General features: G+C 69.9%; 53 protein-coding genes and 1 tRNA gene (1 of these 54 running past the window's edge). 16 read left to right on the top strand and 38 right to left on the bottom strand.

Features of this window, described 5'->3' with window-relative positions; all coding sequences use genetic code 11:
- Window positions 1-26 precede the first annotated feature (26 nt).
- Genes ACEXOR_RS11435 through ACEXOR_RS11425 form a run of 3 tightly spaced genes read right to left on the bottom strand, consistent with a single transcriptional unit; the run spans window position 27 to window position 3063 of the window.
- Window positions 27-1361, bottom strand: coding sequence for a class II 3-deoxy-7-phosphoheptulonate synthase (locus ACEXOR_RS11435; RefSeq protein WP_374849763.1), 1335 nt, complete (start codon window positions 1359-1361; stop codon window positions 27-29).
- A gap of 56 nt (window positions 1362-1417) precedes the next feature.
- On the bottom strand, window positions 1418-2116 hold the full coding sequence (locus tag ACEXOR_RS11430) for a lysophospholipid acyltransferase family protein (RefSeq protein WP_374849762.1): 699 nt from the start codon (window positions 2114-2116) through the stop codon (window positions 1418-1420).
- The gene (locus ACEXOR_RS11425; RefSeq protein WP_374849761.1) at window positions 2116-3063 is read right to left on the bottom strand and encodes an ROK family glucokinase; all 948 of its coding nucleotides are present in this window, start codon (window positions 3061-3063) and stop codon (window positions 2116-2118) included. Before ACEXOR_RS11425 ends, ACEXOR_RS11430 begins: the two co-directional genes overlap by 1 nt.
- Before the next feature lie 97 nt (window positions 3064-3160).
- Between ACEXOR_RS11425 and ACEXOR_RS11420 the strand changes: the two genes are divergently transcribed.
- Window positions 3161-4984: an AMP-dependent synthetase/ligase gene (locus ACEXOR_RS11420; protein WP_374849760.1), complete on the top strand. Its 1824-nt coding sequence runs from the start codon at window positions 3161-3163 to the stop codon at window positions 4982-4984.
- Between the two features lie 75 nt (window positions 4985-5059).
- Here the strand turns inward: ACEXOR_RS11420 and def are convergent, their stop codons facing one another.
- Window positions 5060-5551, bottom strand: a complete 492-nt coding sequence (def, locus tag ACEXOR_RS11415) for a peptide deformylase (protein WP_374849759.1) — start codon at window positions 5549-5551, stop codon at window positions 5060-5062.
- Window positions 5552-5597: 46 nt separating this feature from the next.
- Complete coding sequence (locus tag ACEXOR_RS11410; RefSeq protein WP_374849758.1) at window positions 5598-9011, bottom strand: pyruvate carboxylase; 3414 nt, start codon at window positions 9009-9011, stop codon at window positions 5598-5600.
- 75 nt (window positions 9012-9086) lie between these two features.
- Between ACEXOR_RS11410 and ACEXOR_RS11405 the strand changes: the two genes are divergently transcribed.
- Window positions 9087-9896, top strand: coding sequence for a ParA family protein (locus ACEXOR_RS11405; protein ID WP_374849757.1), 810 nt, complete (start codon window positions 9087-9089; stop codon window positions 9894-9896).
- 73 nt (window positions 9897-9969) lie between these two features.
- On the opposite strand, the gene ACEXOR_RS11400 is transcribed toward ACEXOR_RS11405, so the two are convergent.
- The 3 genes from ACEXOR_RS11400 to ACEXOR_RS11390 all read right to left on the bottom strand — a co-directional run bounded on the left by ACEXOR_RS11400 (window position 9970) and on the right by ACEXOR_RS11390 (window position 11859).
- Window positions 9970-10518, bottom strand: a complete 549-nt coding sequence (locus tag ACEXOR_RS11400) for a MerR family transcriptional regulator (protein ID WP_374849756.1) — start codon at window positions 10516-10518, stop codon at window positions 9970-9972.
- 154 nt (window positions 10519-10672) lie between these two features.
- Window positions 10673-11374, bottom strand: a complete 702-nt coding sequence (gene ftsR, locus ACEXOR_RS11395) for a transcriptional regulator FtsR (protein ID WP_374849755.1) — start codon at window positions 11372-11374, stop codon at window positions 10673-10675.
- Window positions 11374-11859, bottom strand: a complete 486-nt coding sequence (locus tag ACEXOR_RS11390) for an FHA domain-containing protein (RefSeq protein WP_374849754.1) — start codon at window positions 11857-11859, stop codon at window positions 11374-11376. Before ACEXOR_RS11390 ends, ftsR begins: the two co-directional genes overlap by 1 nt.
- Before the next feature lie 101 nt (window positions 11860-11960).
- Between ACEXOR_RS11390 and ACEXOR_RS11385 the strand changes: the two genes are divergently transcribed.
- Window positions 11961-12800, top strand: coding sequence for a DUF1295 domain-containing protein (locus tag ACEXOR_RS11385; protein WP_374849753.1), 840 nt, complete (start codon window positions 11961-11963; stop codon window positions 12798-12800).
- Here the strand turns inward: ACEXOR_RS11385 and ACEXOR_RS11380 are convergent.
- A complete protein-coding gene (locus tag ACEXOR_RS11380) occupies window positions 12793-13623 on the bottom strand; it encodes an aldo/keto reductase (protein ID WP_374849752.1) in 831 nt (276 codons plus the stop codon). The two genes, ACEXOR_RS11385 and ACEXOR_RS11380, sit on opposite strands and share 8 nt — an antisense overlap.
- A 9-nt stretch (window positions 13624-13632) precedes the next feature.
- Window positions 13633-14085: a pilus assembly protein CpaE gene (locus ACEXOR_RS11375; RefSeq protein ID WP_374849751.1), complete on the bottom strand. Its 453-nt coding sequence runs from the start codon at window positions 14083-14085 to the stop codon at window positions 13633-13635.
- Window positions 14086-14215: 130 nt separating this feature from the next.
- Here ACEXOR_RS11375 and ACEXOR_RS11370 point away from each other — a divergent pair, with 130 nt between their 5' ends.
- Entirely contained in the window at window positions 14216-15697 is a 1482-nt protein-coding gene (locus tag ACEXOR_RS11370) for a flavin monoamine oxidase family protein (protein WP_374849750.1), read from the top strand.
- On the opposite strand, the gene ACEXOR_RS11365 is transcribed toward ACEXOR_RS11370, so the two are convergent.
- Complete coding sequence (locus tag ACEXOR_RS11365; protein WP_374849749.1) at window positions 15594-16319, bottom strand: Pr6Pr family membrane protein; 726 nt, start codon at window positions 16317-16319, stop codon at window positions 15594-15596. The genes ACEXOR_RS11370 and ACEXOR_RS11365 overlap by 104 nt on opposite strands.
- 52 nt (window positions 16320-16371) lie before the next feature.
- Here ACEXOR_RS11365 and ACEXOR_RS11360 point away from each other — a divergent pair, with 52 nt between their 5' ends.
- A complete protein-coding gene (locus ACEXOR_RS11360) occupies window positions 16372-17367 on the top strand; it encodes an alpha/beta fold hydrolase (RefSeq protein WP_374849748.1) in 996 nt (331 codons plus the stop codon).
- On the opposite strand, the gene ACEXOR_RS11355 is transcribed toward ACEXOR_RS11360, so the two are convergent.
- Window positions 17351-17896, bottom strand: a complete 546-nt coding sequence (locus tag ACEXOR_RS11355; RefSeq protein WP_374849898.1) for a PadR family transcriptional regulator — start codon at window positions 17894-17896, stop codon at window positions 17351-17353. The two genes, ACEXOR_RS11360 and ACEXOR_RS11355, sit on opposite strands and share 17 nt — an antisense overlap.
- A gap of 113 nt (window positions 17897-18009) precedes the next feature.
- On the opposite strand from ACEXOR_RS11355, the gene ACEXOR_RS11350 reads away from it, so the two are divergent.
- Window positions 18010-18966 carry a Dyp-type peroxidase gene (locus ACEXOR_RS11350; protein ID WP_374849747.1) on the top strand — a complete coding sequence of 319 codons (957 nt, stop codon included), beginning with the start codon at window positions 18010-18012 and terminating at the stop codon, window positions 18964-18966.
- A 73-nt stretch (window positions 18967-19039) separates the two neighbouring features.
- On the opposite strand, the gene ACEXOR_RS11345 is transcribed toward ACEXOR_RS11350, so the two are convergent.
- The 10 genes from ACEXOR_RS11345 to rplU form a co-directional block, all read right to left on the bottom strand.
- A tRNA-Ala gene (locus tag ACEXOR_RS11345) sits at window positions 19040-19112 on the bottom strand.
- A gap of 91 nt (window positions 19113-19203) precedes the next feature.
- Window positions 19204-19575: a ribosome silencing factor gene (gene rsfS / locus ACEXOR_RS11340; RefSeq protein ID WP_374849746.1), complete on the bottom strand. Its 372-nt coding sequence runs from the start codon at window positions 19573-19575 to the stop codon at window positions 19204-19206.
- 24 nt (window positions 19576-19599) lie between these two features.
- Entirely contained in the window at window positions 19600-20529 is a 930-nt protein-coding gene (locus ACEXOR_RS11335; protein ID WP_374849745.1) for a hypothetical protein, read from the bottom strand.
- Window positions 20526-21149, bottom strand: coding sequence for a nicotinate-nucleotide adenylyltransferase (gene nadD, locus ACEXOR_RS11330; RefSeq protein ID WP_374849744.1), 624 nt, complete (start codon window positions 21147-21149; stop codon window positions 20526-20528). The genes ACEXOR_RS11335 and nadD overlap by 4 nt, the downstream gene beginning before the upstream one ends.
- Before the next feature lie 9 nt (window positions 21150-21158).
- Window positions 21159-21380, bottom strand: coding sequence for a hypothetical protein (locus ACEXOR_RS11325; RefSeq protein ID WP_374849743.1), 222 nt, complete (start codon window positions 21378-21380; stop codon window positions 21159-21161).
- A 47-nt stretch (window positions 21381-21427) separates the two neighbouring features.
- A complete protein-coding gene (locus ACEXOR_RS11320) occupies window positions 21428-22744 on the bottom strand; it encodes a glutamate-5-semialdehyde dehydrogenase (RefSeq protein WP_374849742.1) in 1317 nt (438 codons plus the stop codon).
- Between the two features lie 10 nt (window positions 22745-22754).
- Window positions 22755-23594 (bottom strand): glutamate 5-kinase, encoded by an 840-nt coding sequence (gene proB / locus ACEXOR_RS11315; RefSeq protein ID WP_374849741.1) that lies wholly within the window; start codon window positions 23592-23594, stop codon window positions 22755-22757.
- Window positions 23591-25111: a GTPase ObgE gene (gene obgE, locus ACEXOR_RS11310; RefSeq protein WP_374849740.1), complete on the bottom strand. Its 1521-nt coding sequence runs from the start codon at window positions 25109-25111 to the stop codon at window positions 23591-23593. The genes proB and obgE overlap by 4 nt, the downstream gene beginning before the upstream one ends.
- Before the next feature lie 88 nt (window positions 25112-25199).
- A complete protein-coding gene (gene rpmA / locus ACEXOR_RS11305; RefSeq protein WP_374849739.1) occupies window positions 25200-25460 on the bottom strand; it encodes a 50S ribosomal protein L27 in 261 nt (86 codons plus the stop codon).
- 12 nt (window positions 25461-25472) lie between these two features.
- The gene (gene rplU / locus ACEXOR_RS11300) at window positions 25473-25781 is read right to left on the bottom strand and encodes a 50S ribosomal protein L21 (protein ID WP_374849738.1); all 309 of its coding nucleotides are present in this window, start codon (window positions 25779-25781) and stop codon (window positions 25473-25475) included.
- A 170-nt stretch (window positions 25782-25951) separates the two neighbouring features.
- On the opposite strand from rplU, the gene ACEXOR_RS11295 reads away from it, so the two are divergent.
- Window positions 25952-26242 (top strand): DUF4031 domain-containing protein, encoded by a 291-nt coding sequence (locus tag ACEXOR_RS11295; protein WP_374849737.1) that lies wholly within the window; start codon window positions 25952-25954, stop codon window positions 26240-26242.
- A 73-nt stretch (window positions 26243-26315) separates the two neighbouring features.
- Here the strand turns inward: ACEXOR_RS11295 and ACEXOR_RS11290 are convergent, their stop codons facing one another.
- Window positions 26316-29255, bottom strand: a complete 2940-nt coding sequence (locus tag ACEXOR_RS11290; protein ID WP_374849736.1) for an Rne/Rng family ribonuclease — start codon at window positions 29253-29255, stop codon at window positions 26316-26318.
- Between the two features lie 304 nt (window positions 29256-29559).
- Here ACEXOR_RS11290 and ACEXOR_RS11285 point away from each other — a divergent pair, with 304 nt between their 5' ends.
- Window positions 29560-30174, top strand: a complete 615-nt coding sequence (locus ACEXOR_RS11285) for a vitamin K epoxide reductase family protein (protein WP_374849735.1) — start codon at window positions 29560-29562, stop codon at window positions 30172-30174.
- 60 nt (window positions 30175-30234) lie between these two features.
- On the opposite strand, the gene ndk is transcribed toward ACEXOR_RS11285, so the two are convergent.
- The 5 genes from ndk to ACEXOR_RS11260 form a co-directional block, all read right to left on the bottom strand.
- Window positions 30235-30657, bottom strand: coding sequence for a nucleoside-diphosphate kinase (gene ndk / locus ACEXOR_RS11280; protein ID WP_374849734.1), 423 nt, complete (start codon window positions 30655-30657; stop codon window positions 30235-30237).
- A gap of 24 nt (window positions 30658-30681) precedes the next feature.
- A complete protein-coding gene (locus ACEXOR_RS11275) occupies window positions 30682-31047 on the bottom strand; it encodes a DUF4233 domain-containing protein (RefSeq protein ID WP_374849733.1) in 366 nt (121 codons plus the stop codon).
- Window positions 31044-32393, bottom strand: coding sequence for a bifunctional folylpolyglutamate synthase/dihydrofolate synthase (locus ACEXOR_RS11270; RefSeq protein ID WP_374849897.1), 1350 nt, complete (start codon window positions 32391-32393; stop codon window positions 31044-31046). Before ACEXOR_RS11270 ends, ACEXOR_RS11275 begins: the two co-directional genes overlap by 4 nt.
- 127 nt (window positions 32394-32520) lie before the next feature.
- Window positions 32521-35850: an isoleucine--tRNA ligase gene (gene ileS / locus ACEXOR_RS11265; RefSeq protein WP_374849732.1), complete on the bottom strand. Its 3330-nt coding sequence runs from the start codon at window positions 35848-35850 to the stop codon at window positions 32521-32523.
- A gap of 233 nt (window positions 35851-36083) precedes the next feature.
- A complete protein-coding gene (locus ACEXOR_RS11260; RefSeq protein ID WP_374849731.1) occupies window positions 36084-36659 on the bottom strand; it encodes a TetR family transcriptional regulator in 576 nt (191 codons plus the stop codon).
- A 98-nt stretch (window positions 36660-36757) separates the two neighbouring features.
- Between ACEXOR_RS11260 and ACEXOR_RS11255 the strand changes: the two genes are divergently transcribed.
- From ACEXOR_RS11255 to ACEXOR_RS11235, 5 genes are all read left to right on the top strand, one after another.
- On the top strand, window positions 36758-38413 hold the full coding sequence (locus ACEXOR_RS11255; RefSeq protein WP_374849730.1) for an ABC transporter substrate-binding protein: 1656 nt from the start codon (window positions 36758-36760) through the stop codon (window positions 38411-38413).
- Window position 38414: 1 nt separating this feature from the next.
- Window positions 38415-39362 (top strand): ABC transporter permease, encoded by a 948-nt coding sequence (locus ACEXOR_RS11250; RefSeq protein ID WP_374849729.1) that lies wholly within the window; start codon window positions 38415-38417, stop codon window positions 39360-39362.
- A 92-nt stretch (window positions 39363-39454) separates the two neighbouring features.
- The gene (locus tag ACEXOR_RS11245) at window positions 39455-40291 is read left to right on the top strand and encodes an ABC transporter permease (RefSeq protein ID WP_374849728.1); all 837 of its coding nucleotides are present in this window, start codon (window positions 39455-39457) and stop codon (window positions 40289-40291) included.
- On the top strand, window positions 40288-42024 hold the full coding sequence (locus tag ACEXOR_RS11240) for a dipeptide ABC transporter ATP-binding protein (protein ID WP_374849727.1): 1737 nt from the start codon (window positions 40288-40290) through the stop codon (window positions 42022-42024). Before ACEXOR_RS11245 ends, ACEXOR_RS11240 begins: the two co-directional genes overlap by 4 nt.
- Window positions 42025-42093: 69 nt before the next feature.
- Window positions 42094-42957, top strand: coding sequence for a type IV toxin-antitoxin system AbiEi family antitoxin domain-containing protein (locus tag ACEXOR_RS11235; RefSeq protein WP_374849726.1), 864 nt, complete (start codon window positions 42094-42096; stop codon window positions 42955-42957).
- Between the two features lie 51 nt (window positions 42958-43008).
- Here ACEXOR_RS11235 and ispG read toward each other — a convergent pair whose 3' ends face one another.
- The 5 genes from ispG to ACEXOR_RS11210 all read right to left on the bottom strand — a co-directional run bounded on the left by ispG (window position 43009) and on the right by ACEXOR_RS11210 (window position 49233).
- Entirely contained in the window at window positions 43009-44160 is a 1152-nt protein-coding gene (gene ispG, locus ACEXOR_RS11230) for a flavodoxin-dependent (E)-4-hydroxy-3-methylbut-2-enyl-diphosphate synthase (protein ID WP_374849725.1), read from the bottom strand.
- A gap of 36 nt (window positions 44161-44196) precedes the next feature.
- Complete coding sequence (locus ACEXOR_RS11225) at window positions 44197-45525, bottom strand: M50 family metallopeptidase (protein ID WP_374849724.1); 1329 nt, start codon at window positions 45523-45525, stop codon at window positions 44197-44199.
- A 76-nt stretch (window positions 45526-45601) separates the two neighbouring features.
- Window positions 45602-46687 (bottom strand): 1-deoxy-D-xylulose-5-phosphate reductoisomerase, encoded by a 1086-nt coding sequence (locus tag ACEXOR_RS11220; RefSeq protein WP_374849723.1) that lies wholly within the window; start codon window positions 46685-46687, stop codon window positions 45602-45604.
- 58 nt (window positions 46688-46745) lie between these two features.
- Window positions 46746-47729 carry an FKBP-type peptidyl-prolyl cis-trans isomerase gene (locus ACEXOR_RS11215; RefSeq protein ID WP_374849722.1) on the bottom strand — a complete coding sequence of 328 codons (984 nt, stop codon included), beginning with the start codon at window positions 47727-47729 and terminating at the stop codon, window positions 46746-46748.
- Window positions 47730-47784: 55 nt separating this feature from the next.
- Window positions 47785-49233 (bottom strand): DHA2 family efflux MFS transporter permease subunit, encoded by a 1449-nt coding sequence (locus tag ACEXOR_RS11210; protein WP_374849721.1) that lies wholly within the window; start codon window positions 49231-49233, stop codon window positions 47785-47787.
- A gap of 98 nt (window positions 49234-49331) precedes the next feature.
- Here ACEXOR_RS11210 and ACEXOR_RS11205 point away from each other — a divergent pair, with 98 nt between their 5' ends.
- A complete protein-coding gene (locus ACEXOR_RS11205) occupies window positions 49332-50444 on the top strand; it encodes a glycoside hydrolase family 76 protein (protein ID WP_374849720.1) in 1113 nt (370 codons plus the stop codon).
- Here the strand turns inward: ACEXOR_RS11205 and ACEXOR_RS11200 are convergent.
- Window positions 50423-50884 carry a hypothetical protein gene (locus tag ACEXOR_RS11200; RefSeq protein ID WP_374849719.1) on the bottom strand — a complete coding sequence of 154 codons (462 nt, stop codon included), beginning with the start codon at window positions 50882-50884 and terminating at the stop codon, window positions 50423-50425. The genes ACEXOR_RS11205 and ACEXOR_RS11200 overlap by 22 nt on opposite strands.
- On the bottom strand, window positions 50859-51326 hold the full coding sequence (locus tag ACEXOR_RS11195; RefSeq protein WP_374849718.1) for an OsmC family protein: 468 nt from the start codon (window positions 51324-51326) through the stop codon (window positions 50859-50861). Before ACEXOR_RS11195 ends, ACEXOR_RS11200 begins: the two co-directional genes overlap by 26 nt.
- 52 nt (window positions 51327-51378) lie before the next feature.
- On the opposite strand from ACEXOR_RS11195, the gene gabT reads away from it, so the two are divergent.
- Both gabT and ACEXOR_RS11185 read left to right on the top strand, forming a co-directional pair.
- On the top strand, window positions 51379-52746 hold the full coding sequence (gene gabT, locus ACEXOR_RS11190) for a 4-aminobutyrate--2-oxoglutarate transaminase (RefSeq protein WP_374849717.1): 1368 nt from the start codon (window positions 51379-51381) through the stop codon (window positions 52744-52746).
- 68 nt (window positions 52747-52814) lie between these two features.
- Window positions 52815-53810: an asparaginase gene (locus ACEXOR_RS11185; RefSeq protein WP_374849896.1), complete on the top strand. Its 996-nt coding sequence runs from the start codon at window positions 52815-52817 to the stop codon at window positions 53808-53810.
- Between the two features lie 11 nt (window positions 53811-53821).
- On the opposite strand, the gene ACEXOR_RS11180 is transcribed toward ACEXOR_RS11185, so the two are convergent.
- The 3 genes in view from ACEXOR_RS11180 to ACEXOR_RS11170 are tightly spaced (at most 12 nt apart) and all read right to left on the bottom strand, a layout consistent with a single transcriptional unit that may run on beyond the window.
- Entirely contained in the window at window positions 53822-54625 is an 804-nt protein-coding gene (locus ACEXOR_RS11180; protein WP_374849716.1) for an ABC transporter permease, read from the bottom strand.
- Window positions 54622-55533, bottom strand: coding sequence for an ABC transporter permease (locus tag ACEXOR_RS11175; RefSeq protein ID WP_374849715.1), 912 nt, complete (start codon window positions 55531-55533; stop codon window positions 54622-54624). Before ACEXOR_RS11175 ends, ACEXOR_RS11180 begins: the two co-directional genes overlap by 4 nt.
- Before the next feature lie 12 nt (window positions 55534-55545).
- Window positions 55546-56136: the end of an ABC transporter ATP-binding protein gene (locus ACEXOR_RS11170; protein WP_374849714.1), read on the bottom strand. Its footprint extends 612 nt past the window's final position; only the last 591 of its 1203 coding nucleotides appear in the window; its start codon lies off the right edge, out of view; the stop codon is at window positions 55546-55548.

The raw sequence follows: 56136 nt of genomic DNA, 5'->3' as shown, positions 1-56136 counted from the left end.
TGCGACGGGTCGCGGGGAACGAGACGCTAGGAGCGGGCGATCTTGAGCTCTTCGGCCACCAGGAACGCGAGCTCGAGCGACTGCATGTGGTTCAGGCGCGGGTCGCAGAGCGACTCGTACCGAGTCGACAGCGTCGCCTCGTCGATGTGCTCCGAGCCGCCGAGGCACTCGGTGACGTCGTCGCCCGTGAGCTCCACGTGGATGCCGCCCGGGTGCGTTCCCGCGGCCCGGTGCGCCTCGAAGAAGCCCTTGACCTCGTCGACCACGTCGTCGAAACGACGGGTCTTGTAGCCGTTCGGGGTGGTGAGCCCGTTGCCGTGCATCGGGTCGGTGACCCAGAGCGGAAGTGCGTCGCTGGCCTTGATGGCTTCCAGCAGCGGCGGCAGCGCATCCCGGATCTTGCCCGCACCCATGCGCGTGATGAACGTCAGACGCCCGGGCTCGCGCTCGGGGTCGAGCTTGTCGATGAGGCGCAGCATGTCGTCGGCCGTGGTGGTGGGGCCGAGCTTCACACCGATGGGGTTGCGCACCCGGGAGAGGAAGTCGACGTGCGCGCCGTCGAGCTCGCGCGTGCGCTCCCCGATCCAGATGAAGTGGCTCGAGGTGTTGTACGGCGTGCCGGTGCGCGAGTCGATGCGCGTCATGGGGCGCTCGTAGTCGAACAGCAGGCCCTCGTGGCTCACGTAGAACTCGGTGCGCTTGAGCGCCTCGAAGTCGGCGCCGCACGCCACCATGAACTTCACGGCACGATCGATCTCGCCGGCCAGCTGCTCGTAACGCACGTTGGCCGGATTCGAGGTGAAGCCCTTGTTCCAGTGATGCACCTGGCGCAGGTCGGCGAAACCGCCCTGCGTGAACGCACGGATGAGGTTCAGCGTCGAAGCGGCCATGTGGTAGCCGTCGAGCAGGCGCTTCGGGTTCGCGGTGCGCGACTCGGGCGTGAAGTCGTAGCCGTTCACGATGTCGCCGCGGTACGCGGGCAGCGTGACGTCGCCCCGGGTCTCGGTGTCGCTCGAGCGGGGCTTGGCGAACTGACCCGCCATCCGGCCCATCTTGATGACCGGCATCGAGGCGCCGTAGGTGAGCACCACGGCCATCTGCAGGATGGTCTTCACGCGGTCGCGGATCTGGTCGGCCGTGGCACCCGCGAAGGTCTCGGCGCAGTCGCCGCCCTGCAGGAGGAACGCCTCGCCGCGGGCCGCGGTGGCCAGCCGGGAGCGGAGGTTGTCGACCTCGCCGGCGAACACGAGCGGCGGCAGGGTCGCGATCTCGCGCGACACGGCCTCCACGGCGCCCTGATCGGGCCACTCCGGCTGCTGCTTCACCGGCAGGGTGCGCCAATAGTCCAGACCCGCGATCACCGATTCATCCGCTTCGACGATTTGCTCTGTTGGATCTACCACTGGGATTCCCGTATCTATTTGGCGGCTGCGCGAGGTCTCGCGCGATTCTCCTTGACCGAAGTCGCATAGACGTCCGCGTATTCCTGGCCTCCCAGGCGATGCAGCTCGTACATGATCTCGTCGGTCACGGAGCGGAGGATGAACCGGTCTGATTCCAGTCCCTCGAACCTACTGAAATCTAGTGGCTCGCCGATCACGATGCCAATCCGGCGGATCTTGGGGAGCTTGGTGCCGATGGGCATCACCTTCTCCGTGTCGATCATCGCCACCGGGATGATGGGCACGTGCGCCTCGAGCACCATCCGCGCCACGCCGGTGCGACCGCGGTACAGCTTGGCGTCGGGGCTGCGGGTGCCCTCGGGGTAGATGCCGAGCAGGTCGCCCCGCGCGAGCACCCGGAGCCCGGTGTTCAGCGACGCCTCCGAGGCCTTGCCGCCGGCCCGGTCGATGGGCAGCTGTCCCGACGCGATGAAGAACAGGCGCACCAGGAAGCCCTTGATTCCCTTGCCCGTGAAGTACTCGCTCTTGGCCAGGAACGACACCTGCCGGTCGACCACCACGGGCAGGAACACCGAGTCGCTGAACGAGAGGTGGTTCGAGGCGAGGATGGCGCCGCCGGTGGCCGGGATGTTCTCGAGCCCGATCACCCAGGGCCTGAAGAAGGTCTTCAGCACCGGGGCGATCAGGAGGTACTTGGCCAGGAAGTAGAACATCAGATCGACTCCGCGTACTGACGGGCGAGGTCGGCCGCGCCCACGACGCCCGCGTCGTTGACCAGCTCGGCGATCGCGAATGAGGGCTCAGGATGGTACCCGCGCGCCGGCAGCGTCTCCAGGAACGACTGCCGGATGGGGTCCAGCAGCAGAGCCCCGGCCTGGGCGACCCCGCCGCCGATCACGAACAGCTGCGGGTCGAGCACGGCGCCGAGGCTCGAGCAGGCCTGCCCGATCCAGGTTCCGAGCGTTCGGAGCGCCGACAGGGCTCCCGGGTCGCCGATGGTGACGAGCTCGCTGACGTCGTGCCCGGTGAGCACGCCCTTGCGCTGGCGAACGGATGCGAGCACCTGCCCGATCCCGCCGGCGTCGGCCAGCTCGTTGGCCAGCCTGAGCAGCGCGCGGCCCGAGCCGTACTGCTCGATGCAGCCGTGGGCGCCGCAGCCGCACGGCAGCCCGTTCGGGACGACGCGCATGTGCCCGAGCTCCGCACCGGCGCCGAAGCCGCCTCGGAACAGGCGGTCGCCGCTCACGATCGCGCCGCCCACCCCGGTGCCGATGGTGAGCATCACCATGTCGCTCACCAGTCGGCCGGCGCCGAAGCGGAACTCGGCCCACCCGGCGGCGTTCGCGTCGTTCTCGACGATGATGTGCATCCCGAGCCGCTCCTGCAGCTTCTCTCGGAAGGGCTCGTTGCGCCAGTTGATGTTGGGGGCGTAGTACACCACCGACTGCGAGGAGTCGATGAAGCCCGCGGCGGCCACGCCCACGGCGGCGATCTGCTCGCCCTCGGCGAGGTGCTGCACCATCTCCACCACTGTGTCTTCGATCACCTGGGGCTCGGCGGCGATGGTGGGCCGCCGGTCCTGCCGCACGATGGTGCCGAACTCGTCGACCACGGCGCCGGCGATCTTGGTGCCGCCGATGTCGATGCCGATCGCGCGCATGGTGGTCCTTTCGACGGAGCGCTGCGCCCGGAGAAGCCCCAGGCGCACCAAGTAGAGTGTAGGGGAGTTGAACCTGACCGGTACCGAAGGAGCTGCCGTGGACCAGTATGTGAACCCTCCCGTCGTCGTAGCCGACCCCGAGGCGAACGTGACCGATCTGCTCGTCGAGCGTGTCCGGCTCGCGCCGGACCAGCCGCTGTTCGCCGTGCCCGACGACGGCCTCTGGCGCGACATCAGCGCCGCCGAGTTCCTGGCTCAGGTCACGGCCGTGGCCAAGGGCCTGATCGCCGCGGGCATCGAACCCGGCGACAAGATCGGCCTGATGTGCCACACCCGCTACGAGTGGACGTTGATCGACTTCGCCACCTGGTTCGCCGGTGCGGTGCTGGTGCCGATCTACGAGACCTCCTCCCCCGCGCAGGTGCAGTGGAACCTGAGCGACTCGGGCGCGACCGCCATCATCCTCGAGACCGCCGACCACTTCGCCCGCTTCGACGAGGTGCACGCCGATGTGCCGCTCGTCACCCGCGTGTGGCAGGTCGACCTCGGCGACCTCGACAAGCTCGCCCAGTCAGGGGGCGCGGTCTCCGACGAGGAGGTCGAGCGCCGTCGCAACCTGGCCAAGGGCTCCGACCTGGCGACCCTCATCTACACCTCGGGAACGATGGGGCGGCCCAAGGGCTGCATCCTCACCCACTCCAACTTCGTCGAGCTGAGCCGCAACGCCGCGGTCTCCATGGCCGACGTGCTGGCACCCGGGTCGTCGACGCTGCTGTTCGTCACCACCGCGCACGTCTACGCGCGCTTCATCTCGGTGCTCTCGGTGTACGCCGGGGTGAAGGTGGGGCACGAGTCGAACACGAAGAACCTGCTCCCGGCGCTCGGTTCGTTCAAGCCCACCTTCCTGCTCGCGGTGCCGCGCGTGTTCGAGAAGGTGTACAACTCCTCCGAGCAGAAGGCCGAGGCGGGCGGCAAGGGCAAGATCTTCCGCGCCGCGGCCGCCGTGGCGGTGCTGCACTCCGAAGCGCTCGACGCCGGCAGCGTGCCGCTCGGCCTCAAGCTCCGTTTCGCCGTGCTCGACCGCCTGGTGCTGTCCAAGCTCCGCGCCGCGCTCGGCGGCCGGGTGAAGTACGCGGTGTCGGGCTCGGCCCCGCTCGGCCACCACCTCGGCCACTTCTACCGGAGCCTGGGAGTCAAGATCCTCGAGGGGTACGGCCTCACCGAGACCACCGCGCCGGCCACGGTGAACGTGCCGGAGCAGTTCAAGATCGGCACCGTCGGGCCCGCCCTCCCGGGCGTCGGCGTGAAGATCGCCGACGACGGCGAGATCCTGATCAAGGGCGTCAACGTGTTCGCCGGCTACTGGAACAACCCCGAGGCCACCGCCGAGGTGATGGACGGCGAGTGGTTCAAGTCGGGCGACATCGGCACCCTCGACGACGACGGCTTCCTCACCATCACGGGCCGCAAGAAGGAGATCATCGTCACCGCCGGCGGCAAGAACGTCGCCCCCGCGGTGCTCGAAGACCCCATCCGCGCCAATCCGGTCGTGGGCCAGGTGGTGGTGGTGGGCGACCAGCGCCCCTTCATCTCCGCCCTGGTCACCCTCGACTCCGAGATGCTGCCGGCCTGGCTCGGCAACAACGGTCAGGATGCGACGCTCAGCCTGCAGGCGGCCGCCCAGAACCCGGCGGTGCTGGCCGAGATCCAGCGCGCGGTCGACGAGGCGAACACGCTCGTCTCGCGGGCGGAGTCGATCCGCAAGTTCGTGGTGCTCACCGACGAGTTCACCGAGGAGAGCGGACACCTCACCCCGAAGATGTCGATCAAGCGCAACGTCATCCTGAAGGACTACGCCTCGGCCATCGACGGCATCTACTCCAACGCCCCCGCCACCGAAGGAGTATCCCTCTCCCACTGACCCGTCTCGCCGAGTTGCGCCAAATTGCCCCTATCGCGTGCGATTAGGGGCAATTTGGCGCAACTCGGCGAGACGTCAGAACCAGGAGGACTCGCGCACCTGGCGCATGGCCTCGCGGCGGGAGGGCTTGTCTAAGCGATCGAGGTAGAGCAGGCCGTCGAGGTGGTCGGTCTCGTGCTGGAGCGCCTGGGCTAGCACGCCGGTGCCCTCGATCTCGACCTCGTTGCCGTCGAGGTCGATGCCCCGCACCTTCGCGAACGGGTACCGCGCGGTCTTGAACCACAGGTCGGGCACCGACAGGCAGCCCTCGTCGACGAGCTCGGGCTCGCCGGAGGTCTCGACGAGCACCGGGTTCAGCACGTACCCCACCTGCCCGTCGACGTTGTAGCTGAACGCCCGCAGGTTCACCCCGATCTGCGAGGCGGCGACGCCGGCACGGCCCGGCACCTTCACGCTGTCGAGGAGGTCTTCGACGAGACCCCGCACCCGGTCGTCGATCACGACGATCGGATCGGACACGGTCTTCAGCACGGGGTCGCCGAACAGGCGGATCTCGCGAACAGTCACAGTGGTGCTTTCACTCTCGAATCGGGGATGGAACGGGATGATGCGCTCAGGATGCGGGCGTGACGACGACGATCAGGTCGCCGGCCTCCACCTGCTGCGTGGTGGGCACGGCCAGCCGCGAGACGGTGCCCGCCACCGGCGTGGTGATGGCCGCCTCCATCTTCATGGCCTCGATGGTGGCCACCGGGGCTCCGGCCGCCACCGTGTCGCCCTCGGCCACCTTCAGCGTCACCACGCCGGAGAACGGGGCGGGCACGTGTCCCGGCTTCGCGGCATCCGCCTTCTCGGCCGATTTGGTCTGCACGGTCACCGAGCGGTCGCGCACGTTCACCGGGCGCAGCTGACCGTTGAGCGTGGTCATGACGGTGCGCATGCCCCGCTCGTCGACCTCCCCGATGGCCTCGAGCCCCACGAACAGGCGCACCCCGCGATCGATCTCCACCACGTGCTCGGTGCCCTGCTGCAGCCCGTAGAGGTAGTCGACCGTGTCGACCACCGACAGGTCGCCGAAGAGCTCGCGCAGCTGCTCGAAGGTGCGGGTGGGGCCCGGGAACAGGAGCCGGTTCAGGGTGGCGCGCCGCTCGGAGGCGGCCGCATCCGGAGCGATCGAGGCGAGGTCGGCAGCCTCGACCGGCGTGACCCCCACCTTCACGTCGCGTCCCGCGAGCACCTTGGTGCGGAAGGGCTCCGGCCAGCCGCCGGGGAGCTCGCCGAGCTCGCCCGCCATGAAGCCCACCACCGAGTCGGGGATGTCGTAGTTCTGCGGGTTCTCGGCGAAATCGGCCGGGTCGGCCTTCACGGCGGCGAGGTGCAGCGCGAGGTCGCCCACCACCTTCGACGACGGGGTCACCTTCGGGATGCGCCCGAGGATCTGGTTCGCGGCCGCGTAGAGGTCTTCCACGCGCTCGAAGTCGTCGGCGAGCCCGAGTGCGATGGCCTGCTGCCGCAGGTTCGACAGCTGACCCCCGGGGATCTCGTGCCGGTACACCCGACCGGTGGGGCCGGGCAGCCCCGATTCGAACGGGCTGTAGAGCCGGCGAACGGCCTCCCAGTAAGGCTCGAGATCGCTCACCGCCTCGAGCGACAGGCCCGTGTCGCGCTCGGTGTGCGCGAGGGCGGCCACCAGAGCGGATGCGCTGGGCTGGCTGGTCGTGCCGGCCATCGGCGCGCTCGCCACATCCACCGCGTCGGCTCCCGCCGCACTCGCGGCGAGGAGCGTGGCCAGCTGACCGCCGGCCGTGTCGTGGGTGTGCACGTGCACCGGCAGGTCGAACCGCTCGCGGAACGCCGACACGAGCGTCGCGGCCGCCGCCGGACGCAGCAGTCCCGCCATGTCCTTGACGGCGAGCACGTGCGCCCCGGCCGAGACGATGTCGTCGGCGAGCCGCAGGTAGTAGTCGAGCGTGTAGAGGTCTTCGGCCGGGTCGAGCAGGTCTCCGGTGTAGCAGACCGCCACCTCGGCGATGGTGGAACCCGTGGCGAGCACCGACTCGATCGCAGGACGCATCTGCGACACGTCGTTCAGCGCGTCGAAGATGCGGAAGACGTCGACCCCGGTGGCGGCGGCCTCGCGCACGAACGCATCGGTCACCTCGGTGGGGTACGGCGTGTAGCCGACCGTGTTGCGACCGCGCAGCAACATCTGGATGGCCACGTTGGGCAGCGCCTCGCGGAGTGCGGCCAGCCGCTCCCACGGGTCTTCGCCGAGGAAGCGCAGCGCCACGTCGTAGGTGGCGCCGCCCCACGCCTCAACGCTCAGCAGCTCGGGGGTGAGGCGGGCCACGTACGGCGCCACCGCGAGCAGGTCGCGGGTGCGCACGCGGGTGGCGAGCAGCGACTGATGCGCGTCGCGCATGGTGGTCTCGGTGACGGCCAGGGCGGTCTGGGCGCGGAGGGCGCGGGCGAAGCCCTCTGGTCCGAGCTCGAGCAGGCGCTGCCGGGAGCCGGCCGGGGCGGGAGTCGACAGATCGATGGCCGGCAGCTTGTCGACCGGGCGCACCGTGACCGTGCGGGGGCCGTTCTGCTGGTTCACGGTCACATCCGCCAGCCAGTTCAAGATCTTCGTGCCGCGGTCTTTCGAGGGGTGCCCGGCGAGCAGCTGGGGACGCTCGTCGATGAAGCTCGTGCTGAGGTCGCCGGCGGCGAACGCCGGGTCGTCGAGCACGCCCTGCAGGAACGGGATGTTCGTCGACACACCCCGGATGCGGAACTCGGCCAGAGCGCGCCTGGCCCGTCGCACCGCGGCCGGGAAGTCGCGCCCGCGGCAGGTCATCTTGGCGAGCATCGAATCGAAGTGGGGGCTGATCTGGGCACCCACGTCGACGGTGCCGCCGTCGAGCCGCACCCCCGCGCCGCCCGGTGAGCGGTAGGCGGCGATCTTGCCCGTGTCGGGCCGGAAACCGGCAGTGGGGTCTTCGGTGGTGATTCGGCACTGCAGCGCGGCACCGTGCAGCCGGATGGTGTCCTGCGTGAGCCCGATGTCGGCCAGCGCCACCCCGCTCGCCACGAGCATCTGCGACTGCACGAGATCGACGTCGGTGACCTCCTCGGTCACGGTGTGCTCGACCTGGATGCGCGGGTTCATCTCGATGAACACGTGCTGCCCCGCACGCTCCCCCACCGTGTCGACCAGGAACTCGACCGTGCCCGCGTTCACGTAGCCGATCGAACGGGCGAATCTGATGGCGTCGGAGTGAAGGGCGGCCCGCAGCTCGTCGCTGATGTTCGGGGCCGGGGCGATCTCGACGACCTTCTGGTTGCGGCGCTGCACCGAGCAGTCGCGCTCGAACAGGTGCAGGGTCGCCCCGGTGCTGTCGGCGAGGATCTGCACCTCGATGTGCCGCGGCCGGAGCACGGCCTGTTCGAGGAACATCGTCGAGTCGCCGAATGCGCTGTCGGCCTCGCGCATGGCGGCCTCGAGCGCACCGCGCAGCTCCTCCCGGGTCTCGACCCGGCGCATCCCCCGCCCGCCACCACCGGCGACCGCCTTGGCGAACACGGGGAAGCCGATGGCGTCGGCGCCGGCCAGCAGCTCCTCGATGTCGCGCGTGGCCGGGGTGGAGGCCAGCACGGGCACGCCGGCCGCGATGGCGTGCTCCTTCGCGGTGACCTTGTTGCCCGCCATCTCGAGCACGTGCTCGCCGGGCCCGATGAAGGTGATGCCGTTCTCGGCGGCCGCACGGGCCAGCTCGGGGTTCTCGGAGAGGAAGCCGTACCCCGGGTAGATGGCGTCGGCACCGGACTCCTTCGCCACGCGGATGATCTCGGCCACGTCGAGGTAGGCCCGCACCGGATGCCCCACCTCGCCGATCTGGTAGGCCTCGTCGGCCTTCAGCCGGTGCATCGAGTTGCGGTCTTCGTACGGGAAGACGGCGACCGTCTTCGCCCCCAGTTCGTACGCGGCCCGAAAGGCCCGGATCGCGATCTCCCCGCGGTTGGCGACCAGAATCTTCGAGAACATGGAGACCTTTCAGGCGCATGCGCGTACAGCGAACAGTTAGGTTCTCCAAGCCTAGTGAAGGTAACGTTGTCGACTGTGCATGTACTCAGCGTCTCTTCCCTCAAGGGTGGTGTGGGCAAGACCACAGTGACGCTCGGGCTCGCTTCCGCCGCGTTCGCCAAGGGCCTCCGCACCCTCGTCGTCGACCTCGACCCGCAGTCCGACGTGTCGACGGGCATGGACATCCGTGTGGCCGGCCACCTCAACGTGGCCGACGTGCTCGCCTCGCCGAAGGAGAAGGTCGTGCGTGCGGCCATCGCTCCCTCGGGGTGGACGAAAGACCGCGGCGGCAAGATCGACGTTCTGATCGGCAGCCCCTCGGCACTCAACTTCGACGGCCCGCACCCGTCCATCCGCGACATCTGGAAACTCGAAGAAGCTCTCGCCACCGTCGAGAGCGAGTACGACCTCGTGCTCATCGACTGTGCTCCGTCACTGAACGCCCTCACCCGCACCGCGTGGGCGGCGTCCGACCGGGTGACGGTCGTCACCGAGCCCGGCCTGTTCTCGGTGGCCGCGGCCGACCGTGCCCTCCGCGCGATCGAGGAGATCCGCCGCGGACTCTCCCCCCGGCTGCAGCCGCTCGGCATCATCGTGAACCGCGTGCGGTCGCAGTCGCTCGAGCACCAGTTCCGCATCAAGGAGCTGCGCGACATGTTCGGGCCGCTCGTGCTCTCACCCCAGCTGCCCGAGCGCACCTCGTTGCAGCAGGCGCAGGGCGCGGCCAAGCCGCTGCACGTGTGGCCCGGCGAGGGCGCCCAGGAGATGGCGCGCAACTTCGACCTGCTGCTCGAGCGCGTGATGCGCACGGGTCGCGTGGGCGAGTACGCCGACGCCAAGGCCTGACCTCACGCCCATCCGTCAGAAGAGCTCCTCTGAATCGAATTCAGGGGGGCTTTTGTGACGGGTCGGCGAGTGCCTAGGAGATCTTGCGGGTGGCGCGGCGCGCAGCCAGCTCGTCGGCCGGGTCGGCGACCACGGAGTCGAGGTCGACCAGCGAGTTCTCCACCTCGCGCAGCACCTTGCCCACGGCGATGCCGAACACGCCCTGCCCGCGGCTGACGAGGTCGATCACCTCGTCGTTGGAGGTGCACAGGTAGACGCTCGCACCGTCGGACATCAGCGTGGTCTGAGCCAGGTCGTTGATGCCCGACTCCCGCAGCTGATTGATGGCCGTGCGGATCTGCTGGAGCGAGATTCCGGTGTCGAGGAGGCGCTTCACGAGCTTGAGCACCAGGATGTCGCGGAAGCCGTAGAGACGCTGCGAGCCCGAACCGGCAGCACCGCGCACGGTGGGCTCCACCAGGGCGGTGCGCGCCCAGTAGTCGAGCTGGCGGTAGGTGATGCCGGCGGCGCGGGCCGCTACGGCACCGCGGTAGCCGTTCGCCCCGTCGAGATCGGGCATTCCGTCGGTGAAGAGGAGGCCGAGGTCGTAGCGAGAATCGTCGTCCTGGCTGAGCTCGCTCATCGGGGCCTTCCGTCGTCGCGTGCAGCCGGAATCGGATGCCACAACCCAACGGTATCGAGGGCGACCGCCCGGAGCAACGACCGTGGCGATTGCGGCCCCGGCGTGTCGCGCATCGGAACCCGATCGTGACCGCAGGTCGACGAGCGGAAACCGGTCACGGAACGATGCGGCTGAGCGCCGAACGGATGAGGCTCGACCGCACCACCTCGAGCTGCCCGGCGATCTCCACCGCCAGTTCGGCGGCCTTGGCCCGGCTGGAGGGGTCGCGCCGACGCGCCACCGGCATCAGAGCGCTCTCGATCAGGCCAAGTTCCCGTTCCGCCGCCTGGCGGAATCCGCGCAGATGCCGTGGTTCGATGCCGCTGCGCTGCAGTTCCACCAGGGCCTTCAGCACGACCAGCGAGTCTTCGCCGTAGGCGTCCGCCGGAGCGAGCACCGATGCGGAGAACGCATCCTGAACCAGCATCGGCGTGGCCCCGGCCTCGCGGGTGAGTTCGTCGCGACTGAGGCGGCGACCGGACTGCAGGATGGACGCGCCACCCGGCACCCCGGCCCCGGGCATCGGCGGGTTGAGCCCGGCGTCGACGTCGGCGAGATAGTCCTTGATCACCGCGAGCGGCAGATAGCAGTCCCGCTGCAGCGTGAGGATGAGCTTCAGCCGGCTGAGGTCATTGGGTGAGAACTTGCGATAGCCCGACGGGGTGCGCGCGGGATGCACGAGGCCGCGTTCTTCGAGGAAGCGCAGCTTCGACGGCGTGAGGTCGGGGAAGTCGGCGGTGAGCTTGGAGAGCACCTGACCGATGCCGAGAAGCGGCGCCTGGGCCTGCTGCCCGGGCGCTGGAGCGGCGTTCGGCACTACTCGCCCGCGGAGGTCACCACGTCGATACGTGATGGGTAGAACGTGAGGCGGAACTTGCCGATCTGCACTTCGGCCCCGTCGTCCAGCAGTGCCTCTTCGATGCGGGCGCCTCCGACGTAGGTGCCGTTCAGCGAACCCAGGTCGCGCACGATGAAGGTGTGGCCGTGGCGGGAGAATTCGGCGTGCCGACGGGAGACCGTGACGTCGTCGAGGAAGATGTCGGCGTTGGGGTGACGGCCCGCCGTGCTGGTGGCCGTGTCGAGCAGGAACCGGGCACCCGCGTTGGGCCCGCGGCGCACGATGAGCAACGCCGAACCCGACGGCAGGGCCGCGATCGAATCGAGCTCCTCGGAGCTGACACCACCCTCGAGGGCGGCCAACTGGGCGGCGAACTCCCCCGTCAGCGACAGCGTCGTGTCGCCCGTGGTGGTGGGCACCGTGATGATGCGGGTCGTGTTCTCGTCGTTCGTGCTGCTCGTCATCCGTCTGCCCTCCTTGCTCCGACCAGCGTAGTCGATTCGGGGTGGCGCTGAACCCGCGAATCTGCCGAGCACACGATGAGCGCCTTCACTAGGATTCCCCCATGTTCCCCTTGATGGTGTCGGCATGGGTTCTGGCGGCGAGCTGCCTCCTCACGTGGGTGCTGTCGCTGGTGACGCGGGAGTATTCCTGGGTCGACCGGCTGTGGTCGATCATCCCGGTCGTCTACGTGTGGATCTTCGCCGGGGCGAGCGGTTTCGCCGACCTCAGGCTGATGCTCATGGCCCTGGTGGTCACCCTGTGGGGCGCCAGGCTCACCTTCAACTTCTCCCGAAAGGGTGGATACGCTCCCGGCGGCGAGGACTACCGCTGGGGCGTGCTGCAACGACGGATGTCTCCGGCCGCGTTCCAGGCGTTCAACCTGCTCTTCATCACGGTCGTCCAGAACGGGGTGCTCTGGCTCATCGCGATGCCGGCCTATCTGGCTTATCAGCACCGCGCCACGCCGTTCGGGGTGTGGGACGTCGTGCTGCTGGCACTGTTCCTCGCGGCGCTCGCGGGCGAGACGGTCGCCGACGGCCAGCAGTGGCGGTTCCACCTCGCCAAGCACGCCGCCGCGGCGGCCGGCCGGCCGCTCGAGCCGCCGTTCCTCACCGCAGGGCTCTTCCGTCTCAGCCGCCATCCCAACTACTTCTTCGAACTGGCCCAGTGGTATCTCTTCTTCGGCATCGGCGCCCTGAGCGCCGGCTCGGTGCTGCAGTGGCCGGCCGCCGGGCCGCTGCTGCTCACCGTGATCTTCATCGGGTCGACCCTCTTCACCGAGAGCATCTCGCGCGCGAAGTACCCCGCCTACGACTCCTACCGCCGAACCACGTCGGCGCTCGTCCCCTGGTTTCCCAGGAGGACGAGCGCCGATGAGGCGGCGGGTGCGGCCGCTAGTTGAACTCGAGGGGGTTCGTGCCGTTCCGGCCGTCCTCCCCGCGGTCGAGCGTCTGGATGGTGGCGATCTCGGCGGCCGACAGCTCGAAGTCGAGCACGTCGAAGTTCTGGGCCATCCGGTCGCGGTTGTTGCTCTTCGGGATCACGATGTTGCCCACGTCGAGGTGCCAGCGGATGATCGTCTGCGGAACGGTCTTGCCGTGCGCCTCGGCGATGGCGGCGAGCTCGGGCGACTCGTTGATGCGGCCCTGGCCGAGCGGGCCCCAGGCCTCGATGGCGATGCCCTGCTCGGCCGCGAAGGCGCGGAGCTCGGCCTGCTGGAAGTCGACGTGCAGCTCGACCTGGTCGACGGCCGGCACGACACCGGTCTCGGCGATCAGGCGCTCGAGGTGGTCGACGGTGAAGTTCGACACGCCGATGGCCTTCGCCCGCCCCGACTCGGCGATCTCGATCAGGCCGCGCCAGGCGTCGACGTAGGTGTCGCGCTCGGGCGTGGGCCAGTGGATCAGGTACAGGTCGACGTAGTCGGTGCGCAGACGGGCGAGGCTCTTCTCGAAGGCCTCGACCGGGCGCGTCTGGTCGTCGTTCCAGAGCTTGGTGGTGATGAAGAGGTCTTCGCGCGCGATGCCCGACTCGTGCACGGCATGGCCGACGCCCTCTTCGTTCTGGTAGATCTTCGCGGTGTCGAGGTGGCGGTAGCCCACCTCGAGCGCGTCGCGCACGACTCGGTTCGTCTTGTCGGGGTCGACCTTGAATACTCCGAAACCGAGCTGCGGGATGGTGGTTCCGTTGTTCAGGAAGACCGTGGGAACAGCGTTTTCAGTCATCTCACCAGCCTATGACGATGGCTCCGACTCCGCCTGATCGTCGGCCACGAGACTGCGCACGATCAAGTCGAGCACGGCCTCGCCGTAGGCATCGGCTGCCGAGAGCGCCTCGAACGTACGCGGTTCGCCCCGGATGATCGCGGTCACGAGGTAGAGCACCTCGTCGTCGAGGCGCTCGGCGACGAGCGACACGAAACCGTCGCGCAGCAGCTCGCGGAGCTGTTCCTCCCGGGGCAGCCACAGCGTGTCCCCGAGGTCGACGGAGTCCAGTGCCCACTCCGTGGTGCCGTTGAACCCGATCAGGGTGCCCCCGGGATGCTCGTGCACCTCGGCGGTCATCTCACTCACCGTGTACACCTCGTCTCCGGCCTCCACCGACTCGATCACGAAACCGTCGCCCGAGCGGGGGTGCCAGCGGAGCCCAGCGGTGCGCAGGGCCCGGGCGAGCACGATGGAGATCATCCCCCCATCATTACAGCGATGCCGCGAGGTCGGCACGGGTGGATCGCTTCGACCGAGCATGATCGACGGCCGAGCGCTAACGTTGAAGCGACGGCACGGGTCCACCCGGGCAGAAACGGCACGGCAGATTGTGGCAATCGAGCGACGCGTCTTCCTCGCGGGCGCCCTCTCGGCCGTCTCGCTCGCCGCTCTGGCCGCGTGCACGCCGCAGCCGCCCCGGCCCGCCCCCACCGTGGCTCCCACGGCTGCGGTGCCGTCGCCGGTCCCCCGCCCGGCGGGTTTCTTCCGGAGCGCCTGGTCGACCGATCCGTTCTCGCTCGGCTCGTTCAGCAGCACACCGGTCGGCGCGAACCCGGCCGACCGTGCAGCCCTCCGCGAGACCGTCGGAGGCCGCGTGGCCTTTGCCGGAGAGGCGGTCGACGGCGAGCATCCCGGCACCCTGCAGGGGGCGGCCGGCTCGGGCACCGAGGCCGCCGAGCGGATCGCCGCCGTCTCCGACGAGGGCGACCGCGTCGCCGTGGTGGGCGCCGGGCTCGCCGGAGCCCTGGCGGCTCGCGCCCTGGCCGACGCGGGTTTCGACGTGGTGGTGATCGAGGGCCGCGACCGCATCGGCGGCCGCATCCTCACCCGCGACGACGACAGCTGGCCCTTCCCGGTCGAACTGGGGGCCGCGAGCGTCCAGGGCTCCGGCCTCGACGACCTGCTCACCGCCTCCGACGTCGACACGCTCACGCTCGACGCCACCTCCGAGGTGCGCACGACCAAGGGCGGGCTCGATCCGTCGAGCACCGTGGGGCCGGATGCGGTGGCGGCGGCCATCGGCTGGGCGCGAGCCCAGGAAGCCGACAGCTCGCTCGCCTCCGCCCTGTCGGCCTCGGGCGCCGACGCGGTGTCGACCCAGCCGGATGCCGACGGAGTCTCCCCTGCCGACCGGATCGCCCATTACGTCGACACGGCCGTGGCCGTCGCCACGGGCGCGAGCTCGTTCGAACTCTCGGCGAGCTACGGCGTGCCCGCGTCCGCGGCGGAGCCGGCACCGTCATCCGGTGCGGACACCGACCCCGAGACCACCAGGCGGCTCGTGGTGGGCGGGCTCGACGCGGTGGTCTCCGACGCCCTCGACGGGCTCGACGTCCTGCTGTCGAGCACGGTCATCCGCATCGGCCACGACGACGACGGCGTGAATCTGCGACTCGGCCGCGGGGAGTCGCTCAAGGTCGACCGGGTGATCGTGACGGTGCCTCTCGGCGTGCTGCAGGCGGAGGCCATCGAGTTCGACCCTCCCCTGCCCGACTCACTGGTGCAGTCGATCGACGCTCTCGGCGTCGGCGAACTGGAGCAGCTCTGGCTGCGCTTCGACGAGCCGTTCTGGTCGACCGAGGCCACGGTGCTCTCGGTGATCGGCGACACGTCGGTGGTGGCGCAGTGGATCAACCTCCTGCCGCTCACGGGCCAGCCGATCCTGATCGGTCTCTCCGCGGCCGACGACGTGCCGGTGGGCGCCGCCCTCAGCGACGACGAGTTCGTGCGGGCCGCGCTGGCGACGCTGGAACCCTGGGTCGACGCGGCAGCACCGGCCGCCACCGGCTCACCCACACCAGCAGTGCCGTGATGCCGGCGAACAGGGCCAGCGCGATCCCGGAGTAGAACGCGAACTCGAGCGGCGTCACCTGGTCGGGGTCGAGGAAGAAGTAGGGGTACCAGCCCACGATCGACCCGCGGACGAGGGTGAACACCCCCCACACGATCGGGAAGCCCAGCGAGATCGGCACCGTCCGCCAGAGCAGCCGCGGCCGGCCCACACCGACGATCCAGTCCAGGATGAGCAGCGACGGGATCCAGAAGTGCAGCAGCTGGCTCGACCAGGGCACCTCGATGCGGTACTGGTGGCTCGAGGCCTGCGAGACGATGGTGCCGAAGACGATCCCCGACACGATGACGTAGGTGGTGACGATGCCGCGGAAGGTGCTGAAGACGGCTCCCCCGCGCCCCGGCCGCCGGAGGGCGAGCATGCTCGAGGCGATGAGCACCCCGATGTTCACCAGATTGCTCTGGAACGTGAAGTACAGGAAGTAGTTGACGGTGGAGAACGTGCTGAAGCCCAGCGTGTAGTCGAGATCGAACACCAGGGCCACCACGCCCACGGCCGCCAGTGCGAGTCGCAGCCACGCGAAGACACGGTGCACGCGGGCTCCGATCGTCGTCTGCAGGCGGCCGGGGCGTCCGGTCGGCATCTACGCTAGTCGCTCGGCCAATCCGATCCCGGCGCGGCTCCGAACACGACGCGTGAAGGATGACCTCGAGCCCTACGCTCCCTATGGACTCGTCCACGATCCCGCGACTGCTGGCCTGCGCCGGGTGGTCGTGCCCACCAGGGTGGGGCCTGTGGTGCTGCACGTCAGCCCCCGGCGCACCTCCGGGCCGGCGACCGTGCTGCTGCACGGAGCCGCGGGGTCGTGGACGACGTGGACGCCGCTGCTCCAGGCCGCCGACGCCGCGGGCTCCCGGCCCGCCGACCTCGTGCTGGTCGATCTTCCGGGCTGGGGCGAGTCGCCGTTCCCGGATCGCCCGCTCTCCAACGGACGGTCAGCGGTGAGCGTCGAAGCGTACGCCGGTGTCGTCCGAGACGCCGTGAGCGCCTTAGGCTACCACTCCTGGCATCTGCTGGGGCACTCGATGGGCGGTTTCATCGCCCTGCACCTCGCTGTCGCCGAGCCGGCGCGCACCGAGTCGGTGAGCCTGGTGTCGCCCACCGGGCCCGCAGTGGTCGAGGCGGCACGGCATCCGGTCGTCGGCCTGGTCAGGATGCCGGGGTTCGCGGGGCTGCGGGCGGTGATGCGGGCGTTCGCACCCGGCGGCGGCGCCGCATCCGTTCTGCTCACCGCACTGGGGCGGCTGGGGCTGCTGAAGCCGGTGGTGGCGCCCCTGTTCGCCCGGCCCTCGAACGTGCCGGGCGAGGTTCTGGCCACCCTCGCCCGCGAGGTCAGGCCGGAGTCGTTCGCCGCCGCCGCGCGTGCCGCCGCGGCCTATGACCTCGGTCGCTGGTCGGGCATCCGCTGTCCGGTGTACTCGGTGCGCGGGGCACGCGACGTGTTCGTCTCCGCAGACGACGACCAGCGGATGACCGAACTCGTTCCCGGCCTCGGCATCACCGAGGTGGCTGCGGCCGGTCACTTCGCCCACATCGAGGCTCCGGCCACTGTGCTCGCAGCTCTGAAGGCCGCGCGGAGGGGCTACGGCAAGAACGGGCTGATCGGCTGCGCCGTCAGTCGGCGAGAATGAGGTAGAGGGCTCGCCGGAGCTCGTCGACCTTGCCGGCGGCCTGCACCCGCTGTTCCTCCGAGGCCGCCGTGCGGAACTGGTGCAGCACGCCCATCAGCTTCGTGACGCTCTCGAACAGCTCGGCGTCGGCCGCCGAACGGCCCGCCGTCACCTCCCAGGCGCGGTCGAGCTCCTCAGCGTGCTCGGCCACGTAGGCCGCGCCCGACTCGGTGAGCTCGAACCGGGTGCGCCGACCCTCGCCGGTCGACACGATCAGGTCTTCGTCGACCAGCTGCTGCAGGGTGGGGTAGATCGAGCCGGGGCTCGGGCGCCACACTCCCCCGGTCTTCTCGGCGATGGCCTTGATCAGGCCATAGCCGTTCGAGGGCGCGTCGACGAGCAGCGACAGGATGGCGGCTCGAACGTCGCCTCGCCCCGCCCGGCCGCCACGGCCACCGCGCGGACCGAAACCTCCACCGAACTCGCCTCGGCCGAAGCCGCCGCCGAAACCGGGGCCGCCGGGGCCGCCGAATCGTGGATCGTGATGCATGCCGCGCACGGACGTCCGCCTCTCCTGACGGTTCGGATCATCGCGGTCGAAGCACCGCGATACGTCGACGATATGTCGCCCGATCGTACCGGTCAAGCCAATATGATCGCTGCATGCACGAAGAGCCGTGGGACCGTACCCCTATCCAGCCTCAGAGCGTCGATGCGCCGCTGTCGACGTCCGCCGTCTTCCTCACCGTCACGATCGCGCCGGGCCAGGAGGCCGCCGACCGGGTTCGCGACGTCGTCTCCGACATCGGCGGACTCGTGCGGGCGGTGGGCTTCCGCGATCTCAACGGGCATCTCTCGTGCAACGTGGGCATCGGCTCCGAGGCCTGGGACCGATTCGGCCAGCCGTCACGGCCGGCGCAGTTGCGCCCCTTCGTCGAGGTGCGGGGGCCGGTGCACACCGCCGTCGCGACCCCCGGCGACCTGCTCTTCCACATCCGGAGCGAGCGGGCCGACTTCGGCTTCGAACTCGAGCGGCTGCTGCTGAGCAAGCTGGGCGACGACGTGACCGTGGTCGACGAGGTGCAGGGGTTCCGGTACTTCGACTCACGCGACCTGCTCGGCTTCGTCGACGGCACCGAGAACCCCACCGGCACCGCCATGGCCAGCTCGTCGCTGGTGGGCTCGGAGGACGCGGACTTCGCAGGCGGCAGCTACGTCGTCGTGCAGAAGTACCTGCACGACCTCGCGGCCTGGAACGCCCTGCCGGTGGAGCTGCAGGAGCGCATCATCGGGCGTACCAAGCTCGACAACGTCGAGCTGGAGGACGAGCCGGGAACCCGCACCTCGCACAAGGGCCTCGCGACCATCGTCGACGCCAACGGGGTGGAGCACGACATCCTGCGCGACAACATGCCGTTCGGCCGACCGGGGGCGGGCGAGTTCGGCACCTACTTCATCGGCTACGCCCGCGAGCTCTGGGTGATCGAGCAGATGCTCCGCCGAATGTTCGTGGGCGACCCGATCGGCTCGTACGACCGCATCCTGGACGTGTCGACGGCGGTGACGGGCGCGACGTTCTTCGTGCCCTCGAACGACGTGCTGGAGGCGCTGGCGCCCTGACCGGCGCCCTGTCGGTCTCGACTGAGAACGAAAGAACCCCGGCCGCTCTGCGACCGGGGTTCTTCTGTTTCGGTGGACCCGAGGGGATTCGAACCCCTGACCCCCTGCATGCCATGCAGGTGCGCTACCAGCTGCGCCACGGGCCCATTTCTGGGTGGCAATCGCTTGCCCGCTGTTTTCGCCTCCGGCGGAAACAACTTGTCTAGGTTACTACATCTCCGGAGCGTTCGTGACCACTCAGGCCTCGGCGGCGGTGACCGCGAGCGGAATGACCGGGCAGTCCTTCCAGAGGCGTTCCAGGGAGTAGTACATGCGGTCCTCCTCGTGGAAGACGTGCACCACGAGGTCGCCGAAGTCGAGCAGGATCCACCGCCCCTCTGAGGCCCCCTCGCGTCGGAGGGTCTTCACGCCGGCCTCGCCGAGGCGATCCTGGATCTCCTCGGCGATGGCGATCACGTTGCGCTCGTTGCGGCCGGAGGCGAGCAGGAACACGTCGGTGAGGGGCAGAGGCCCCGAGACGTCGAGAGCCACGAGGTTCTCGGCCTGCTTGTCGTCGGCGGCGCGGGCCGCGGTCTGTGCGAGTTCGGTGGCAGTGGTGGAAGCAGTCACGAAGACTTTCTGATCAGCCCGGGCTCAGAAGGCCTGGAACACGAAGACGGCGAGCAGCAGGCCCACCACGCCCACGGCGAGGACGCCGGCGGTGATGGCCAGCACGACCGGGGCGTTGGCCCGGGCCCGCTTGGGGGGAGCGATCAGCGAGGTCGAGGAGGTGTTCGTGCTGATGGCACGGCTCGCGCTGACGGGGGCGACATCCGAGCCGCCCGACTCGACCTCGGAGCGCTCCAGCAGAGTGTCGAGGTCGTTGGATTCCAGACCCGACGCGGGGGCGCCGAGCGATCCGAAGCTCTTGGGCAGGTCGATCGACCCGGTGATGATGACCTCGCCCGTCTCGTCCAGCGCCGTGCCCACGTCGCCGGAACCCGGCACGGAGGGCAGCACGAGTGCGCTGGTGGTGGAGATCGAGTTGGTGGCCGCGGTGTTGCGCAGCGAGATGAGGTCGTCGAACGACGAGGGCAGTTCGTCGCTGGAGGCGCGGGTGCGCTCGCTCGGGCTCTGGAACAGCGGAGCCAGATCGGGGCCGCTCGCCGCCTGGCGTTCCTCGGCCTCGACGTGCGCCGCGGCCTCGTGCGTGGGATCGACGGTCTCGGCGATAGGGACGTCGATCACCATCTCCTCGACCACGGTGTCGCGGTCGGCATCGGTGCTGGGCACGATCTCGGCGTGCTCGGCCGTGTCGTCGGCCTGCGGCTCGTCGGGCGGGCTCTGCACGAGCACGGGGTCGGACATGGGCACGACCTCGATCACGGGGTCGGGCGAACCGGCGGGCTCGGCGTCGTCGACGGCCTCGTCGGCGGAGACGATCTCGGGAACGATCGTGTCTTCGTCGATGCCCTCGTCGGGGCGCACCTCAGCGGCGGGCTGCTCCTCGGCGGCGGCGCGCTGGCGCTCCAGCTCGCGCAGCTGACGCCTGGTCAGCGGCTGACCATCGTGTGACAAACTCATTCAACACTCCGATATAGGTGGTGCTTGGTGATGTACTGAACGACACCGTCGGGTACCAAGTACCACACCGGAAAACCCCGGCCGACCCGGCCGCGACAGTCAGTGGACGATATCGCAAGCGCAGGAACTTCCAAATAGCTTACGTCGTGGCGCGGCAAAGACGAAACCGCGAAGGTGTGACCCGGCCGGGAGACCGCCACGAAGTGGGCGAGATCCCAGAGGCCGTCGACGTCTTTCCAGCTCAGGATCTGAGCGATGGCGTCGGCACCGGAGATGAAGAAGAGGTCGGCGTCGGGGTGTGCCGCCTTGATGTCGCGCAGGGTGTCGATGGTGTAGGTGACGCCACCGCGGTCGATGTCGACCCGGCTCACGGTGAAGCTGGGGTTCGACGCCGTGGCGATGACGGTCATCAGATACCGGTGCTCAGCGGGACTCACCGGTTCTTTGTGCCAGGGCCGGCCGGTCGGAACGAAGACCACTTCGTCGAGCTCGAAGGAGGTGGCGACCTCGCTGGCCGCGACGAGGTGACCGTGGTGAATGGGGTCGAACGTGCCGCCCATCACGCCGATGCGCGGGCGGCGGCCGGATTCGAGGTCGCCGACGGGCGTATCGCTCGTCATCTGCGCGGGCTAGTGATCCGCACCCGTGCGGTCGGCGTGGCCGTGCACGTCGTGGGTGGAGGCGAACTTCGCCGACTTCTGGGGGTGGCGGTTCGCCACGTCGCGGTAGCTCCAGGTGACGAAGCCGAGCGCGATGAAGATGACAGCCGCGATCAGGCCGAACACGATCGGGGCGAACGGGAGCTGCACGGGCTCGTTGACGGCTGCGAGCGTGCTCACCAGAACAGACATTGCTTCTCCCACGATGTTTCGACGGAACTTCAGTCTCTACGATACCGCTAACTGCGCGACTGGCCCGACCCCCGCACCTTCCACTTCGTCGAGGTGAGCTCCGGCAGCCCCATCGGGCCCCTGGCGTGCAGTTTCTGGGTGGAGATGCCCACCTCGGCCCCGAAGCCGAACTCGCCGCCGTCGGTGAACCGCGTCGAGGCGTTCACCATCACCACGGCGGAGTCGACCTCGTTGAGGAACCGCTCGGCGTTGCCGAGGTCGTTGGTGATGATCGATTCGGTGTGGTGCGTCGAGTACCGGCGGATGTGCTCCATCGCCTCGTCGAGGTCGCGCACCACCCGCACGGCGAGGTCGAGGCTCATGTACTCGGTGGCCCAGTCGTCGTCGGTGGCTGCGACCGCCTCGGGGAAGAGCGCCCTGGTGGCCTCGTCGCCGTGCACGGTGACCCCGGATGCGCGCAGGCGATCCAGAACCGCCGGCAGCAGGCGGCTCGCGGCCGCCTCGTGCACCAGCAGCGTCTCGAGGGCGTTGCACACGCTGGGGCGCTGCACCTTGGCGTTGTGCACGATGTCGACCGCCCACTCGGGGTTCGCCGACTCGTCGAGGAAGACGTGCACCACCCCGTCGCCCGTCTCGATCACGGGCACCTGCGACTCCGTGACCACAGCCTGGATGAGACCGGCGCTCCCCCGCGGGATCAGCACGTCGACCCCGCCCCGCGCGCGCATCAGGCGGGTGGCGCCCTCGCGCCCGAACTCGTCGATGGTCTGCACCGAGGCGGCCGGCAGGCCCACCGATTCCAGAGCCGCCTGGATGAGCGACACCAGCACCCGGTTGGTGTTCTCTGCCGCCGACCCGCCGCGCAGCACAGCGGCGTTGCCGCTCTTGAGCGCCAGCGCCGCGATGTCGACGGTCACGTTGGGCCGGGCCTCGTAGATCACACCCACCACACCGAAGGGCACCCGCACCTGATCGATGCGCACTCCATTGGGCAGGTTGCGGCCCCGGATGCTCTCCCCGACCGGGTCGGTGAGAGTCGCGATCTCGCGCACGGCACCGGCGAGCGACGACAGGCGCTCGGCGCCCAGTCTCAGTCTGTCCTGCAGGGCGACGGAGAGCCCGTTCTCCCGGCCGTTGGCGAGGTCGAGGTCGTTGGCCGGCACGATCTGGTCGGCACCTGACTCGATGGCGACGGCGATGGCCTCCAGGGCCCGGTTCTTCACGTCGGTCGTGGCGGTCGCGAGCACGATCGAGGCGGCGCGCGACGCGGCGAGCGTCTGGTCGAAGGCGTCACCGCCTTCGGACGGCGCGATGATCTCGTCGGGAACGGTGACGTCGGCGGCAGCGGTGGTGACCTCGGGCATGCAGCGAATTCTACTCGTCGACGAGCGACACCGATCCGCTGGCGAGGGGTTCGCGCATGGGCGCGGCCGGTTCGAAGAACGTTCCGACGTCGTGCCCCGAGAGAGCGTCGGCCACGAGAGCGGTGGAGGTGACCAGCACCGCGGTGCCGGCGGTGGCGGCGAGCCGCGCCGCCCCCACCTTGGTGGCGGCTCCCCCGGTGCCCACGCCCGCGGCCCCGATGTCACCGAAGGTCACGCCCGCGAGATCATCGCCGAGCGGGACCTCGGCGATCTTCACCGCCCCGGGCTCGGCCGGCGGGCGCGTGTAGAGCGCGTCGACGTCGGAGAGCAGCACCAGCGCATCCGCCTCGACCAGCAGCGACACGAGCGCGGCGAGCCGGTCGTTGTCGCCGAAGCGGATCTCCTGGGTGGCGACGGTGTCGTTCTCGTTCACGATCGGCAGGATGCGCAGGCCCAGCAGCCGGTCCATCGCGCGCTCGGCGTTGGAGCGGTGGGTGGGGTTCTCGAGGTCGCCCGCGGTGAGCAGCACCTGGCCTGCCGTGATGCCGTAGCGACGCAGGCTGTTCTGGTAGCGGTAGATCAGCACGTTCTGGCCCACTGCGGCGGCCGCCTGCTGCGTGGCCAGATCGGTGGGTCGAGAGTCCAGTGCGAGATACGGCATGCCGGTGGCGATGGCGCCCGACGACACCAGGATCACCTCGGTGCCCCGCGCGTGCGCGGCCGAGAGGGCGTCGACGAGCGGCTCGATCTGGCCCGCGTTGTCACCGCTGATCGACGAGGAGCCGACCTTCACCACCACGCGGCGGGCGCCGGGGATCTGGTCGCGACGACTGACGCGGCGTCGGTTCACTGCGCGTCCTCGGCCTCGTCCGCGCCCTTCCACAGGCCCGCTTCCTTCTCGCGCACGAGTTCGGCACGGGCCTCGGCTTTCGCGTCCATCAGGTCGAAGTAGTCCTCGCGGCGCTGCACGTTGGTGCGGCGCCGGCCTCCGTCCAGACGCGGGTCTGTTCCGCGCGGCGCGGTGACCAGTTCGGCCGTGGACGTGAGGGTGGGCTCCCAGTCGAACACGATCGCGTTGCCGCGGCCGATCACCACAGTGGAGCCGGCGACGGCACCCTTCTTGAACAGCTGGTCTTCGACCCCGAGCTTCGCGAGCCGGTCGGCCAGGAAGCCGACGGCCTCGTCGTTGGTGAAGTCGGTCTGCTGCACCCAGCGTTCGGGCTTTTGGCCGATGATGCGGTACACGTTGCCGTGGGTACCGCCCTCGACCTCGATGTGGAAGCGCGACTCGTCGACGGCCCGCGGGCGCAGGATGATCTTCTGCGGGGCCGGGTTCTCCGCGGCCTCGATCCGGGACTTCGACACCAGCTCGGCCAGCGCGAAGGAGAGCTGACGCAGCCCCTCGTGGCTGGCGGTCGAGATGGAGAACACGCGGTAGCCGCGGGCCTCGAGCTCGGGCGTGACGAAGTCGGCCAGCTCGCGGGCCTCCGGCACGTCGATCTTGTTCAGGGCGATGAGCTGGGGGCGCTCGAGCAGGGGCACCTGACCCTCGGGCACGGGGTACGCCCCGAGTTCGCCCAGGATGACGTCGAGGTCGCTGATGGGGTCGCGGCCGGGCTCGAGGGTGGCGCAGTCGAGCACGTGCAGCAGCGCGCTGCAGCGCTCGACGTGACGCAGGAACTCCAGGCCCAGGCCCTTGCCCTCGCTCGCGCCCTCGATCAGGCCGGGCACATCGGCGATGGTGTAGCGCGTGCCACCGGACTCGACCACGCCGAGGTTCGGGTGCAGCGTGGTGAACGGATAGTCGGCGATCTTCGGCTTCGCCGCCGACATCGCGGCCACCAGGCTCGACTTGCCGGCGGAGGGGTAGCCCACGAGAGCCACGTCGGCCACCGTCTTGAGCTCGAGCAGCACGTCGCCCACCCAGCCGTCGGTGCCGAGCAGGGCGAAGCCGGGCGCCTTGCGCTTGGTGGTGGAGAGCGCGGCGTTGCCGAGCCCTCCCTGACCGCCCTCGGCGACGACGAACCGCATGCCCGGCTCGCTCATGTCGATGAGCTCGTTGCCCTCGGCGTCTTTCACCACGGTGCCCACCGGAACGGCGAGCTCGATCTCCTCGCCGTTGCCGCCGGCGCGGTGGTCGCCCATTCCGGGGCCGCCGTTGGGCGAGGACCGGTGCGGCGCACGATGGAAGCCGAGCAGCGTGGTGGTCTGGGAATCACTGACCAGCACGATGTCTCCACCGTGCCCGCCGTTGCCGCCGTCGGGCCCCGCGAGGGGCTTGAACTTCTCACGGCGAACGGACACGCATCCGTTGCCGCCGTTGCCCGCCTTGAGATGGAGGGTCACATGGTCGACGAAAGTCACCATTTGCGGTTACCTCGATATCTTTCTGCTGAGCGAACGACGATGGGCGGGCCGAAGCCCGCCCATCGCGAAGGTGTTGCCGGTGGCGGGATTACTCCGCGGCCGCCGCGACGATGTTGACGACCTTGCGGCCACCCTTGCGACCGAACTCGACCGAGCCCGCCGAGAGGGCGAACAGCGTGTCGTCTCCGCCACGGCCGACGTTCACGCCGGGGTGGAAGTGGGTGCCGCGCTGGCGGACGATGATCTCGCCCGCTCCGACGACCTGGCCACCGAAGCGCTTGACACCCAGACGCTGTGCGTTGGAGTCACGACCGTTGCGAGTGGAACTCGCACCCTTTTTGTGTGCCATGGTTTCTGATCCCTACTTGATTCCGGTGACCTTGACGCGGGTGAGCTCCTGGCGGTGGCCCTGGCGCTTCTTGTAGCCGGTCTTGTTCTTGAACTTCTGGATGACGATCTTGGGGCCGCGGAGGTCGTTGAGGACCTCGGCGGTGACCTTCACCTTGGAGAGCGACGTGGCGTCGGAGGTGATGTTCTCACCGTCGACGAGCAGCACAGCCGCCAGCTCGATGTTGCCGTTCTCGTCGGCTTTGATTCGATCGAGGGTGACGATAGTGCCGACCTCGACCTTTTCTTGCCGACCACCGGCGCGCACAACTGCGTAAACCAATTTACGTACCTAACTCTTCTCGGGGCCCTCATAAGCGCACTCTGCATAAGCGTTGTTGCGACGCTTGGAAGTCTTGGCGTTCTGGGGAGGAATGCTCCACGCACACCAGCGGTCAAGCCTACTCGACAGAGTGATTTCGGTCAAACCGGGGCGGGTGGGATACTCGCTCCATGACCGTGCTGATCGATGTGCCGATGTGGCCTGCCCACGGTACCATCTGGGGCCACCTGGTCAGCGACGAATCGCTGGACGAGTTGCATTCCTTCGCCGAACGGGCGGGTCTGCCGCCCCGGAGCTTCGATCTCGACCACTACGACGTGCCCGCCGACAAGCACGACGCGCTCGTGGCGGCGGGCGCCGTACCGGTGAGCTACCGCGAGCTCGTGGTGCGTCTGCGCCGGAGCGGTCTCCGTGTGCGCGGTCGCGACCGCGCCGCTGCGCACGCCGCGCACCGCGCCTGACCCCTCGCCGACACGTCGCGAAAGCCCGCCGGCAGGGGCTGCGGGCGGGCTTTCGCGACGGGTCGGCGGCGGGTTACTCGGCGGTGTCGACCGGGGCCGAGACCACGGCCGAGGTCGAGACCCGACGGCTGCGCGATCGGCCCTGGCCGGGCTGCTTCGGCGCCGGGAGGGCGTCGAGCACCGAGTCGAGCAGGTGCGAGGCCTCCTCGGGCTTCACCCGCGGGGTTCGCGGAGCCTTCGTGACCGGGATGTCGAGAATGGCGATCGCGGGCTCCTGAGCGGCCGCTGCGGCCGCTGCGGGTGCTCCGGATGCCGGTGCGTCCTCGACACGGGCGGCCGCCAGCACGGGTGCCTGCGCCGAGACGGCGGGCTCGGGCGACGTGGTGGCGGACGGCGCGCCGGCGCGCTCGGGCGCGGAATCGGCGGGGCCCGCCGCATCCGGCGCCTGCTCGGAGTCACCCCGGGTGTGGCGCGACTTGCGCCGCCGGGAGCTGGAGCGCTCGGCGGCCTTCTCGGCCGAGGGGCCGGCTGACGCGGGGGCCGGCGCTGCGGCGTCGGCCTCCGGAGCGGCGGTGAGGGATGCCGCGGCGGGAGCCTGGGCGTCGACCGGAGCCTGGACGTGGGAGTCGACGGCGGGTGCCGCACCCGCCGCATCCGTCGCCGGCTCGCCGTCGTGCTTGGCCGCGGCGATGGTGGACGCCGCGATCTGGGCGAGGGCGTTCTTGGCGTTCTCGGTGATGGCGTGGGTGACGCCGTTGCCGTTGGAGCCGCCGGTCGACGCGCCACCGGTGGACGATCCGCCGGAGCCGTTGCCACCGGTCGGACCGGTGCCGTTGGACCCGTTGCCGTTGGCACCACGGCCGCCACGACGGCCGCCGTTGCCCGAGCCGTCGCGGTTGCCCCCCGCGGAGCCCCCGGAGGACGGCTGAGCGCTCTGGCGGTGCTTCAGCACGGGGTCGTGGTGCACGATCACGCCACGGCCGGCGCAGACCTCGCAGGCCTCGCTGAAGGACTCCAGCAGGCCGAGGCCGAGCTTCTTGCGGGTCATCTGCACGAGACCGAGCGAGGTGACCTCGGCCACCTGGTGCTTGGTGCGGTCGCGGCTGAGGCACTCGACGAGCCGCCGCAGCACGAGGTCGCGGTTGGACTCGAGCACCATGTCGATGAAGTCGACCACGATGATGCCGCCGATGTCGCGGAGCCGGAGCTGCCGCACGATCTCCTCGGCGGCCTCGAGGTTGTTCTTGGTGACGGTCTCCTCGAGGTTGCCGCCCGACCCGACGAATTTGCCGGTGTTCACGTCGACCACGGTCATGGCCTCGGTGCGGTCGATCACGAGCGAACCGCCCGAGGGCAGCCAGACCTTGCGGTCGAGCGCCTTCTCGATCTGCTCCGAGATGCGGTACTCGTCGAAGGCGTCTTTCTCGCCCTCGTACTTCTCGACGCGGTCGAGCAGGTCGGGGGCGACCCCCGCGAGGTAGCTCTCGATGGTGGCCTGCGCGTCGTCGCCCGAGATGACCAGGCGGTGGAAGTCCTCGTTGAAGACGTCGCGCACGATCTTGATCAGAAGATCGGGCTCGGAGTGCAGCAGGTGCGGTGCCTGCTGTTTGGCCACCTGCTCGCTGATGTGCGCCCACTGCGAGGTGAGGCGGTTGACGTCGAGTGTGAGCTGCTCCTCGGTGGCGCCCTCCGAGGCGGTGCGCACGATGACGCCGACGTTGTCGGGCAGCACCTCCTTGAGGATGCGCTTCAGACGGGCGCGCTCGGTGTCGGGGAGCTTGCGCGAGATGCCGTTCATCGAGCCGTTGGGCACGTACACGAGGTAGCGGCCGGGCAGGCTCACCTGGCTGGTGAGCCGGGCGCCCTTGTGGCCCACCGGGTCTTTGGTGACCTGCACCAGCACGGTGTCGCCCGACTTCAGCGCCAGTTCGATGCGGCGCGGCTGCGAGCCCTTGCCCTCGTTGTTGCCGGCGGCGGCCTCCCAGTCGACCTCGCCGGAGTAGAGCACGGCGTTGCGGCCGCGCCCGATGTCGACGAAGGCGGCCTCCATGCTCGGCAGCACGTTCTGCACGCGGCCGAGGTAGACGTTGCCGATGAGCGAGGCGTCCTGCGCCTTCGCCACGTAGTGCTCCACCAGCACGCCGTCTTCGAGCACGCCGATCTGGATCTTGTCGTTCTTGGCGCGCACCACCATCACGCGGTCGACGGCCTCGCGGCGGGCGAGGAACTCGGCCTCGGTGACCACGGGGCGGCGGCGGCCGGCGTCGCGGCCGTCGCGGCGGCGCTGCTTCTTGGCCTCGAGGCGGGTGGAGCCCTTGATGCGCTGCGGCTCGGTGATGAGCTCGGGTTCGCGCGGCTCACGTTCACGCGGTTCGCGCTCGCGCGGGGTGCGCACCTTGATGACGGTGTTGGCCGGGTCGTCGGAACCGCCGCGGTTCTCCTCGCCGGAGCGGCGACGGGAGCGGCGGCGCACCGACGACTCGGGGGCCTGGTCGTCGTTGTCGCGGTTGTCGCGCGGGTCGCGGTCGCGGGGATCGCGGTCGCGGGGATCGCGGTCGCGGGGATCGCGGTCACGGTCGCGCCCGCCGTCGCGGTCGCCGCGCGGGGGCAGCGGCGGCAGGTCGGGCAGGTCGGGGGCCTGGAAGAACAACGACGTGGTGCTGAGCGCGCGCGGACGCTCGGGGGCTGCGGGAGCCGCGAAAGCCGAGCCCGCGGCGCTGAACGGGGCGAGCCCGGGCTCGTCGTCGTGCGGGCCGGCGTCGAGCACGGGGGCATCGGGCGCGGGGGCATCGGGCGGCGTCGGCGCCGTGGAGTCGACCTCGACCGAGGCGGCCGGCTCGGAAGCCGGCGTCGGTTCGGGGGTGGTCACCGACTCCGAGAGGGTGGATGCAGGGGCATCCGTTCTCTTCACCGCCCGCCGGCCGCCGAAGAGGCGGCCCTTGCGGCGGCCGTTCACGTCGTGACCGTCGTTGTCGTTGTGGGAATTGCCGTTGTGTGAATTGTTCTCCACCATCACTGGTGCACTCCTTGCCAGCCGTGGGCTCTCGCCCGTCGGCAGGTACTCTCACGAGCGAAGTTCCGCCTGCGCGTCGCCTCCGCTGATCTCGCTCATGCGCCGGGCCGCCGTCTGGCCGCCCTGGTCGCTCTGTCTGTCTTCGTGTCGGGGTCTGACGCCTCGAGGGACCGCGCTGGCGCAGCCCCGGGACGATGAGCCCGAAAAGTCTTCGTTGCGGTTTTCGTGACGATCACCAAAACCTCCGTCGATTATCGCACGCATTCCCAGAATGCTCGCGAACGCGCTCTGCGATACTGACGTCGTGCCTGCCGAAACCGTTCCCTACCGTCGCCCGATCGGGCTGGCTCTGCTGCTGATCGTGGCGGGAGTGCTGGGCTGGTACTCCTCGTTCGATCTGACGCTGGAGAAGATCCAGACGCTGATCAACCCCGACTACGTGCCGAGCTGCAACATCTCGCCCCTGGTGACCTGTGGGCCCAACATGGCGAGCAGCCAGGGCTCGGTGTTCGGGTTCCCCAACCCCATCATCGGCGTGGCCGCGTTCGTGGCGCCGATCGTGGTGGGCATGGCCATCCTGGCCGGTGCCCGGTTCGCGAAGTGGTTCTGGGTGCTGTTCAACCTGGGTTTCGTGGCGGCGGTGGCGTTCATCGTCTGGCTGATGTCGGTGAGCATCTTCGTGCTCGGCACGCTCTGCCCCTATTGCATGCTCGTGTGGGCCAGCGTCATCCCGATGTTCTGGTACGTGACGGCCTACAACGTCAAGCAGGGCCACTTCGGCAACGGCCGCTCGAGCCGCGAGGTGGCGGCCGTGGTGTACCCGTTCGTGTGGACGCTGGTGCTGCTGAGCTACCTGGTGGTCGTGGTGCTGGCGCAGCTGCGGCTGGACGCCGTCACCACCATCCTGCAGACGCTCTGACGAGAACGACGGATGCGGCCCGGGCCCGGGCGCGAGTGCGTCGCCGGGCCCGGCCGGCGGTCAGGAGAACCAGAGGGCGAGCTCGCGCTGCGCCGACTCGGGCGAGTCGCTGCCGTGCACGAGGTTCTGCTGCACCTTCAGGCCCCAGTCGCGGCCGAGGTCGCCGCGGATGGTGCCGGGAGCCGCGGTGGTGGGGTCGGTGGTGCCGGCGAGCGAGCGGAAGCCCTCGATCACGCGGTTGCCCGCGATGCGCAGGGCGACGACCGGGCCCGACTCCATGAACTCCACGAGGGGTTCGTAGAAGGGCTTGCCCTGGTGTTCCTCGTAGTGCGCGGCGAGCAGTTCGCGTTCGGGCTGGAGCAGACGGATGTCGACGAGCTGGTAGCCCTTGGCCTCGATGCGGCGGAGGATCTCACCGGTGAGGTTGCGGGCGACGCCGTCGGGCTTGACGAGAACGAGCGTTTCTTCGACGTAGGTGGTCATGGTGACCAACCCTAGCGAACCGGCTCAGGCGTCGTCGTCGCGCTGGGCGGCGGCCCAGGCCGCCTTCTCACGGTCGATCTGGGCGCCCTTGATCATGCAGTACACCCACAGGCCGATGAAGATCGCTGCGACGATGGCGAGGGTGGGCACCAGGAAGCAGGTGGCCACGATGACGGCCTGCAGAACCCAGCCGAGCGCGTAGCCCCAGCGGAACTTCAGCAGTGCCACGTTCGCGATCAACAGCAGGCAGAGCGCCGCTCCCCCGCCCAGCGCCAGCGGGGCCGGCAGCGCCTTGAGACCGAAGATCACCAGCGCCGCGAAGAACATCACGATCGACTCGAAGCCGAGCACGATCGACGCGAGACTCTGCCGGACGGATGCGCCCCTCACTCGGACGCCTCGCCCTTCCACCCCTCGGCGGCGGCTCGGCTGATGGCCTCGCCGACGAGCGTGATGGAGCCGGTGACGAGCACGGCACCCTTCTCCGTCTCGCCCGCGATCTCGCGGGCCTGGTCGAGGGCCGACTCGAGGTCGGGCTCCACCAGCACGCGGTCGGCGCCGGCGATGCCCACCACGATCGACGCCAGCTCGTCGGGGTCGATCGAGCGCTCGGAGGAGCTGGTGGTCACGACGAACTCCGACACCACCGGGTCCAGGGCGCGGATGATGCCCTCCACGTCTTTGTCGGCGAGGATGCCCACGACGGCCACCACCTTGTCGAACGTGAAGTACTCCCCCACCGCCTGGGCGAGCGCAAGGGCCCCGCCCGGGTTGTGCGCGGCGTCGACCAGCACGGTGGGCTCGATGCCCACGAGCTGCAGCCGGCCGGGCGAGGTGGCCGTCGCCAGCCCCTCGGTGATCACGTCGTCGGCGAGAGCCTGGGTTCCGCCGCCCACGAACGACTCGACCGCCGCCACCGCGACCGCGGCGTTGTGGCCCTGGTGGGTGCCGTACATCGGCAGGAAGACCTCGCGGTAGGTACCTGCCAGCCCCTGGATGGAGACCACCTGGCCGCCCACCGCCACGGTGGATTCCAGCAGCCGGAAGGCCGTGCCCTCGAGCGCGAAGGTGGCCTCGGACAGCTCGGCCGCCCGCTCCAGCTCGCCCAGCGCCTCCGCCGGCTGCAGCGACGACACCACCTGCGCCGCAGGCTTCACGATGCCCGACTTGGTGCGGGCGATCTCGGCGATCGTGCCGCCGAGCCGGTTCATGTGATCGAGCGAGATGGGCGTGAACACCGCCACCTGGCCGTCGGCGACGTTCGTGGAGTCCCACTCGCCGCCCATCCCGACCTCGATCACGGCCACGTCGACCGGCGCCTCGGCGAACGAGGCGAATGCCAGCACCGACAGGGCCTCGAAGAAGGTCAGGTGCGGCTCGCCCGCAGCCTCGAGCTCGGAGTCGACGAGCTCGAGGAACGGCTCGATGTCGGCGTAGTTCGCCGCGAGAGCCTCGTTGGAGATGGGCACGCCGTCGACCATGATGCGCTCGTTCAGCCGCTCGAGGTGCGGACTCGTGAACAGGCCGGTGCGGAGCCCCAGCGCGCGGAGCAGGCTCTCGGTCAGCCGGCTCGTGGAGGTCTTGCCGTTCGTGCCCGTGATGTGGATGATCGGGTAGGACTGCTGGGGGTCGCCGAGAAGCTCCACCACCCGGCGGGTGGCCGAGAGCCGGGGCTGGGGAGCCGCCTCGCCGAGGCGCGACAGCAGAGCCTCGTAGACGGCGTCGCCCTGCTCCACGAACTCGTCGGGGGCGTCGAGGCCGACGCCCTGGAAGTCGTCGCCCGTGTTCGGGGCGAACTCGCTCTCAGAGTCGTTCGGGTCGTCCGAGGGCGGGCCGAAGTCGCCGCCGAAGAAGTTGTGGTCGTCAGACAAGGGCGTTCTCCAGTTCGATCGTCACGCGACCGGATGACCCGACCGCGACGGACTGCCCGGATTCGCCGGACCCGTCATCCGTGAGTTCCGCCAGGATCGGCACACCCGCCGCCAGCACTTCTCCGGCCACCAGCTCGAGCAACTGCGGGAACTCGGTGAACGCGCTCAGGGAGTCGCCGTCGAGCTTCAACCGGAGCCGGATGCGATCCGTCACCAGGAGGTTGCTGAGCTTCCGCTGGTTCTGAACCGCCCGGATCACGTCGCGCGCGAGCCCCTCGGCCTCGAGCTCGGGGGTGAGCGTGGTGTCGAGCAGCACGAAACCGCCCGTGGGCAACAGCGCCAGCGCGCTGCTGCGCCCGGATTCACCCTCGGCCGAGTCGGCGGCCGCCTCGAGCACGAGTTCGTACTCGCCCTCGAGCAGGTCGATGCCACCGGCGTTCACCACGCCGTTGGTCTCGTTCCAGTCGCCCGAGCGGGCGCCCTTGATGGCCTGCTGCACGCTCTTGCCGAGGCGCGGCCCCGCCACGCGGGCGTTCACGGTGAGGCGGGAGGTGATGCCGAACTCGGCCGCGCTGGTGGTGTGCTGGTCGACGAAGGTCACCGACTTCACGTTCAACTCGTCGCGCAGGATGCCCTCGAACTGCTCGAGGTTCGCCGCGTCGTCGGTGACGATCGTGAGGCCGGCCAGCGGCAGGCGCACCCGCAGACCGTTCTGCTTGCGCAGCGACAGCGCGGTCGACGAGATGGCGCGCACGGTGTCCATGGTGTGCACGAGCCCCGCATCCGCCGGGAAGTCGTTCTCGTCGGGCCAGTCGGTGAGATGAACACTGCGACCGCCGGTCAGGCCCTTCCACATGGCGTCGGAGACGAGCGGGATGAGCGGGGCCGCCACCCGGGTGACCGTCTCGAGCACCGTGTAGAGGGTGTCGAAGGCCGCGTGGTCGTCGCCCGACCAGAACCGGTCGCGTGACCGGCGCACGTACCAGTTGGTGAGCACGTCGGCGAAGTCGCGGAGGGTGGCCGACGCGACGGTGGCGTCGAGGCCCTCGAGGTCGGCCGTGACGCTCTGCACGAGTTCTCGCGTCTTGGCGAGAAGGTAGCGGTCGAGCACGTCGGTGGAGTCGGTGCGCCACCGGGCCTCGTAGCCGCCCTCCTGGGCGCTGTTGGCGTAGAGGGTGAAGAAGTAATAGGTGCTCCAGAGCGGCAGGAGCAGCTCGCGCACGCCCTGGCGGATGCCCTCCTCGGTGACGACGAGGTTGCCGCCGCGCAGCACCGAGCTCGACATCAGGAACCAGCGCATCGCATCCGAGCCGTCGCGGTCGAACACCTCGGAGACGTCGGGGTAGTTGCGCAGCGACTTCGACATCTTCTGGCCGTCGGAGCCGAGCACGATGCCGTGACTGATGACGTTGCGGAAGGCGGGCCGGTCGAACAGGGCGGTCGAGAGCACGTGCATCACGTAGAACCAGCCGCGGGTCTGCCCGATGTACTCGACGATGAAGTCGGCGGGGCTGTGGGTGCGGAACCAGTCCTGGTTCTCGAACGGGTAGTGCACCTGGGCGAACGGCATCGAACCCGAGTCGAACCACACGTCGAACACGTCGGAGATGCGGCGCATCGTCGAGCGGCCGGTGGGGTCGTCGGGGTTCGGGCGGGTGAGGTCGTCGATGAACGGGCGGTGCAGGTCGGGCTGACCGTCGCGGTTCAGTGGCAGGCGGCCGAAGTCGCGCTCGAGCTCCTCGAGAGAACCGTAGACATCCACGCGAGGGTACTCGGGGTCGTCGCTCTTCCACACCGGGATGGGCGAGCCCCAGTAACGGTTGCGTGAGATCGACCAGTCGCGGGCCCCGGAGAGCCACTTGCCGAACTGGCCGTCCTTGACGTTCTCGGGCACCCACTCGATCTGCTGGTTCAGGTCTTCCATCCGGTCGCGGATGGTGGTGACGCGCACGAACCAGCTCGACACCGCCTTGTAGATGAGCGGATTGCGGCAGCGCCAGCAGTGCGGGTAGCTGTGCTCGTAGCTCGCCTGGCGGAAGAGCCGGCCCTGGGCCTTGAGCAGCTGCGTGAGTGGCTTGTTGGCGTCGAACACCTGCAGGCCCTCGACGTCGTGCACGGTGGAGAGGAAGCGGCCACCGTCGTCGACGGAGATGATGACGGGGATGCCGGCGGCCTCGCAGACCTTCTGATCCTCCTCGCCGTAGGCCGGCGCCTGGTGCACGATGCCGGTGCCGTCGGTGGTGGACACGTAGTCGGCCACCAGGATCTGCCAGGCGTTCTGGGTGCCCCACTTCTCGGCGTCGGCGTAGTAGTCCCAGAGGCGGTCGTAGGCCACACCCTCGAGCTCACGGCCCTTCAGCGTGCGGGTGACGGATGCGCGGGCCTCGTCGGCCGAGTGGTAGCCGAGCTCCTTGGCGTAGTTGCCCACCAGGTCGACCGCGAGCAGGTAGTCGGCGACGAGCACCTGCTGGCCGCCCTCGCCCTCACGGGCGACCTCGGCGTCGGAGGTTCCGTTCGGCCCCGCGGGAACCACGGCGTAGTCGATGTCGGGCCCGACCGCGAGCGCCATGTTGGTGGGCAGCGTCCACGGGGTCGTCGTCCAGGCGAGCGCCCGCACGGCGGTGAGGCCGAGCGACTCGGCGCGGGATCCGACGAGCGGGAAGGTGACCGTGACGGTCTGATCCTGACGCATCTGGTAGACGTCGTCGTCCATCCGCAGCTCGTGGTTGGACAGCGGGGTCTCGTCCTTCCAGCAGTAAGGCAGCACCCGGTAGCCCTCGTACGCGAGGCCCTTGGTGTGCAGCTGCTTGAAGGCCCAGAGCACGCTCTCCATGAACGTGATGTCGAGCGTCTTGTAGTCGTTGTCGAAGTCGACCCAGCGCGCCTGGCGGGTGACGTACTCCTGCCATTCGCGGGTGTACTTCAGCACCGACTTCCGCGAGGCGTCGTTGAACACCTCGACGCCCATCTCCTCGATCTGGCTCTTCTCCGTGATGCCGAGCTGCTTCATCGCCTCGAGCTCGGCGGGGAGGCCGTGCGTGTCCCAGCCGAAGCGGCGGTCGACCTTCTTGCCGCGCATGGTCTGGAAGCGCGGGAAGACGTCTTTGGCGTACCCGGTGAGCAGGTGGCCGTAGTGCGGGAGGCCGTTCGCGAACGGCGGGCCGTCGTAGAACACCCACTCGGGGCCGCCCTCGCGGTTCGCGATGCTCGCGCGGAAGGTGTCGTCGTTCTTCCAGAACTCCAGCACACCCTCTTCGACGGCGGGGAAGCTCGGAGACGGGACGACGGAGCTGAACTCGTCGGAGTCTTTGGGGTACGTCATGGTTCTCCTGGACGGCCTGATCGGTGCTGCTGCCTGTTCCACGAGGACGGCCGGTTCTCACCCGCCGTGGTACCACCTCGCTTGCCGACCGATGCTCGCGCACCGGACGACCGCTCGTTCATAGGCTGTGACGGGCCCGACCCGTTCGGTTCTACTGGGCACCGATGACACTGGTGCCGTTCTTCCGAAGACTCCCCGGTGATGGCCGGTTCACAGTCGTTCAGTAGGCGATTCTAACCGATGTCGAAGCCCCGCAGCACAGGATGCACGACCTTCGTCAGATAGTCGCCGAGCGGCCGGCGCTCCGGTCCGTCGGCCGCCCACCGGCCCACGGCGGCGGCGGCGGCACCGATCGTCGCCAGCGCGATCGCCCTGGCCCGCAGCGGATCGACGCCCCGGCCGGCGAGGTGGCGCTCGATGGCGTCGGCGTGGGCAAGTGCGCGGGCGAGCCCCGCGGCCTTGAGCTCCTCGTCGACGCCCATCACCTGCCACTGCGTGAGCACGAGCGGTGCCCGGTCGGGCGTGAAGCCGTCGGCGGTGGTGGCGAGCGCGGTCTCGACGGATGCCAGCGGGTCGGCGTCGGCCGGGGCGTTCGAGAGGGCATCCGTCAGCGCCGCCAGGCTCGCGTCGAGCTCCACCCAGAGCAGGTCGGCCTTGGCCGGGAAGTAGTTGAAGAACGTGTTGCGGCTCACGCCGGCACGGCGGGCGATCTGCTCGATGGTGGTCTTGCCGTAGCCCTGCTCGAGGAAGAGCTCGGAGGCGGCCTCCTCCAGCATCCGCTGGGACGACGCGCGGGGCCGGCCTGCCATCGTCGCCTCCGGGAATAAATAGGTCGCGTACAAGAATTAGACTGGGTGGCGATCACAGCGGATCGCTCCCCCACCATCCCACACAGAACAGGCCCCCCGTGCCCTCACGCCCCCGATCACATGCCCTCTCGCTCGTGGGGCTCGCCACGGCATCCGCTCTTCTGCTCGCCGGATGCTCGGCGGGGAACGACCCGGCAGCGCCCGCCTCGACCCCGGTGTCGGGCGGAACGCTCACCTATGCCACGGGCTTCGGCGAACCGACCTGCCTCGACCCGCACGTGGGCGGCAACATGCCGCAGGCGCTCGTGGGCACGAACGTGCTCGAGTCGCTGTTCTCGCAGGACGACACCGGGGCCATCGTGCCGTGGCTGGCCGAGTCGGGCGAACCCTCCGCCGACGGGCTGAGCTGGGACGTGACGCTGCGCGACGGCATCACCTTCACCGACGGCACCCCGATGGACGCGGCCGCCGTGGTGGCCAACGTGGAGCACATGAAAGACCCGGCCACCGCGTCGTCGACCGCCATCCTGGCGCTCGGCAAGGTGACGAAGGTGGAGGCGGTCTCGCCCACCGTGGCCCGGTTCGAGCTGAGCGAGCCCGACAGCGCACTGCTGGAGTCGCTCGCGCAGACCTGGCTCGCCATGGAGTCGCCCGCGGGCCTCGCCCGGGGCATGGACGCGAACTGCGAGGCGCCGATCGGCACCGGGCCGTTCGTGTTCTCGGAGTGGGTGAAGCAGGATCACGTGACCCTCACGCGGAACGACGACTACAGGTCCGCCCCCGCGGGCGCGGCGCACGAGGGGCCGGCCTACCTGTCGGAGATCGTCTGGCGGTTCATCCCCGACCCGGCCACGCGATTCGCGGCCCTGCAGTCGGGCGAGGTCGACGCGATCGACGAGATGCAGCCCGACAACGTGGTGGCGGCGTCGGCGGAGGGCACCGGACTCGGGGTGCTCACCGGAGCGCTGCCCGGTGCGTCCATCCGGCTCGAGCTGAACTCCGGCTACGCCCCCTTCGACGACGAGCGGGTGCGGAAGGCGTTCATCGCCTCCGCCGACGTGAACCCGGGCATCCAGAGCCTGTTCTTCGGCACGGTCGAGCGGTCGTACTCGGTGCTGTCGTCGTCGACGCCTTATGGCGCTTCGTTCGAGGAGGACTACGCCATCGACACCGACAAGGCGAACGACCTGCTCGACGAGGCCGGCTGGACCACGCGCGACTCCGAGGGCTACCGCACGAAAGACGGCGAGCGGTTGACGGTCGACTTCCCGGTGTCGACGAACCAGTCCATCCCGGCCGAGGTGTCGCTGTTCGAGCAGATCCAGGCCACCACGAAGGCCGTGGGCTTCGACGTGGAGCTGCATCCGATGGACCTGTCGAGCTGGTACGCGGCCCTGGCCTCCTGGGACTTCGGGGTGACGAGCGCCATCTACACGAAGAATTCGGCCGACGTGCTGCGCATCCTGTACGACTCCGACAACATCCAGCCGGCGCCGTCGGGCTACCACCCGAACCACTCGCACGTGTCGATCCCCGAGCTCGACGACGCCGTGCGCACGGCCGGGCAGACGAGCTCGTCCGACGAGCGGGCCGAGCTGTACGAGAAGGCGCAGAAGATCCTCGCCGACGGCGCGTACGTGCTGCCGCTTTACGACCACCTGCAGAAGATCGGGTACCGCGACCAGGTGCAGGGGCTGTCGCTGCTGCCGACGCTGCAGATCCCGTACTTCGGCGACGCCTGGATCGCGGAGTAACGTGCGCCCGGGTCTCGTCGCGCGGCGCGTCGCGGTGTCGCTCGGCGGGGCCGTGTTCGTGCTGTGGGCCGCTGCGACACTGACCTTCTTCGGGCTGCGGCTCATCCCGGGCGACCCGGCACAGGCCATTCTCGGCGGGCCGGGATCGCAGGCCTCGCCCGAGGCGCTCGCGCAGGTGCGCGCCGACTACGGGCTCGACCAGCCGTTGTTCACGCAGTACCTCAGCCAGCTCGGTCGGCTCGCCACCGGCGATCTCGGGTCGTCGTACTCGCTGCGCACGCCGGTGGCCGGCATCATCGGGTCGCAGATCGGGGGCACGCTGCTGCTCGCGGTGCTCTCGCTCGCGCTGGCGTGGGTGATCGCGCTGGGGCTCGCGGTGTGGTCGACCCGCGGCGGGCGGGTGGCGGCGGCCGTGGGGTCGACGCTGGAGATCGTGGCGGCGGCGGTTCCGCACTTCTGGCTGGCCACCGTGCTGGTGCTCGTGTTCAGCACGGGGCTCGGCTGGCTGCCGGCCGTGAGCACGGCGGGACCGATCGGGCTCGTGCTGCCGGTGCTGACGCTGGCGCTGCCGCTCGCCGGGTTTCTCGGGCAGGTGATGCGCGAGTCGGTGCTCGATGCTCTGGCCGCGCCGTTCGTGCTGTCGGCGCGGGCGCGCGGCGAGAGCGAGAGCGGGGTGCGCTGGCGGCACGTGCTCCGGCACGGCGCGCTGCCGGGCATCGCGCTGTCCGGGTGGGCGTTCGGCTGGCTCGTCTCGGGGGCCGTGGTGGTGGAGACGATCTTCGCCCGGCCCGGGCTCGGGCGCACCCTGCTGAACGCGGTGCAGCTGCGCGACGTGCCGGTGGTGGTGGGCGTGGTGCTCGTGGTGGCGTCGGGCTACGTGCTGATGACGGTGCTGACGGATGCGGCGACCCGCGTCGCCGACCCGCGTACCGCGGGGGCCTTCTCGTGACGCTGCCCACACCCTCCTCCCCCTCGCCGAACCGTCGCGAACCGCCCTTTGCGGGGCGGGTCGAGGGCGATTTGCGACGGGTGGATGACGGGATGCGCGACAAGGGAGGGCGTGGCGCGGGCGCTGGGTGGCGGATGCTCGGGGTGGGGCAGTGGGTGTCGCTGGTGGTGCTCGTCGTGTTCGTGGTGGCCGCCGTGGCGCCCTGGCTGCTCGCGCCGGGCGACCCGCTCGCGATCGACCCTGCGGCCGCGTTCGGTGCACCGGGCTGGGGGCATCCGTTCGGCACCGACGAATCGGGGCGCGACATCTACACCCGTGTGGTGCACGGCGCCGGCGCCTCGCTCGTGATCGGCGTGGCCGCCACCGCGATCGGGGTGGGGCTGGCCGTCGTGCTCGGACTGCTCGCAGCCCTCGGCGGGCGGGTGGTCGACTTCGGGGTGAGCCGCCTACTGGAGGTGCTGTTCGCTTTTCCCGGACTGCTGCTCGCGCTGCTCGTGATCACGGTCTACGGGCCGGGTGTGGTGACGTCCACCATCGCCGTGGGGCTCGCGACGGCGCCGGGGTACGCGCGGATCATCCGGGCGCAGGCGCGGTCGGTGGCGGCGTCGCCGTACGTGGAGGCGGCGGTGGTGCTGGGCCGGTCGCGGGGACGCATCCTGCTGCGGCACATCGTGCCCAACGCGCTCGCGCCCGTGTTCGTGCTCGTGACGCTCGGGGTGGGACAGGCCATCGTCTGGGCCGCGGCGCTCAGCTACCTCGGGCTCGGTGCGGAACCCCCGGCGGCGGAGTGGGGCGCGATGCTGTTCGCGGGCAAGAACTACCTGGCGACGGCGTGGTGGATGACATTCTTCCCGGGCCTCGTGATCGTGCTCGTGGCGGTGGCGAGCACGGTGCTCGGCCGCACGCTGCAGCGACGGGGTGCGCGATGAGCGCAGACGAGGCCCGGCAGCGCGCGGGTTTCGCTGACGCGGTCGACGAGGGGGCCGGCGGGGTCGAGGGTGGCGCGCGGGTGCTCGTCCGGGCCGAAGGGCTCCGGGTGGGGTTCGGAGGGCGCGGAATGCGGCGCGGGGAGGCCGTGGTCGACGGGGTGTCGTTCGAGCTGCGGGCGGGGCGGGCGCTGGCGATCGTGGGTGAGTCGGGGTCGGGCAAGTCGGTGACCGCGCGGGCCCTGGTGGGACTGGCCGGGGCGGGATCGTGGGTGGCGGCAAAGACGCTCGAGGTGGGTGGCGCATCCGTTCTCGGGCGGGTGGACGCCGACGGGGTGGCGCGCGGGATCTCGGCCGCCGAGTGGCGGCGCATCCGGGGGCGGCAGGTGGGACTCGTGGTGCAGGACGCGCTCGTGTCGCTGGACCCGCTGCGCCCGATCGGCCGCGAGATCGACGACGCGCTGCGGCTGCACACGCGACTCTCCCCCGCCGAGCGCCGCGCGCGCGTGCTCGACCTGCTCGAATCGGTGGGGATGCCCGAGCCGGCCGTGCGGCGCGGCCTGCGTTCGGGCGAGCTGTCGGGGGGGCTGCGGCAGCGCGCGTTGATCGCCTCGGCACTGGCGGCAGACCCCGCGCTCGTGATCGCCGACGAACCCACCACGGCGCTCGACACGACGGTGCAGGCGCAGATCCTCGAGCTGTTCTCGGCCATCAAGGCGCGCGGCACCGGGCTGCTGTTCATCAGCCACGACCTGGCGGTGGTGTCGCGCATCGCCGACGACCTGCTGGTGATGCAGGGCGGGCGGGTCGTGGAGGCGGGGCCCGTCGACCAGGTGCTCGGCGACCCGCGCACCGAGTACACACGAGCGCTGCTGCGCGCCGTGCCCACGGGCGTGCCGCGCCACACGCCGCTCTCTGCCCGCTCCCCCGCTGCCCCCACCCCCGAGGGCGGCGGGGCGGGGGGCGCGGTGCTCGAGGTTCGGGGCGTGAGCAAGACGTTCGCGGGGCGGGGCGGGATGCCCTCGCGGGTGGCGGTCGACGACGTGTCGCTGGTGCTCGAGCGGGGGCGCACCCTGGGGCTCGTGGGCGAGTCGGGGTCGGGCAAGACCACGGTCGCCCGCATCGCGCTGGCCCTCGAGCGGCCCGACGCCGGCACCGTGCTGCTCGCCGGGGAGCCCTGGGTGCCCGCCCTCGAGCGCGACCGCCGGCCCCGGCGTCACCGCATCGGCGCGATCTACCAGGACCCGCTGTCGTCGTTCGACCCGCGGCTCACCGTGGGCGCCATCCTCGCCGACGCCGCCGGGTCGACGGATGCGGTGGCAGGCCTGCTCGCATCCGTCGACCTCTCCGAGGCGGTCGCCGCGGCCCGGCCGTTGCAGCTCTCGGGAGGCCAGCGTCAGCGGGTCGCCATCGCCCGAGCGCTCGCCCCCGACCCCGAGGTGCTCGTCTGCGACGAGCCGGTCTCGGCGCTGGACGTCTCGATCCAGGCGCAGGTGCTCGACCTGCTCGACCGCCTGCAGCGCGAACGCGGACTCAGCCTGCTGCTCATCTCGCACGACCTCGGCGTCATCCAGCACATGAGCGACACGATCGCGGTCATGCGTGACGGCCGCGTGCTCGAGTCCGGATCGACGGCCGACGTCTTCGCCGCCCCCGCGCACCCGTACACCCGCGAACTCCTGGCCGCGGCCCCCCGTCTCCCCCGCCGGCCCCGAGGCTTCTCCCCAGGCACGTAACGGGCGCGATCCCTCCACAGATCCGCGGGCGGCCAGACACCACCGCGATGCGGGCCCCACAGTCGATGGATGCTCTTCGAGGTGCTCGAGTCACGCGGCGGCGTCGCCTCCACCGTCGAGCTGGCAGGCCTGGGAGTGCCGGTCCGCCAGGTGACGGCCGCGGTGCGCCGGGGCGACCTCGTGCGGGTGCGACGGGGCTGGGTCGCCCTGCCACGGGCCGATCCGGAGCTGGTGGCGTCAGCGGCGGTGGGCGGAGCGCTCACCTGCACGTCGGTGCTCGTGCGGTACGGGGTCTGGTGCGCCCACGACGACCGGCGGCACGTGCGGGTTCCGCCCCACGCCGGTCGCTCGAAATCCTCGGGCACCTCCACCCGTCTGCATCGAACCGGGTTGCTGCCGCATACCGGTACCGCCATCGATTCGTTCGCGTCGGCGCTGGCGGTCTCAGTGATGTGCCAGCCCCAGGTCGACGCGATCGTGTCTCTCGACTCGGCTCTCCGACTGGGGCTGGTGACGCGGGCGACGCTGCACGAGGTGCTGGCACCCTTGTCGGCCTCCCATCGTCGTTACCTCGACCGGGTCGATCCGGCGTCGGGCTCGGGTCTGGAATCGAAGGCGCGGCTCCGCCTGACCAGCCGGCGAGTGCGGCTTCGCAGTCAGGTGCACATCGCGGGTGTCGGCTTCGTCGACCTGCTGCTCGGCGACCGGCTGGTGCTCGAGGTCGACGGTCACCGCTGGCACTCGACCCGGGAGGCCTTCACCGAGGATCGCCGGCGCGATCTCGAGCTCACCCGCCGCGGTTACCGCGTGGTGCGGCTGAGCTACACGCAGGTGATGCACGACTGGGAAGCGTGCGAGGAGGTGCTGCTCGGCCTCATTCGGAGGGATGAGCACCGGTGGCCCGTTCGTACGGGAGGAGAATCGCGTCGATGAGGCGTATATAGCCTCGACGGCCGCATTCTCCTCCGCTACGAACGCGCACCCTCAGACGGTGACGACCTCAGGAGAACCCAGGGCGCCGGGCGGCATCTCGGCCGCGAGACGGTTGGCCTCCTCGATCAGCGTCGCCACGATCTCCGACTCGGGAACGGTCTTGATGACCTCGCCCTTCACGAAGATCTGCCCCTTGCCGTTGCCCGACGCCACGCCGAGGTCGGCCTCGCGCGCCTCGCCCGGACCGTTCACGACGCAGCCCATCACGGCGACCCGGAGCGGCACGGTCATTCCCTCGAGCCCGTCGGTGACGTCGTTCGCGAGCTTGTAGACGTCGACCTGGGCGCGACCGCACGAGGGGCACGACACGATCTCGAGCTTGCGCTCGCGCAGGTTGAGCGACTGCAGGATCTGCAGCCCCACCTTCACCTCTTCGACCGGCGGGGCCGACAGCGAGACGCGGATGGTGTCGCCGATGCCCTCGGAGAGCAGGATGCCGAACGCCGTGGCGCTCTTGATCGTGCCCTGGAACGACGGGCCGGCCTCGGTGACCCCGAGGTGCAGGGGCCAGTCGCCGCGCTCGGCGAGCAGCCGGTAGGCCTTCACCATGATGATCGGGTCGTTGTGCTTCACCGAGATCTTGAAGTCGTGGAAGTCGTGCTCCTCGAACAGCGACGCCTCCCAGACGGCGCTCTCGACGAGCGCCTCGGGGGTGGCCTTGCCGTACTTCTCGAGCAGACGCGGGTCGAGCGAACCGGCGTTCACACCGATCCGGATGGAGACCCCGGCGGCCTTGGCCGCGGCGGCGATCTCGCCCACCTTGTCGTCGAACTTGCGGATGTTGCCCGGGTTCACGCGCACGCCCGCACAGCCGGCGTCGATCGCGGCGAACACGTAGTTCGGCTGGAAGTGGATGTCGGCGATGACCGGGATCTGGCTCTTCTTCGCGATGATCGGCAGAGCCTCGGCGTCGTCGCGCGACGGCACGGCCACGCGCACGATGTCGCAGCCCGAAGCGGTGAGCTCGGCGATCTGCTGCAGGGTGGCGTTGATGTTCGGCGTGGGCGTTGTGGTCATCGACTGCACGCTCACCTGGGCGTCACCGCCCACGAGCACCTTGCCCACCTTGATCTGGCGGGACTTGCGCCGGGGGGCGAGGGTTTCAGGGGCCGACTTGGGCATCCCCAGATTGATTGCTGGCACGGATTCAGTCTAGGACGGCTAACTGAACGGCAGGCTCTAGCCGAAGATGTCGATCGGCTTGACGATGTCGGCGTACACCAGCAGAGCCGTCATGCCGCCGAACAGGATGACGACGGCGAAGGTGAGCGGCATCAGCTTGGCGGCGTCGACCGGCCCCGGATCGCGCCGCTTGAACAGCTTGGCGAAGAACCGACGGATGCCCTCCCAGAGCGCCGACACCACGTGGCCGCCGTCCAGCGGGGTGAGCGGAACGAGGTTGATCACGAGCAGCGCCACGTTCAGCGAGCCGAGGAGACCGAGGAGACTGGCTGCCTTGGAGGCGAGCGGGATCGTGTCGATCGAGGCGATCTCGCCGGCCACCCGGCCGACGCCCACCACGCTGATGGGGCCGTTCGGGTCGCGCTCACCCGAGCCGAAGGCGGCCTGGGCCACGTCGTACAGGCGCTGCGGCAGGTTGGCCACCAGCGCGACCGTGTGGCCGATGTTCTCGCCGATGAATGCGGGCACCGCCGTGATGGGCTGGGGCACCAGCTCGTTCGCCGGGCCGATGCCCACGAACCCCACCTCTTCCGTGACGTTCTGGCCGGAGGAGTCCTTCGCGATCTCGCCGTCGTCGTCGTAGACGTACCGCTCGGTGAGCAGCGGCGTGAGGCTGAGGGTGGTGTCGACGCCGTTGCGCTCGACGACCACGGGCAGGGTCTGGCCGGCGGCGGCGCGGATGATGGCGGTCGACTGGTCCCAGCTGTCGATCGGGGTGCCGTCGACCGAGACGAGCTTGTCGCCCGGCTGCAGTCCGGCCGCGGCGCCCGGAGACTGCTCGTCGCCGGCCTCGCAGGTCTGGCGCTCGCTCGAGGCGGGCAGTACGCACGCCGAGACGCTGCCGATGGTGGTCGAGGGCTGGGCGGTGCCGAAACCCACGAGGGTGATGGAGAAGAACACCACCGCGAGCAGCAGGTTCATGAACGGCCCGCCGAGCATCACGATGATGCGCTGCCAGACCGGCTTGCGGTAGAACGCCCGGTGCTCGTCGGTGCCGATCGTGAGCTGGGACTGCTGGCGCGCATCCTGGGCCATCGACTGGAAGAAGCCGGTGCTGTTGGCCACGGCCTTGTCGCCCTCCCGCCGCGGCGGGAACATGCCGATCATGGAGATGTAGCCACCGAGCGGGATGGCCTTCAGCCCGTACTCGGTCTCGCCGCGCTTACGGGAGAACACCGTCGGCCCGAAGCCGATCATGTACTGGGTGACCTTGATGCCGAAGAGCTTGGCGGGCACGAGGTGGCCCACTTCGTGCAGGCCGATGGAGACGGCGATCCCGACGGCGATGATGAGCACACCGAGAATGAACTGAAGGACCGTTTCCACACGAGGACACTACCCCGGCCCTCGGGCACACCCCTGATGTTTGGCTGAACGGATGCTCAGCGCCGGTGATGAGATCTCAGAGCGTGGCGATCAGCTGGTCGGCCGTCGCGCGTGCCCACAGCTCGGCCTCGGCGAGCGACTCCCGGGTGACCTGCCCGCTCGGCAGCTCGTGCAGGTCGACCACCCGCTGCACGGTGTCGACGATGTCGAGGAACCCGATCCGCCCGGCGTGGAACGCGGCCACCGCCTGCTCGTTCGCGGCATTGAACACCGCCGGGAAGCTGCCGCAGGCACGGCCCACCTGCTTGGCGAGGGCCACCGCGGGGAAGGCCACCTCGTCCAGCGGCGCGAAGGTCCACTCGTGCGCGCTCGTCCAGTCGATCGGTGCGCCGACACCGGCCACCCGGTTCGGCCAGTCGAGGCCGAGGGAGATGGGCAGTCGCATGTCGGGCGGCGAGGCCTGGGCGATGGTCGACCCGTCGTGGAACTCCACCATCGAGTGCACCACCGACTGGGGGTGCACGGTCACCGCGATGTCGGCGTAGGCGACGTCGAACAGCAGGTGCGCCTCGATCACCTCGAGGCCCTTGTTGACGAGCGTGGCCGAGTTGGTGGTGACCACGAGACCCATGTCCCAGGTGGGGTGGGCGAGCGCCTCGCCGGGGGTGACGTCGTTCATCTGCTCACGCGTGCGCCCGCGGAAAGGGCCACCGGATGCGGTGAGCACCAGCCGGGAGACTTCTCCGGCCGTGCCCGACCGCAGCGCCTGCGCGATGGCAGAGTGCTCGGAGTCGACGGGCACGATCTGCCCGGGCGCCGCAGCCCCGCGCACGAGGTCGCCGCCCACGATGAGGCTCTCCTTGTTCGCCAGCGCCAGGGTGCGCCCGGCCTCGAGGGCGGCCAGCGTGGGGCCGAGACCCACCGAGCCCGTGATGCCGTTGAGCACCACGTCGGCCTCGACGTCGCGCACCAGCTGCTCGGCCTCGAGCTCTCCGAGACCGGTGTCGGCGACGCCGAACTCCGCCGCCTGGGCGTCGAGGGCCGAGCGGTTGCGGCCGGCCACCAGACCGACCACCTCGAACCGCTCGGGATTGGCCCGGATGACATCGAGCGCCTGAACGCCGATGGAGCCGGTGGAACCGAGGATGATGACGCGTCTCACGCAGCCATCATCCCGCATCCGCCCGCGTGCCGCCCGACGACGGCACGCGGCCTGCGTGCTACGCCGAGGCGGTGGCGAGGATGTCGACCACGAACACGAGCGTGTCGGTGCCCGAGATGCCGGCCGAGCTGTTGCCCTCGGAGCCGTAACCGAGATCCGGCGGGATGACGACGAGCACCTGGGAACCGACCGTCTGGCCCACGATGGCGGCCGAGAAGCCCTTCACCACGCCCGTGGTCTGGAAGGTGGTGGGCCCGCCGGTGCCCCAACTCTGGTCGAAGACTTTGCCGGTGCCCCAGATGACGCCTTGGTACTGCACGGTCACGTTCGCGCCGTCGGCCACGACCTCGCCGTCGCCCTTCTTCAGAACCTCGAGCTGGAGGTCGGTGGGCGGGTCGGTGGAGGGGATGGAGACGGTCGGCGCGCCGTCGTCGGCGAGCTCGACCGTGGGGAAACCGTCTTGGGCGGGCTGGTCGACGCCCGTGGCGCGGTCGGGGATGATGCCCTCGACGTCGGCCACCATCACCAGGGAGTCGGTGGCCGCGACGCCGAGCGACTCGTTGCCCTGGTCGCCGAAGGCCTCGGCCGGCGGGATGACCGCCACCACGCGCGAGCCGACGGTGCTGCAGAGCACCGCCTTCAAAAGGCCCGGGATGTAGTTGGTGTCGTCGGTGTTCAGCTGCAGGGCGGTGCCGCCCTCGTCGAGCGTGGAGAACACCTTCGTGCCGCTCGTGCCGTTGTAGACCGTGAAGTCGACCGTGACGGTCTGGCCCGAGGTGATGTCGTCGCCGTCGCCCTCGATCGCCGTCGAGCGCTCGGTGGTGTCGACGTTCAGGGGGCCCGTGAAGCTCGTGGTGGGCTCGGCGCCGAAGTCGCCGGTGACGGTGACCGCGTTGGACGCGCTGCCCGGAGAGGCGCACTCGACGGTGTCGGCGGCCGGCGACGAGGTGGCGTCATCGGTCGGGGTGGTCGAGGCCGAGCAGCCGGCCAGCAGGAGCGTGGCGGCGACGGCTGCGGCGGCGAGAGCCGGGAGTGAGCGCATGAGTCCTCTTCGTGACAGTGGGGGGATGCGACCAGTGTCGCTCAGGCGCCTTGCATCAAGCTGGTGACCCGCTGGGAGCGGACGGATGTTCATCTGTCGTCGATGCCTCGGCGCCGGGACGGGCATCCGGGGCCGCGGTGGCCGGACGGCGCGGGTTCTGGATGCCGATCAGCGACAGAACACCGCCGGCCACGAAGAACACCGCGGTGACGAGCACCACCCGGTGGAAGCCCGCGAGGTCGAGCGACGCCGTGCCCGCGATGAGGCTGGCGAGGGCCACGGCGATGAGCCCGGCCACCCGCGAGACCGCGTTGTTCACCGCCGAGGCGATGCCGGAGCGCCCGGGGTCGATGGCCCCCAGGATGGCGGCGGTGAGCGGCGCGACCGTGATCGACATGCCCAGACCGAACACCACCACGGCGGGCAGCACCTGGGTGAGGTAGTCGGCGCTCTCGTCGAAGCGCAGCATCAGCAGGAAGCCGGCGCCGGCGAAAAGCGGGCCCACGGTCATGAACAGGCGTGGCCCGATGCGGCCCGAGAGGCGGCCGAACAGCGAGGAGAGCGCGATCAGCAGCACGCTCGTGGGGATCATCGCGAACCCGGCCTCGGTGGCGGTGTAACCCGCCACCTGCTGCAGGAACACGGCCACACAGAAGAAGCCGAGCGAGAGCGCCCCGTAGATGAGGAACGTCGACGCATTGCCCACCGAGAAGTTGCGCACCCGGAACAGCGACAGCGGCAGCATGGGCTGCTTCGTGAGCTTCTCGTTCACCAGGAACGCGGCGAACGCCAGCACACCCACCACGAGCGGCACCAGCACCACCGGCGAGCCCCAGCCGAAGTTCGCCTGCTCGATCAGCGCGAACACCGGCAGGCCGAGACCGAGCACGCCCAGAACGGCGCCGCGCACGTCGATGCGCGCTCCGGTGGCGTGGTGCGCGTCGTTCGGCAACCGGAGCACGAGCACCACCGCCACCACGATGGGCAGCACGTTGATACCGAACACGAGCCGCCACGACACCTGGTCGACCAGCACACCGCCCAGGATGGGGCCGGCGATGTTGGCGACACTCGTGAAGGCCGTCCAGGTTCCGATGGCGCGGCTCTGCAGCGATCCGCTGAAGTTCGCCAGGATGAGGGCCAGCGACGACGGCACGAGCAGGGCCCCGGCGACTCCCTGCAGGCCCCGCGACACGATCAGGAACTCGATGGTGGGCGCGAACGCGCAGGCGAGCGACGTGACCCCGAACCCCAGCAGGCCCACGAACAGCACGCGCCTACGCCCGAACACGTCGGACAGCGAGCCGGCGAGCAGGATGACGGCACCGAGCGTGATGAGGTAGGCGTCGACCACCCACTGCTGCGACGACAGCTCGCCGCCGAGCTCCCGGCTGATGGCGGGCAGCGCCACGTTGATGACCGTGGCGTCGAGGAACGAGATGAACGAGCTCAGGATGGCGACGACGAGCACCAGTCGCTGGGCGGACGAGATCGAGGAGGCCATGGGTTCAGTCAAGTGCACCGGGCGCGAAGCGGCGACCGCAGATCGTCGCAACCACCGGCGGCGTGGCCCGGCGGGGCCCGGCGTAGGGTGAGCGCGTGATGAGCATCGCGGAGGCGGCCGACGCGGCCCAGCACTGCCTCGACCGCCGCTTCGCCGTGCCGGTGTTCGCGCACGTCCCGGTGCTCTCGGGCGCCTATCGCAACACGTCCCCGCTCCACCTGCGCCAGGCACTCCCCCTCAACCACTGGTGGCTGTCGCACGCCATCGACACCCGGCTCGACGCCTTCCACCGCACGGGTGATGAGCGGCGCCTGCACCAGGCCGAGGCCACCCTGCGGTACCTCCGGGTGCGCAACTGCGGCCTGTTCAACGACTACTTCGACGACCTCGGCTGGCTCGCCCTCGCCCTGATCGGGCTGCACGAGGCCACCGGCTCGGCCCGCCGGCTCGACGACGCGGTGTCGGTGTGGCGGCGCATCCGGAGTCGTGGCTGGAACCGGCTCGAGGGGCCGAGCGTGTCGTGGCGGGTGCCGCAGCCGGGGTACAAGAACGCTCCGAGCAACGGCACATTCGCGCTGGCCTCGGCGCGGCTGCACCGGCTGACCGGCGACGAACGGTACCGGGTGGCGGCCGACGAGACGGTGCAGTGGTTGCTCGATCGGCTGGTGACGCCGGAGGGGGTGGTGCTCGACGGCGTGAACCGCACCGGTGACCACCGCGTCGACGACGGCTGGGTGTTCAGCTACAACCAGGGCGTGGTGGCCGCGGCCGTGCTCGAGCGGCGTTGGATTCCGGATGCGCCTGCCACCGCCGGCCGCATCGCGCGCGCCGCCCTGCCCAGGCTCGCGCCGGCGGGCGTCGTACTGGGCGAGGAGGCGCGCTCCGACCACGCGGGCGGCGGCGACGCGGGGCTGTTCAAGGGCATCCATGCGCGGTACCTCGCGCTCGTGGCCGAGGCGCTGCCCGCCGGCGACCGCGATCGCGACGCCCTCGTGGCGTACCTCGACACGGCGACGGATGCGCTTCGCGGCAGCTTCTCCGCACCGGCCGGCGAGCACGCGGCCGGTCCCGTTGCCGTCGCCGATGTCGGCCGCGCCGGCGACGACTGGTCGCGGCCGGCTCCGCCGACGACGTTCCTCTCCACCCAGCTCGCGGCCACGATGGCCCTCGAGGCGCGCTGGCGGCTCGATCAGTCCCGCACGACCACCTGAACGTCGAGCTCGGGCCGGGTCGCGGCTTCGACCTCCACCACGACGGTGCGCCGCAGGTCGACCCCCGGGGGCCCGTGCAGCGCCCTGATCCCCTCGACGTGCTCCACCTCCACCACGAACACCTCCGCCCCCTCGGCGGCGGGGGTGGGGTGCGAGTGGGCGGGGGTGAAGGCGGGGTCGGCGATCCGGGCGGAGAGGTGCAGGGGGGCGAGGGTGGTGACCGCCACGGCGGTGAGTTCGACCGTTCGGGCGAGAGCCGTGTGGGGCGGAGCGGCGGACGGGCCGTGCATCCGTTCGTGCAGGGCGACGGCCTCGGCGCGGAACTCCTCACCCAGGGTGCCGCGCAGGGTGCGGCCGATGAGCACGAGGGTCACCACCCCGCGGGCGCCGACCGGCGCGGGGCCGGCGGTGTTCTCAGCCGACGACGGTTCGGGGTTCATGGTGCACCGGGAAGTTCACCGAGTTGGCGATGAAGCACTTCTCGCTCGCCTCGCGATGCAGGGTGGCGGCGAGGTCGTCGTCGATGGGCTCGGCCACCGTGACGAGCGGATGCAGCGTGGCACTCGTGAACCGGCCCCCGTCGCCCTGCTGCTCCATGGTGCCGGTGGCGGCATCCGAGTAGGCCGTCACGACGACCCCGTGCTGCACCGCCACGTGCAGGAAGGAGAGCATGTGGCACTCGGCGAGGGCGGCGAGCAGCAGCTCCTCGGGGTTCCAGCGGTCGGCGTCGCCGTGGAAGGTGCGGTCGGCCGACGCGTCGATCGGATGCTTGCCGGTCGCCTCGACCGAGCTCTGTCGGCCGTATTCGCGGTAGCCGCTCGTGCCGCTGCCGCGATTGCCAAGCCAGGCGACATCGACGCTGTAGTGATGCTCACGATTCACCCGGCCATGCTAACGCGGAGCTGAAGGAGGGCTGGCCTAAACTCGAGGGATCATGACTGACACCATCGACGCCTCCGTGGCAGCTCCCGTCTACACCGTCCCCCAGGAGCGGAAGATCGTCACCGCGATCCCCGGTCCGAAATCGGACGAGCTGCACCGCCGACGCCTCGAGGTCGTGCCCCCGGGTGTGTCGAGCGCGCTGCCGGTGTACATCGCGAAGGCGAACGGCGCCATCCTGGTCGACGTCGACGGCAACCAGTTCATCGACCTCGGCGCCGGCATCGGCGTCACCACCATCGGCCACACCGAGGCCTCGGTGGTCGCGGCCGCCGCAGCCCAGCTGCAGGACGTGACGCACACCCTCTTCACCATCACCCCCTACGAGGAGTACGTGCGGGTGGCCGAGCTGCTCGCCGAGCACACCCCCGGCGACTTCGCCAAGCGCACGGTGCTCGTGAACTCGGGCGCCGAAGCGGTGGAGAACGGCGTGAAGATCGCCCGCAAGCACACCGGCCGCAACGGCGTCGCCGTGCTCGAGCACGCGTACCACGGCCGCACCAACCTCACGATGGCCATGAACTTCAAGGCCGCGCCCTACTCCACCGGGTTCGGACCGTTCGCGGGCGACGTGTACCGCGCTCCGAACTCCTACCCGTACCACGACGGCCTCTCGGGCGCCGAGGCGGCCGAGCGCACCATCTCCTACCTCGAGAAGACCGTGGGCGCGGCCGACCTGGCCTGCCTCGTGGTCGAGCCCATCCAGGGCGAGGGCGGGTTCGTCGTACCGGCTCCCGGGTACCTCACCGCTCTGCAGGAGTGGTGCACCGCCTCGGGCATCGTGTTCATCGCCGATGAGATCCAGTCGGGCATGGCCCGCACCGGGGAGTTCTTCGCCAGCTCGCACTTCGGGCTGGTTCCCGACATGGTGCTCTCGGCCAAGGGCATCGCGGGCGGACTGCCGCTCGCCGGCGTCACCGGTCGGGCCACCATCATGGATTCGGCCCAGCCCGGCGGGCTCGGCGGCACCTTCGGCGGCAACCCCGTCGCCGCCGCGGCCGCCGTGGCCGTGTTCGAGCAGATCGTGGCGAACGACCTGCTCGCCGAGGCGAAGCGCATCGAGCAGACGCTCGTGGCGGGCCTGACCCAGCTGCAGGCGAAGTACGACATCATCGGCGAGATCCGCGGCATCGGCGCGATGATCGCCATCGAGCTCGTGCAGCCCGGCACCGCGGAGACCACGAAGGCCCCCAACGCCGACGCCGTGAACGCGATCGTTTCGTACGCCACCCAGCACGGCGTGCTCGTGCTGACCGCCGGAACCTACGGCAACGTGCTGCGCTTCCTGCCGAGCCTCGCCACGAGCGACGCCCTCATCGCCGACGCCCTCTCGGTGATCGACGAGGCCTTCGCTCAGCTGTGAGCAAGCACTCGGCCCCCGACCCGTCGCAGATCGCCCTCTCGGAGCCCGCAGAGGGCGATCTGCGACGGGTGGATGCCGGCGCACGCCGCGAACCCGGCACCGCCGGGGTCGCGGAGAGTGTGGAGCTCGCGGTGCTCGACCGCAACGGGTTCGTGGAGTCGCGTCACATCGGGTCGGCCGTGGTGCTGGATGCGCGGGGCGAGGTGGCGCTCTCGGTCGGCTCCCCCGAGCTCGCGGTGTATCCCCGCTCGTGCATGAAGCCGTTCCAGGCACTGGCGGTGCTCGAGTCGGGCGTCTCGCTCGACCCGGTGCAGACCGTGCTGGCCACCGCCAGCCACTCCGCCACCCCGGCGCACGTGCGGGTGGTCGACTCCATCCTGGAGAAGGCCGGGCTCGACGCCGACGACCTCGGCTGCCCACCCGACTGGCCGGGCGACTCCGCGGCGCGCGACGGCGTCATCCGCGCCAACGGTCACAAAGAGCGCATCCTGATGAACTGCTCGGGCAAGCACGCCGCCATGCTGCTCGCCTGCGTCGAGAACGGATGGGACACCGCCACCTACCTCGACCCGGCGCATCCGCTGCAGCAGCGCATCCTGGCCGTGGTCGAGCGCGAGACCGGGGCACCCGTGGTGCACTCGGGGGTCGACGGATGCGGTGCTCCCGTTCACGCGATGTCGCTGGTGGCGCTCGCGCGGGGCATCGGGCGCATCCGTCGTGCCGAGTCGGGACACGCCAAGCACCTGACCGACAGCATCCTCGCCAACGGCTGGGCCATCGACGGACCGGGGCGCGCGAACACCGTCGTGATCGACCGGTTGGGCGTGGTGGCCAAGCTCGGTGCGGAGGGCGTGATGGTGATGGCCACGCCCGACGGCGCATCCGTGGCGTTGAAGATGCTCGACGGCAGCCTGCGCGCGGCCACGATCGTGGCCCTGGAGCTGCTGGCCCGCCACGGGTCGCTCACCCGCGACCAGGTGGCGGAGCTCACGCCCGAGCTCGACCTCGCGGTGTACGGCGGAGCGGCGCCGGTGGGCACCATCCGTCTGTCCCCGACCCTCTGACCGCGCCCCCGTCAGGTGAGCTGGCGGGCCAGGCGTTTGGCGCGGGCCGCTCGGGAGACCTGGGTGACCACCACGATCACGATCGCCAGCAGGAACACCGCCGACGCGATCACGTTCACCTGCGCCGGGATGCCGCGGGCCGCCGCGATGTAGATGAACTTCGGGAAGGTGTCGACCGAGCCCGAGTTGAAGTTCGTGATGATGAAGTCGTCGAAGCTCAGCGCGAACGACAGCAGCGCCGCCGCCGCGATACCCGGGATGAGCAGCGGGAACGTGATGCGCCAGAAGACCTGGCCGGGCGACCCGTAGAGGTCGCGACCCGCCTCCTCGAGGGCCGGGTCGAGCGAGGCCACCCTGGCCTTCACCGTCACCACCACGAAGCTGATGCAGAACATCGTGTGCGCCAGGATGATCGTGACGAGGCCCTTCTCGGCCCCCACGGTGAGGAACTGCGCCGCGAGGCCGGCGCCCAGCACCACCTCGGGGGTCGCCATCGGCAGGAACAGCAGCAGGCTGATCACCGAGCGCGCCTTGAACCGGTAACGCACCAGGGCGATGGCGATGAGGGTTCCGAGCGCGGTGGCCAGCACGGTCGCCACCACGCCCACCAGGATGCTGTTGCCGAATGCCTCGCAGAGACCCTGCGTGTTGCACACCGTCATCCATTTCTCCAGGGTGAAACCCTGCCAGGCGATGTTGAGCTTGCCCGAGTCGTTGAACGAGAACACGAACGTGTACGCGATGGGGATGAGCAGGAAAACCAGGGCGATGATCGTGTAGATCCACAGCCCCAGACCCTTTGTGCGGCGGTTCATACGAGGTCCTCCGTTCCGGAGCGGCGCACGTACACGCCGACGATCACGAGGATGACCGCCATCAGCACGATCGACAGCGAGGCCGCGGCGGGATAGTTCTGCAGCACGAGGAAGTTGGCCTCGATCGCGTTGCCCACCATGGCGGTCGACGACGACCCGAGGAAGTCGCGGCTGGCGTTGATGTAGTCGCCGGCCGCCGGGATGAAGGTGAGCAGCGTTCCCGACACGATCCCGGGCATCGACAGCGGGATGGTGACCGTGCGGAACGTGGTGAACGGGCTCGCGTAGAGATCGGCCCCGGCCTCGATGTAGCGCAGGTCGAGCCGCTCGAGCGTGGCGTAGAGCGGCAGCGTCATGAACGGGATGAAGTTGTAGGTGAGGCCGAAGATCACCGAGAACGTGGTGCCGGTGAGGTGCCCGTCGCTCGGCAGCACCGCCACCGACTTGAGGAACTGCACGATCGGCCCCTCGTCGGACATGATCTGCTTCCACGCCAGGGTGCGCAGCAGGAAGCTGATGAAGAACGGCGCGATCACGAGCGTGAGCATCAGGCTCTGCAGCAGCGGCCAGCGCCGTGCCTTCACCCCGATGACGTACGCGATGGGATAGCTGATCACCAGCGCCAGCACGGTGGCCACGATGGCGTAGCCGAACGCGCGCAGGATGAGCGGCCAGTACTCCCCCACCGAGTCGGCGTAGTTCTGCCAGTTGAACCCGGCCTGGAACTCGCCGATGTCGCCGTCGAGCACCGGCTGCTGCAGCGAGGTGATGACCAGCGAGATCAGCGGGGTGAGAAAGAACAGGACGAGGTACAGGATGCCCGGCAGCAGCAGCACGAGCGCGACGAAGCTGCGCTTCCTCGGGGCCTGCTCGACGGTGGGCTGCGAGGCGAACGCGGTGAATGCCATGGTGCCGGGGCCCTACGCCTGCTCGAGCTCTTCTTCGAGCGCGATGCGCCGCTGGATGGCGATGGACTCCGTGGAGTCGTCGGCCACGAAGCGCGGCACCGTGCCGGGTTCGTCGTCGAGGCCGAAGCCGTGCTCGACGTTCCACGACAGCCACACCTCGGCTCCGACGTTCACCACCGGGCCGAACACCATGTTCTGGGCGAACACCACGAGCTCGCCCACGTGCGGCACATCGACGAGGTACTGGGTGCTGACACCGGAGAACGAGGCATCCGTCACCCGGCCCGGGCCGAGCACGTTGCGGCCGGCCTGGGCGGCGGGCGCCTCGGTGAGCAGCAGCACCTTCTCGGGTCGCACGCCGATGGCCACCTCGCCGGCATGACGACGGCTCCGGATGCGGGGCACCACGATGGGCACGCCCGCCACGTCGACCGTGATGTGGTCGGGCCCGCTCGCCACCACGTCGCCGATGAACAGGTTCGACTGGCCGAGGAAGTTGGCCACGAACGCCGTGCGCGGCAGCTCGTAGAGCTCCTCGGGGGCGCCGAGCTGTTCGATGCGGCCCTTGTTCATCACCGCGACGGTGTCGGCCATGGTCATGGC

Origin of the sequence: Herbiconiux liangxiaofengii (assembly GCF_041927335.1) — a bacterium.
GTDB lineage: Bacteria > Actinomycetota > Actinomycetes > Actinomycetales > Microbacteriaceae > Herbiconiux > Herbiconiux liangxiaofengii.
This window is presented reverse-complemented; position numbering and strand designations above follow the sequence as displayed.

What these genes read in the sequence shown, in the direction of transcription:
- ACEXOR_RS11430 (WP_374849762.1), bottom strand. Translation starts at nt 2,116, where the DNA reads ATGTTCTACTTCCTGGCCAAGTACCTCCTGATCGCCCCGGTGCTGAAG.
- ACEXOR_RS11320 (WP_374849742.1), bottom strand. Translation starts at nt 22,744, where the DNA reads ATGCCCGAGGTCACCACCGCTGCCGCCGACGTCACCGTTCCCGACGAG.
- nadD (WP_374849744.1), bottom strand. Translation starts at nt 21,149, where the DNA reads ATGACGAGCGATACGCCCGTCGGCGACCTCGAATCCGGCCGCCGCCCG.
- ACEXOR_RS11325 (WP_374849743.1), bottom strand. Translation starts at nt 21,380, where the DNA reads ATGTCTGTTCTGGTGAGCACGCTCGCAGCCGTCAACGAGCCCGTGCAG.
- ACEXOR_RS11240 (WP_374849727.1), top strand. Translation starts at nt 40,288, where the DNA reads ATGAGCGCAGACGAGGCCCGGCAGCGCGCGGGTTTCGCTGACGCGGTC.
- ACEXOR_RS11390 (WP_374849754.1), bottom strand. Translation starts at nt 11,859, where the DNA reads ATGACGAGCAGCACGAACGACGAGAACACGACCCGCATCATCACGGTG.
- ACEXOR_RS11380 (WP_374849752.1), bottom strand. Translation starts at nt 13,623, where the DNA reads ATGACTGAAAACGCTGTTCCCACGGTCTTCCTGAACAACGGAACCACC.
- rpmA (WP_374849739.1), bottom strand. Translation starts at nt 25,460, where the DNA reads ATGGCACACAAAAAGGGTGCGAGTTCCACTCGCAACGGTCGTGACTCC.
- ACEXOR_RS11410 (WP_374849758.1), bottom strand. Translation starts at nt 9,011, where the DNA reads ATGTTCTCGAAGATTCTGGTCGCCAACCGCGGGGAGATCGCGATCCGG.
- ACEXOR_RS11260 (WP_374849731.1), bottom strand. Translation starts at nt 36,659, where the DNA reads ATGGCAGGCCGGCCCCGCGCGTCGTCCCAGCGGATGCTGGAGGAGGCC.
- ACEXOR_RS11375 (WP_374849751.1), bottom strand. Translation starts at nt 14,085, where the DNA reads ATGATCTCCATCGTGCTCGCCCGGGCCCTGCGCACCGCTGGGCTCCGC.
- ACEXOR_RS11205 (WP_374849720.1), top strand. Translation starts at nt 49,332, where the DNA reads ATGAGCATCGCGGAGGCGGCCGACGCGGCCCAGCACTGCCTCGACCGC.
- ACEXOR_RS11200 (WP_374849719.1), bottom strand. Translation starts at nt 50,884, where the DNA reads ATGAACCCCGAACCGTCGTCGGCTGAGAACACCGCCGGCCCCGCGCCG.
- ACEXOR_RS11215 (WP_374849722.1), bottom strand. Translation starts at nt 47,729, where the DNA reads ATGCGCTCACTCCCGGCTCTCGCCGCCGCAGCCGTCGCCGCCACGCTC.
- ACEXOR_RS11365 (WP_374849749.1), bottom strand. Translation starts at nt 16,319, where the DNA reads ATGCCGACCGGACGCCCCGGCCGCCTGCAGACGACGATCGGAGCCCGC.
- obgE (WP_374849740.1), bottom strand. Translation starts at nt 25,111, where the DNA reads ATGGTGACTTTCGTCGACCATGTGACCCTCCATCTCAAGGCGGGCAAC.
- ACEXOR_RS11355 (WP_374849898.1), bottom strand. Translation starts at nt 17,896, where the DNA reads ATGCATCACGATCCACGATTCGGCGGCCCCGGCGGCCCCGGTTTCGGC.
- ileS (WP_374849732.1), bottom strand. Translation starts at nt 35,850, where the DNA reads ATGACGTACCCCAAAGACTCCGACGAGTTCAGCTCCGTCGTCCCGTCT.
- ACEXOR_RS11245 (WP_374849728.1), top strand. Translation starts at nt 39,455, where the DNA reads ATGCGCGACAAGGGAGGGCGTGGCGCGGGCGCTGGGTGGCGGATGCTC.
- ACEXOR_RS11295 (WP_374849737.1), top strand. Translation starts at nt 25,952, where the DNA reads ATGACCGTGCTGATCGATGTGCCGATGTGGCCTGCCCACGGTACCATC.
- ACEXOR_RS11235 (WP_374849726.1), top strand. Translation starts at nt 42,094, where the DNA reads ATGCTCTTCGAGGTGCTCGAGTCACGCGGCGGCGTCGCCTCCACCGTC.
- ACEXOR_RS11385 (WP_374849753.1), top strand. Translation starts at nt 11,961, where the DNA reads ATGTTCCCCTTGATGGTGTCGGCATGGGTTCTGGCGGCGAGCTGCCTC.
- ACEXOR_RS11335 (WP_374849745.1), bottom strand. Translation starts at nt 20,529, where the DNA reads ATGAGTTTGTCACACGATGGTCAGCCGCTGACCAGGCGTCAGCTGCGC.
- ACEXOR_RS11180 (WP_374849716.1), bottom strand. Translation starts at nt 54,625, where the DNA reads ATGAACCGCCGCACAAAGGGTCTGGGGCTGTGGATCTACACGATCATC.
- ndk (WP_374849734.1), bottom strand. Translation starts at nt 30,657, where the DNA reads ATGACCACCTACGTCGAAGAAACGCTCGTTCTCGTCAAGCCCGACGGC.
- ACEXOR_RS11400 (WP_374849756.1), bottom strand. Translation starts at nt 10,518, where the DNA reads ATGAGCGAGCTCAGCCAGGACGACGATTCTCGCTACGACCTCGGCCTC.
- ACEXOR_RS11175 (WP_374849715.1), bottom strand. Translation starts at nt 55,533, where the DNA reads ATGGCATTCACCGCGTTCGCCTCGCAGCCCACCGTCGAGCAGGCCCCG.
- ACEXOR_RS11425 (WP_374849761.1), bottom strand. Translation starts at nt 3,063, where the DNA reads ATGCGCGCGATCGGCATCGACATCGGCGGCACCAAGATCGCCGGCGCC.
- ACEXOR_RS11350 (WP_374849747.1), top strand. Translation starts at nt 18,010, where the DNA reads ATGCACGAAGAGCCGTGGGACCGTACCCCTATCCAGCCTCAGAGCGTC.
- ACEXOR_RS11210 (WP_374849721.1), bottom strand. Translation starts at nt 49,233, where the DNA reads ATGGCCTCCTCGATCTCGTCCGCCCAGCGACTGGTGCTCGTCGTCGCC.
- ACEXOR_RS11290 (WP_374849736.1), bottom strand. Translation starts at nt 29,255, where the DNA reads ATGGTGGAGAACAATTCACACAACGGCAATTCCCACAACGACAACGAC.
- gabT (WP_374849717.1), top strand. Translation starts at nt 51,379, where the DNA reads ATGACTGACACCATCGACGCCTCCGTGGCAGCTCCCGTCTACACCGTC.